The sequence below is a fragment of the Caulobacter vibrioides OR37 genome, assembly GCF_000372645.1.
In the GTDB taxonomy this organism is placed as follows: Bacteria; Pseudomonadota; Alphaproteobacteria; order Caulobacterales; family Caulobacteraceae; genus Caulobacter; species Caulobacter vibrioides_E.
Genome location: NZ_APMP01000002.1, coordinates 1 through 54,590, shown reverse-complemented (window position 1 = coordinate 54,590; position 54,590 = coordinate 1). Strand labels below are relative to the sequence as shown.

The window sequence follows — 54,590 nt, the reverse complement described above, 5'->3', positions numbered from 1 at the left end:
GGCCATGAAACCCTGACCGGCGGTCGCGGCCTGCTGCAGGACGAAGCCCTGATCTTCGAGCTGAACGGCTGGACCAAGACCGGGGTCGACCTGCCGGACGCCGCCGCGCCGTCGAGCGACCTGGCCGGCCTGCTGCGGTCCGAACCGATCGGCCTGCCGGGCCTCTCCGAGCCCGAAGCCGTTCGCCACTATGTGCGCCTGTCGCAGAAGAACCACGCGATCGACCTGGCGCTCTATCCGCTGGGCTCGTGCACGATGAAGCACAACCCGCGCCTGAACGAGAAGATGGCGCGCCTGCCGGGCTTCTCCGACATCCACCCGCTGCAACCGCAGTCGACGGTGCAGGGCGCCCTGCAGCTGATGGACCGCCTGGCCCACTGGCTGAAGACCCTGACCGGCATGCCCGCCGTCGCCCTGTCGCCCAAGGCCGGCGCGCACGGGGAACTCTGCGGCCTGCTGGCCATCCGGGCGGCCCACGAGGCGGCCGGCAACGGCCACCGCAAGACGGTGCTGGCCCCGACCAGCGCCCACGGCACCAACCCGGCCACGGCGGCCTTCGTCGGCTACACCGTCGTCGAGATCGCCCAGACCGAGGACGGCCGCGTCGACCTGAAGGACCTGGAGGCCAAGCTCGGCGACCACGTGGCCGCCATCATGGTCACCAACCCCAACACCTGCGGCCTGTTCGAGCGCGACGTCGTCGAGATCGCCCGCCTGACCCACGCGGCGGGGGCCTATTTCTACTGCGACGGCGCCAACTTCAACGCCATTGTCGGCCGGGTGCGGCCGGGCGACCTGGGCGTCGACGCCATGCACATCAACCTGCACAAGACCTTCTCGACGCCGCACGGCGGCGGCGGTCCGGGCGCGGGTCCGGTGGTGCTGTCGGAAGCCCTGGCCCCGTTCGCCCCCACCCCGTGGCTGGTCCATGACGCGGGCGGCTTCTCGCTGGTCGAGCACGCCGGCGAGGCGGGGGCGGAAACCGCCTTCGGCCGGATGAGCGCCTTCCACGGCCAGATGGGCATGTACGTCCGCGCCTATGCCTACATGCTGAGCCACGGCGCCGACGGCCTGCGCCAGGTCGCCGAGGACGCGGTCCTGAACGCCAACTACGTCAAGGCCCGCCTGAAGGACGTGATGAGCCCGGCCTTCCCGGACGGTCCGTGCATGCACGAGGCGCTGTTCGACGACAGCTGGCTGGAAGGCACGGGGGTGACCACGCTCGACTTCGCCAAGGCGATGATCGACGAGGGCTTCCACCCGATGACCATGTACTTCCCGCTGGTCGTCCACGGCGCGATGCTGATCGAGCCGACGGAAACCGAGAGCAAGCAGGAGCTGGACCGCTTCATCGAAGCGCTTCGGGCCCTGGCCGGCGCGGCCAAGGCAGGGGACGCGGAGCGCTTCAAAGGCGCGCCGTTCCACGCGCCGCTGCGGCGTCTCGACGAGACCTTGGCGGCCCGCAAGCCCCGGTTGAGGTGGAAACCTGTGGCCGAGGCGCCACTGGCGGCTGAATAGCATTCTCCATACCCCCGGTGCGACCGGAGGGCGCCTTTACGGCGCCCTCTCGGGTCCACATATCGGGGATGCGCGTCGGGTGATCTGGCTGTTCCAGGGAGCAAGCGAAGCGCCAGCCCGTTTTGTCCGTCCGATGACCGCCCTTTCGTTCGCCTCGCCGCGCGTCCGCCGCTCCGCCGATGACCTGGCGGCGCGTGTTCTGCGTCTATTGCTGGTGGCGCTGGGCGCGCTGATCGTCGTGGCGGGCTTCCTGATCGCGCCCCTGCCCGGGCCGATGGGCCTGCCGGTCGCGGTGATCGGCCTGATGCTCATCCTGCGCAACTCGTTCAAGGCGCGGAAGCATTTCGTCCGCTTCCAGCACGCCCATCCCAAGCTGGTCTTCCCGATCCGCCGGCTGCTGCGCCGCGAGCCCGAGGTGGTCGCCGTGGCCTGGCAGCAGACGCTGCGGGTCGAGCGCGTCGTGGCGCCGCGCCGGTGGCGGGTCGCCGCCCGCTGGCGTCGGTCTCTCAAGCGGCGCGCGGCCCAGCGAGGCCAGCGGTGAACGTCGCGGCCTCGACCATGGACGACATCAAGCACAGACTGCGGCGCCGGGCGCGCCTGGCCCTGCTGCTGCGGGAATCGGCCGCGCGCGCGTTCCGCTGGATCGCCATCGGCTTCGGCGCGCTGATCATCCTGGCCGGCGCGGTGCTGACGCCCTTGCCTGGACACCTGGGCCTGCCGCTGCTGGTCATCGGCCTGATGATCGTGCTGCGCTACTCGTTCCAGGCGCGTAAGACCTTCATCCGCTGGCAGAAGCGCCACCCCAAGCTGGTCTTCCCGATCCGCCGCCTGATGCGCCGCGAGCCGGAAGTGCTGCTGGTCGTCTGGCAGCAGATGCTCCGCACCGAGAAGATGGTCCTGCGCAAGGCCCGCTGGCGCCTGCTGGTCAAGACCCGCAAGCGCGTGAAGACCTACGTCGCGCGGAAGATGGCGAAGGCGGGGTAGGGGCTAGATCCAGTCCCCGCTGGTCGCCATCAGGCAAAGCAGGGCGCCGATCGCCGCGAACCAAGTGTTGGCCAAGCCCCAGCCTACGAAGAATAGACGCGTGTCCCTGTTGAGAACCGCACTAGCGATCGACGACAGCAGGGTCGAGATGAGGGCCGCGAGCGCGAATGGTCCAGCGAGCGGCAAAATGCGGCCATACGCTCCCGCCGGCGCCCAGTTCATCGACGTCCAGTAAGCGAGCAAGACCCACGGCAGCGGTAGGACCATAGCCCAGATGAGCCGACGGGAAAGGCCGAGTTCATGGCGCCAGCGGGTGAGAGGCGCCCACAATAGGGGGACGAGCGCGATGAGGCCCCAACCCTGAGGGGGGGCCTGCAAGACCGTGAAGAGCGGCGCGAGGAGATGGTTCACCCGCCCAGGCTAGCGGCGCCGCCTTCACTTGTCTCCGGCCCACGTCACGTGGGCGAAGACGAACCCGCCAAGACGGAGCTCGCCACGCGCGCCGAACAGAAGCTGGCCAGATATCCCCCGTCGAAGGTTCGCCTAAGGTGCCGCTCGGACCTGGCGCTAACGGCGCTTCCCACGCTGCTGCTCGGCGACGGTCGCTTCGAAACGCTGCTTGGCCGAATAGACCGCCCACAGCCTATATCCGACGACGGCCACGAGGGCGACAAGGCAAAGGGCGAGCGCAAGCTTAACGGTCTTCGTCACAACACCTCTCCGGTCCGTGGCGAGTATTCAAACGTTGGAGTTGCGGGCAAGGAAAAAGGCGCGGACCTTGCGATCCGCGCCCTTCCTTTTGTCTACCCGTGACGCCGGCCGCTATTGCAGCTTGGCGCCCAGCTGGCTGATGGCCGCGTCGGCGAGCGGGTCGCTCGCGGCGCCGGCCAGGCGGGCGGCCAGGACGGCCTCCGCGGCCTGGGCGGCGAGGTCCACCGCGGCGGCCTTGACGTCGGCGGCGGCCTGGGCCTCGGCCTGGGCGATCTTGCGTTCGGCCATCTCGGCGCGGCGCTTGATCTGCTCCTCGAGCTTTTCCTTGGCTTCCACGGCCAGACGCTGGGCGTCGGCCTTGGCGGCTTCCAACATGCCCGCGGCCTGGCGCTCGGTTTCCTCGCGCTGGGCCTTGACGTCCGCGAGCAGGGCCTGGGCCTCTTCCCGCAGCTGCTGGGCTTCGTCGAGCTCGGCCTTGATCTTGGCCGCGTAGCCGTCCAGGGCGCCGAACAGCGCGCCCGGCAGGACCTTCAGAACTACCAGTAGGCCGAAGAAGATCACCAGGGCGACCAGAACCCAGAATTCCGGGTTCGACAGGCTGAACAGGGATTCGTGTTCCATCTTCAGCCCCTTAAGCCAGCGCCGACTTCAGCTCGGCGGCCGTGGCCGCCTTGCCGGTCAGCTTCTCGACGATCGCGCCGGCGGTGTCCTGGGCCACCTCGCGGACGTGGCTCATGGCCTGGTCGCGGGCGGTCTGGATCGAAGCCTCGGCCGCGGCCAGCTTCTCGGCCAGCACGGCCTCTTCCTTGGCCTGACGCTCGGCGGCTTCGGCCGAGGCCTTGGCCTTGGCGTCCGCGGCGGTCTTCTGGGCCTTGGCGCGCGCCTCGGCGACCTCGGCGGCGGCCGCGCGAGCCTGGGCCTCGGCCTCGTCCTTCATGCGACGGGCGTCGGCGATGTCGCCGGCGATCTTGGCGCCGCGTTCCTCGATCGCGCCGCTGACGCGGGGCAGCAGCCCCTTCGACAGCACCGTGTAGAGCACGGCGAAGATGAGCAGCAGCCAAACGATCTGGCCGCCCCAGTGCTCGAACTGCAGCTGCGGAAGGCCGCCGCTTTCGTGCTTCTGGGGGGCTCCCGTCGTCTCGACCGTGCCTTGATGTTCCGTCGCCATGGGCGAAGGCGCCTCTCAGCTAGAGCGTTGTCCCGGCGGAGCGAAAGCGCCCGGCGCCTGGACGACGCGAGAATATGACGAGATCCGGGGCGCGCGCCTCCCGAGGGAAGGCGCCACGCCCCGGGGATGGGATTACGAGAACAGGATCAGGAAGGCGATGACGAGGGCGAAGATGCCCAGGGCTTCCGTCAGAGCCATGCCCAGGAACAGCATCGGGCGCTCTTGAGCGGCGGCCGTCGGGTTGCGCAGGGCGCCTTGGAAGTAGTTGCCGAACATCACGCCCAGGCCAACGCCCGCGCCGATCATGCCGAGCATGGCCAGACCAGCGCCGATGTACTTAGCAGCAGCAGCGTCCATGATTGAGACTCCTTGAGAAGGGTATGTAGGTTGAAAGACTAGAGGGTGATCAGTGGCTGTCGAGGTGCAGCACGTCGTTGAGATAGACGCAGGCAAGCACCGCGAACACGAAGGCCTGAAGGAAGGCCACCATGAACTCGAGGGCCGTCAGGGCGACGACGGAAGTGAGGGCCAGGGCCGAACCGGCCCAGCCCAGGACGCCGAGACCGCCCAGGGCGATCACGAAGCCGGCGAAGATCTTGAGCACCACGTGGCCGCCCAGCATGTTGCCGAACAGACGAAGGCCCAGGGTGATCGGACGGATCAGGAACGAGATGATCTCGATCGGCGTCAGCAGGATGTACAGCGGCCACGGCACGCCCGACGGGAAGAACAGCTTGAAGAACTTGAAGCCGTTCTTGGCGAAGCCGACGATCACCACGGTGGCGATGACCATCAGGCCCAGGGTCAGGGTCACGGCCAGCTGCGAGGTCGAGGTGAAGACCAGGAACATGCCCTGCATGTTCATGAACAGCACGAAGGCGAACAGGGTGAAGACGAACGGCAGGAACTTCTTGCCGTCGTGGCCCATGATCGACTCGGCCAGGCCGTCGACCAGCCCGTACAGCATCTCGCCCACCGCCTGCAGGCGGCCCGGCACCACGGCGCGGCGCGCGGCCAGGGCGTAGAAGCCCATGACCAGCAGCGAGGCCGAGATCATCGCGGCCACCGAGTTGGTGATCGACAGGTCGATAGCGCCCAGGCCGGGAACGGTCACGGTGGGCAGTTCCACGATCTTCTGGATCTGGAACTGGTGCATCGGATCGGCCATCGGCCCTAGTCTCTCTTCTGCTTGGGGACGGTTGACCCGTCTCCCGTGTGTCCGTCGTCGGTCCCTTGCGAGGTGGCCGCCGACGCCTGCGCGCTCATTTTCGTCGCCTTGCGGACGACGGAGAAAATCGCGAGTCCCAGACCGATCAGCAGGCCGCCGACCATGCCCCAGGGGCTCGTATGGACGTAGTGGTCGAGAAGCCAGCCGAAGCCAAGACCCACCAGCACGCCCCCGATCATGTCCGCCAGCAGACGGTAGCCGTCCTGCTGGGCCCTTTCGGTCGCCGCTTTCGCGGGCTTTTCCGCCGCCTTCCTCGCCTCGAACGCGTCGAGCCGAGCGTCGAGGCTGCTTAGAGCCTTGTCGTTCGGTTCGTCGGCCTTGGGCATGGGAAGCGGCAGGTCCGAAAACGCCGCGGACGCGCCTAAACGAGGCGCTTTTCCGGCCGGCTTGATCGGCGCGGAACCTATAGACCTCGCCGCGGTGCGTCAAGGTGAGCGCTTCAGAGGGCAAGTGACGGTATTACTTAAGGATTTCGGCCGCGGCTTCAAGGAGGGGCAAAACCGTCTCCTTTTCCGCCTTTTCGCCGCTACGGAAACCGCTCGCCTCTATTTCGGCGCGATCCCTCGATCCTGGGCGCCGGGCCCTACCGCGAGCGGGAACCCGACCCTATCTGATGTGTGTTCTTTATACGCCGCCTCCCCTAGGCAAGAGGCGGCGAAGCCCGATGACGCATTGATTTTTTCGCCAATCTGGGTTTAAGAGCCGCCGCCTCCAAACAACACGAAGATTCATGTCGCACCTGAAGAACACCGGATTCGCCGATCGTATTTCCGCCCAACAGGAAGCCAAGAAGGCGATGCTGGCCAAGTTCAAGCCAAAGCCCGCCGTCCAGGACCCTGATTTCGACAAGCGTGAGGAGCTGCGCGCCGCCGAACTGGAAGCCGTCCGCGCCGCCCGCGCCGAAGCCAAGGAAAAGGCCCGCCTCGAAGCCCTCGCCCGCGAGGAAGAGCTGATGGCCGCCAAGCGCGCCGAGCGCAAGGAGCGCAAGGCCCTCGAAGCCGCCGAGATGCGGGTTCGCAAGGAAGAAAAGGCCAAGGAGCGCGAAGAGCTCCGCGCCCTGGGCAAGCCGACCAACAGCAAGCAGTCCCGCGCCCACCAGTGGGCCAGCCTGCTGGGCTAGGAGACAAGGGGTCCTTCGGGGCCCCTTTTTCTTTGCCTGAAAAGGCGATCCGCGCGATGAGCCGTCCATGGTTCATCTCGACGTCATCGCTGGCCTGTTCGTGGTCGCGGCCTTGGCCGGCGCGCTGGACGCCATCGCCGGCGGCGGCGGTCTCGTGACCCTGCCGGCCCTGCTGCTGGCGGGGCTGTCGCCGGTGCAGGCCCTGGGCACCAACAAGCTGCAGGGGGCGGTCAGCGCCATCTCCTCGACCAGCGCCTTCGCCCGGCGCGGGCTGATCGACTGGAAGTCCGCCTTGCCGGTCGCGCTGGCCGCCGCCGCAGCGGGTCTGTGCGGCGCGCTGTGCGCCAGCCTGTTGTCCCCTCAGCTGCTGCGCGCCGTCGTGCCCATCCTGCTGATCGGCATCGCGCTCTATTTCGGCTTCTCCCGCGCGCTCAAGAGCGAGGACGTCGCGCCGCGCCTGGCGCTGATCCCGTTCGCCTGTTTCGTCGCGCCCCTGGTCGGCTTCTACGACGGGATCTTCGGACCCGGCGCCGGCGCCTTCTACATGGTGGCGATCGTCACCCTGCTGGGCTACGGCGTGCTGAAGGCCACCGCCCACACCAAGCTGGCCAACGCCGCCAGCAATCTGGGCAGTCTGTCCCTGTTCGTCCTGAAGGGCGTGGTCATCTGGCCGGTGGGCCTGGCCATGGCGCTGGGAGCGTTCATCGGGGCCCAGGTGGGCTCGCGCCTGGCCATGCGCTTTGGACCCCGGCTGATCCGGCCGCTGCTGGTGGTGATCTCGTGCGCCATGGCGGTGAAGCTGCTGGCCGATCCGGCCAATCCGATCAGACAGGCGATCGGCTTCTAAGCCGCTGAGCGCCCCCCTCCGTCACGCTGCGTATCCGCAGCGCGCCACCTCCCCTGTTTCACGGGTGAGGAGGAACCGCGCTCTTCTCCTCCCACGCAAAGCGGGGGAGGTGGATCGGCGCGGATACGCGACGAGACAGAGGGGGGCGGTCGGCTTCTAAGCCGCGACCAGCTTTTCGGCCGTGCTCAGGTCCACGCTGACCAGCTGGCTCACGCCGCGCTCGGCCATGGTGACGCCGAACAGGCGGTCCATGCGGCTCATGGTCACCGGATTGTGGGTGATGGCGATGAAGCGCGTCTGGGTGCGGCGGCGCATCTCGTCCAGCATGTTGCAGTAGCGATCGACATTGGCGTCGTCGAGCGGCGCGTCGACTTCGTCCAGCACGCAGATCGGGGCCGGATTGGCCAGGAACACGCCGAAGATCAGGGCGCTGGCGGTCAGGGCCTGCTCGCCGCCGCTCATCAGGCTCATGCTGGCCATGCGCTTGCCGGGCGGGCAGGCGAAGATCTCCAGGCCCGCCTCCAGAGGGTCTTCGCTCTCGATCAGCTTCAGCTCGGCCTGACCGCCGCCGAACAGGGCCTGGAAAAGGGTCTGGAAATTGGCGTTGATGACGTCGAAGGCGGCCAAGAGCCGTTCACGACCCTCGGCGTTCAGCTCCTCGATGCCGGCTCGCAGCTTGGTCACCGCGCCCGACAGGTCGGCGCGTTCGGTGCGCATGGTCTCCAGGCGTCCGGCGTATTCCTGGGCCTCCTCCTCGGCGCGCAGGTTGACCGGCCCGATGGCGTCGCGCTCGCGTTCCAGGGCGAACAGGTGGGCCTCGACGCCCGCGGCGTCCTTGGGCACGGCCACGGCCTCGCCCGCGACGTGGCGGCCCAGCTCCTCCGGCTCCATCCGGGCCTGCTCGCGGATCGCGGCGGCGACCTCGGCGAAGCGCTGGCGGGCGCCGTCCAGGTGGGCGACCAGGGCCGCGCGCGCCTCGCGGGCCTCGCCGGCCGCCTGTTCGGTCGCGCGGGCGGCGCGGTCGGCATTGATCCGGTTGGTCTCGGCGGTCTCCAGGGCGTCGCTGGCCTTGGCGCGGCGGGCCTCGGCGGCGGCGAACTGGTCCAGCAGGACCAAGAGTCGCTCTTGCAGGACGGCCGGCGCCTCGCGGGCGGCTTCCAGCGCGGCGGCCGCCTTGACGCGATCGTCTTCGAGGGCGTCGGCGCGCTTGGCGGCGGTCTCGGCGCGGCGGGCCCAATCGCCGCGATCGCGCTCCAGGCTTTCCAGCCGGCGCTGGCGGCCGGCGCGTTCGCGGGTCTCGACATCCAGGGCCGTGCGGGCGGCGCTGGCCGCCTCGCGCGCCTGGGCCGAGGCCTGGCGGGCCTCCGCGAGTTGCGGTCGCAGGTCGCCCGAGGTCTGGGCGGCGGCATGGGCCTGGCGGGCCTCCGCCAGGGCCGCGTCGGCCTCGGTCTTCTCGGCCTCGAAACGGGCGATGGTGTCGTCCAACGACTGGGCGCGGGCCGCCCGCAGCGCCTGTTCGCGTTCCAGCTTGGCGACCTGCTCGCGCGCGCCGTTCAGCAGCCGCTCGGCGTCCGGCGGGCCGCGCCGCCGGTCGCGCAGCAGGTCCTCGACGGCGCGCATCCGGTCGGCGGCGGCCTTCAAGGCGGCGGCGGTGGCGTCGGCGCGCGGCGCCAGGACATCGATCTCGGCCTCGACCTCGGCCAGGCGCGTGCGCTGCTCCAGGCGGATCGCGGCGGGCTTGGGCGCGTCGGCGCGGGCCACGAAGCCGTCCCAGCGCCAGAGGTCGCCCTCGCGGGAGACCAGGCGCATCCCCGGCTTGAGGTCTTTCTGGAGCCGGTCGCCATCGGCGCGCGCCACCACGGCGACGTGCGAGAGGCGGGCCGCCAGGGCGGCCGGCGCCTTGACCCGCGGGGCCAGCGGCTCGGCGCCTTCCGGCCAGATCGGCGCGGACGCCTCGGCTCCGCCCCAGTAGGACGGCGCCTTGGCGTCCAGGGCCGCGTCCAGGTCGTCGCCCAGCGCCGCCGCCAGCGCCGCGCCATAGCCCTTGTCGGGCGAGACGCTGTCCAGCGCCGGGGTGTGGCCGCTCTTGGCGCGCGGCGCGGTCAGCTGGGCCAGGCCTCGGGCTTCGGTGCGCAGGCGGCCTAGCTGATCCTCGACATTGCGGGCCAGCTGCCGGGCCAGGGCCTCCTGTTCGGCGGCCTTGACGCGTTCGGCCTCGGCTTCCTCCAGCGCCGCGCGGGCGGCGGCCAGGGCGGCCTCGGCGTTGGCGAAGCGCTGGCGGGCGTCGGCGGCGGCGGGATCGATCTCGGGACCGATCGCCGCCCGCTCGGCCTTGGCCTGGTCGAGGGCGCGGTTCGTGCGATTGGCGCGGGCCTCGGCTTCGGCGAGGCGCGTGGCGGCGGCGCGGCCTTGAGCCTCCTCGGCGGCGACCCGGGCGGCCAGGGTTTCGACGGCGGCCTCGGCGGCCGCGCGAGCTTCCTCGGCGGCTTGCGCGGCGGCGGCCAGTTCGGGACCCCGCTCGGGCGCGGCGGCGACCAGGGCGCGGACCTCCTCAAGCTCCGCGTCGATCCGCGACAGCGCTGTGGCGGCGTCGTCCTTGGCCTGGCTCTCGCGCGCCCGATCGGCGTCGATGCGGTCGAGATCGGCCTTCAGGCGCTCGAACTCGGCGGCGGCGGCCTCGGCCTCGCGTTCGGCGCGGTCCTTCTGGATAGCCAGTTGGCCCAGGACCGCCTGGGCGATCGTCGCCTCCTCGCGCAGCGGCGGCATCGCGGCCTCGGCCTCGGTGATCGCCACCTGGGCGGCGGCGCTGGCGCGGGCGGTGTCCTCGACCAGCCGCGCGGCCTCGGTGGCCTCGCGCTGGGTGCGCTCCAGCGTGTCGCGGGCCTCGGTCCAGCGGGTGTAGAGCACCGCCCCTTGCACGGCGCGGATCTCGGCCGACAGGCGTTTGTACTTCTCGGCCTGGCGGGCCTCGCGCTTGAGGCGGTTCAGGGCGGTCTCGAGCTCGCGGGCCACGTCCTCCAGCCGGGCGAGATTGGCCTCGGCGGCGCGCAGGCGCAGCTCGGCCTCGTGGCGGCGGGTGTGCAGGCCCGAGACGCCGGCGGCCTCTTCCAGGATGCGGCGGCGGTTCTGCGGCTTGGCGCCGATCAGCTCGCTGATCTGGCCCTGGCGGACCAGGGCCGGCGAGTTGGCCCCCGTCGAGGCGTCGGCGAACAACAGCTGCACGTCGCGGGCCCGCACCTCGCGGCCGTTGATCTTGTAGGTCGAGCCGGCCCCGCGATCGATGCGGCGGATCACCTCCAGCACCGGGTCGTCGTTGAACTGGGCCGGGGCGGTGCGGTCGGAATTGTCGATGGTCAGGGCGACGTCGGCGTGGTTCCGCGGCGGACGGCCGCCGCTGCCGGCGAAGATCACGTCGTCCATGCCGCCGGCGCGCATCGCCTTGGCCGAGTTGGCGCCCATCACCCAGCGCAGGGCTTCCAGCAGGTTCGACTTGCCGCAGCCGTTCGGGCCGACGATCCCCGTCAGCCCCGGCTCGATCCGGAACTCGGTCGGCTCGACGAAGGACTTGAAGCCCGAAAGGCGAAGGCGCTGGAACTGCATGAGGCCCTCCCCGGCGGGGCCTAGCCCTTCTTCGCGGCGGCGGCGGCGAAGGCCTTGGACAGGCCGGCGAACTCGAAGTCGCCGAGATATTCCGCGCCGTTCACGAAGAAGGTGGGCGTGTGCTCGATGTTCTGCTCATTCATCGCCCGGGCGAAGCGGTCGTTGACGCCCTTCAGCGCCACGGGATCGGCCAGGGCGTCGCTGAACTGCTTTTCGGTCAGGCCGTATTGCTTGCCGATCGCCTCCAGGCCCTCGAACAGATGCTCGCTGTCGTAGATCGCCTGCTGCTTCTCGAAAATGGTGGTCAGCACCTCGAAATACTTGCCCGGGACGCGGCGCGCCAGGATGAAGCCGGCGGCGGCGAACTCGTTGGGCGGGGTTAGGAATTCGCGGAACACCAGCCGCACCTTGCCCGTATCGATGAACGCCTTGCGCACCGACGGCAGCACCGTCGTCCACCAGTGGGCGCAGTGCGGACAGCTGGCCGAGGCGTAGACCACGAACTGCACGGGCGCCTTGGGCGCGCCCAGGACCATGTCGCCGGGCAGCGGCGGCAGGTGAGCGGCGCGCGCCAGCTCGGGGGCGGCCGCGACGGCGAGGCCGGACAAGAGAAGCGCGCGCCGGTCCATTATTTCGAGGCGTCCGCGATGGCCGCGTCCAGCTGGGCCAGGGTCTGTTCGCCGCCGTCCTCGCCGCCCAGGCGCTTGCCGTTGACCACGAAGGTCGGCGTGCCCTGGACGTTGTTGTCCTTCATCATCTTCTCGATGCGCTCGGCCGACTTGGCGGCGTTGTCGTCGCTGAGGCAGGCGGTGAACTGGGCCTCGTTCATGCCGGCGGCCTGGGCGATGGTCAGCAGCTCGCCGCGGATGTCGCCGCTGGTGAAGATGTTCCGCTGGGCGCGGTACAGGGCCTCGGTGACCTGGAAGTACTTATCCTTGCCGGCGCAGCGGGCCAGCATGGCGCCGGCGTTGGCCAGGCGCGGCTCGCCGGTCAGGGCCTCGCGATAGACATAGTTGATCTTGCCCGTGTCGATGTACTTGGCCTTGAAGGCCGGGAACACCTCGGCGTTCCAGCTGGCGCAGTGCGGGCAGGCGACCGAGGCGTACTCGATGACCGTGACCTTGGCGTTCGGATTGCCCAGGGTCATGTCCTCGGCGGTGACCTTGCCGCCCTTGGGTCCGCAGGCGGCGAGCGCGCCCAGCGAGGCGGTGAGGGCGACGGCGGTCAGGATCCGGCGGGTCAGGGGACGCATGGTCGGTGGTTTCCTCGAAACGAGAACGGCGAAGTTTAAGCGCGATTCTTAGGCCCCCAAAGAGGACCACGGAAAAGGGCGTCGATAAGGCTCCGCAACAGCGTGATCGTGGCGGCGTTGTCAATCGGATCGTCGGACCGGCGGCTCAGGTCTGATCGCGCAGCACGCCTCGGCCCAGCTTCATCAGGGCGTCCTTCAGCGCGCCATCGGGCTGGTCGGCCAGGCTGTCGGCGAGCTGCTTCTCCAGCGCCGCGTCCAGCGGCGGCTTGCGGCGGGGGCGCGGGGGCGCGGGGGCGACGGGCGCCTGGATCGGGCCCTGGACGATGCGGAGGCGCGTGACCACGCCCTTGCCCAGCAGCATGTCGAGGCGGGCGGTGATCTGCGGGGCCTGGTGCTGGATCAGCGAGGCCACCGGGCCGTCGACCCGCAACTCCAGCGCCCCGCCCTGGCCGCTTCGGCCCTTGATGATCCGGACGGGCTCGGTGCGGCGGGCCAGCGTGTCGCCGACGATCTCGCGCCAGCGGGCCCGCAGCGCGGCCGGACCCTGGCCGAAGCGGGTCTCGAGATCCTTCAGCAGCGGCGCCAGGCTCTTGCCGGCCGGCGGCGGGGGGCGGCGCTGCGGCTTGGTCCGCTTGGCGCGCAGGATCGCGATCGCTTCTTCGGGCGTGGGCAGGGGGCGGCGCATGGACGAAAGCTAGCATGAGGGCGGCCCTTCGCGGTAGGCGAGGGGGCATGAAGAACCGCGACGCCCTCCGTTCGGCCCTGCTGGCCTGGTACGACCGCCAGGCGCGGGCTCTGGCCTGGCGCGTCTCGCCGGCCGACCGCCGCGCCGGCGTCCGCGCCGATCCCTACCGCGTCTGGCTGTCGGAGGTGATGCTCCAGCAGACCACCGTGCCGCACGCCACGCCGTACTTCCTGAGCTTCACCCAGCGTTGGCCGACCGTATCGGACCTGGCGGCCGTCGATGACGGCGACCTGATGGCCGCCTGGGCGGGGCTGGGCTACTACGCCCGCGCCCGTAACTTGCTGGCCTGCGCCCGCGCCGTGGCCGGCCTGCACGACGGGGTCTTTCCGGACACCGAGGAGGGCCTGCGCGCCCTGCCCGGCGTCGGGGCCTATACCGCCGCCGCCGTGGCCGCGATCGCCTTCGACCGGCCGGCCAATGTCGTCGACGGCAATGTCGAGCGGGTGATGTCGCGGCTGTTCGCGGTCGAGACCCCTTTGCCGGACGCCAAGCCGGAGCTTAAGGCCCTGGCCGGCGGGCTGGTCACCGACGACCGCCCGGGCGACTGGGCCCAGGCGCTGATGGATCTCGGAGCGACCGTCTGCAAGCCGAAGGGACCGCTCTGTGACCGCTGCCCGGTTTCGGCCTGGTGCGCGGCGTTCAAGGGCGGCGCGCCCGAGACCTATCCGAGGAAGACCAGGAAGGCCGATCGTCCGCGCCGTCACGGCGTCGCCTATATCCTGACGCGCGGGGACGCGGTCGCCCTGGTCCGCCGTCCGCCCAAGGGCCTGCTGGGCGGGATGCTGGGCCTGCCGACCTCGGCGTGGCGGGCGAGCCCTTACGACGACGCCGAGGCGGTCGCCGCCGCGCCGGTCGCCGCGTCCTGGCGCGACCTGGGCGCGGTCGAGCACGTCTTCACGCACTTTTCGCTGACGCTGCGGGTGTTTGCCGCCGAGGGCGCGAACGCGGGCGACTTCGTCTGGACCCCGCGCGAGGGGCTAGGCGCCCTGCCCAGCGTATTCCTGAAAGCGGCGCGGGCGGCCGAGCGGCTGATCTAAATCGACTTGCGCCGAATGCTTGGGTTGTGTTTCAGATTTTTCGGCCTGAGGTGGGGGTTTGCATGTTCGGCCTTTTCCGCGCACGAAACGAGGTCGAGGCGTTCTGGACTTGGTTCGAGAAAAACGCCATCCGGATCACAAAAGCCGTCGATCGACAGGATCACTCCGTCATCATTCATGAATTGGGAGATCGGATCGCTAAGGCCGCGCCCGGCGTAGTGCATGAGATTGGCCGTTTGGACGGTCACACTGTCGAACTTATACTTTCCGCCGACGGCATTAAGGCCAATATTGCAGGTGTGCTCGCGCTGACCAAAGCCGCGCCGCGCGTGCAAGGTTTTGTTTTCACTGCTTTCAGGCGACGCTGGCCGGGATTGAGCCTCTGTGTTTTCGACACCAATGTCGCCGTGGACGACCTTCGCTACATCGCGGAGGATGGAGGAGATGGTAGGCTGGATTTGACCCTGTATCTGCGTGGGGATTGGGATCAGCGTCAGAGAACCATGATCGGCTTCCTGATGCTCGATCGGGCCCTCGGCGAATATGACGTCATGACCGGGTTGGGGCGCATCGAGATCGAGGCTGCGGGCGCCACAGAGCAGGGCAAGCCCTTTTCCGATATCGCCCTGGAATTCGATAGCTTCCGCGCCGCGACGGTTCACTAGAGCATTTTGCGGCCTGAATGCGTCGGGTGGAGCCCTAAGTCTTTGATTTAGAGTCTTTTTCCTCCAAGCTGACTGATCTAATCAGCTCGGAACGGGCTATAGAAAACCCTGGCGGGCAGGCGATCCGCCGAGCGGATCAGCCGAAGGGTCTTCCCGGGACCCTCCGACCGTCGATTACGCCGACGCCTTTCCCACAAGGTGTTCAGTTCATGCCTGCCCGCACCTGGGCGCGCAGCACGTCGATCGGCGCCAGGCCCGCGTCGGTCTTGAAGTGCCAGTAGGTCCAGCCGTTGCAGGCCGGGGCGCTCTGCACGAGCGCGCCGATCTTGTGGATCGAGCCCGACAGGTCGCCGACCGTGATCGAGCCGTCCGGGCGCACCTTGGCCACGTGCGTGCCCTTCGCGCAGTAGAGGGTGTCGCCCGGCGACAAGAGGCCGGCCTCGACGATCGTGCCGAACGGCACGCGCGGTTCGGCGCGCTTCGACCCCATGACCTCCAGGTCCTCCGGGGCGATCGGCGTGACCTTGGCGATGCGGGCCTTGGCGTGGTCGAGGTATTCGGCTTCGCGCTCAATGCCGATGAACTTGCGGCCCAGGCGCTTGGCGGCCGCGCCGGTAGTGCCGACGCCGAAGAACGGGTCCAGGATCACGTCGCCCGGCTTGGTGGTCGACAGGATCACCCGATAGAGCAGGGCCTCCGGCTTCTGGGTCGGGTGGGCCTTCTGGCCGTCGGCGCCCTTGACGCGCTCCTCGCCGGTGCACAGCGGGATGGTCCAGTCCGAGCGCATCTGCACCTCGTCATTGGCCATCTTCAGCGCGTCGTAGTTGAAGGTGTAGCGCTTGGCGTTCTGGCTCTTCGAAGCCCAGATCAGGGTCTCGTGGGCGTTGGCGAAGCGGGTGCCCTTGAAGTTCGGCATCGGGTTGGACTTGCGCCAGACGATGTCGTTCAGGATCCAGAAGCCCAGGTCCTGGATCGCCACGCCGACCCGGAAGATGTTGTGATAGCTGCCGATCACCCAGATCGCGCCGTCGTCCTTCAAGACGCGGCGGGCGGCCTTCAGCCATTCGCGTGTGAACTTGTCGTAGGCGGCGAAGCTCTCGAACTGGTCCCAGTGGTCGTCGACCGCGTCGACCTTGGAATTGTCGGGGCGCAGCAGGTCGCCGCCCAGCTGAAGATTATAGGGCGGATCGGCGAAGATCAGGTCGACCGACTTTTCCGGAAGGGCGTTCATCTGCTCGATGCAGTCGCCCAGGATGATGGTTTCCGGCCCGTACTTCATGGTCCCGATCCTCAAGAAACAGAACGGAATCATGAGTCTTGCTGGTAAATGCGTCGTCACCAGACGTGGTTAGCGGCGCGTTAACCCGCTGTTTTGAGTCCGATCAGACTCAAAATCTTCGAGCGATCAAAGATCTAGCTCGGCATTGACGGCCAGCTCGCCGGCCAGGGCGGCCTTGACCGGCGCCCAGCCCAGGCGGTGGATCGGCGAGGGGCCCAGTCGGCGCAGGCCCTCGACATGGATCGGCGCGTGATAGCCCTTGTGGCCGGCGAAGCCGTAGCCGGGATAGAGGGCGTCGGCCTCGATCATGATCCGGTCGCGGGCCTCCTTGGCCAGGATCGAGGCGGCGGCGATCGAGCACGACAGGCTGTCGCCCTTGACCACCGTCTTCACCGGACAGGGCAGCTTGAAGGCGTAGTTGCCGTCGACCAGGGCGAAGGCCGGCGTCACCGAGAGCCCCTCGACCGCCCGCCGCATGGCCAGGCCGGCGGCGTGCAGGATGTTGAGCTCGGCGATCTCCTGGGTCGAGGCCATGCCGACGCACCAGGCGATGGCGACGGCCTTGATCTCTTCCTCCAGGGCCGCGCGCGCCTTGGCCGAGAGCTTCTTGGAGTCGTTCAGCCCCTTGGGCACGCGATCGGGATCCAGGATCACCGCGCCGGCGCTGACCGGTCCCGCCCAGGGGCCGCGCCCGGCCTCGTCCACCCCGCAGACCGGTCCCTGTCCGCAGGCCAGTTCCAGCATCATGTCCGGTCCGGTCGCCATGCCCGCTGTTTAGGCGTGTTCGCGGGCGCGGGGAAGCGGCTCGAAGCGGAAGGTCGAAAGGGGCTGGGCCTGGGCTTCGACGTCTTGAGGCTTGGAAAACCGGGCGGAAGGCGGTTTAGAGAAGGGCATGTCCTTCGCCTCGCACGTCCTGCCGGTGGTCTGGCTGATCGCCGGCGTCCTGGCGCTCAGCTTCGTCATCCGGCCCAGCCCGCGGCTGCCGGTCTTCGCCACGCGCGGACGGTCGCTTATGGTGCTGGGCGCGCTGGGCGTCGTGGCGCTGGTGGTCGGCCTGCTGACGCCGAAGGCGCCGTCGCCGTCGCCGCGTCCGGCCGCCCCGCCGCCCGCGCCGACAAGCCCTCTGGTCGCCGATCGCGCCGCCGTCCAGGCGCGGCCCCAGGCCTATCTGACCCTCGAAAGCGTCACCGCCTTTCGCAAGGCCGACGGCGCGGTGCTGCTGACCGGGGCGGTGGTCAACACGACGGCCTTTTCGATCCGCGACACGCGTCTGAGCTGCCGGATGGCCAAGGGCGCGGCGGCGGCCGGGACCGTCGGCGCGACGGTGGCGGACGCGATCCCGCCTGGCGGCCGACTGATCTTCGCCGCCGTCAACCTGGGCAAGGCCGCCGCCCCCTGGGATCGCCAGACCTGCGAGATCGCCGAGGCGAAGGCCGACTAGGTTTAGGGGATCTAAGACACCTCGCCCGGATCGGCGGCCGAGGCGCCGTTCTTCAGCTCCAGCCAGTCCTGGAACGGCAGGTCGTAGACGCGGTCGAAGAACTCGGCCTGGAAGCGGAAGGGCAGGTTGGCGTCGCTGTTCCACAGCATGACGATCCCGGTCCGCGTCGCCGGGTCGAACATCATGGTCGAGCGGTAGCCGGAGACGCCGCCGCTGTGACCAATTAGGCGATGGCCCTTGTAGGTGAAGCTCCTCATACCCAGGCCATAGCCGGAGTTCTTCAGCTGACGGGCGATCGGCAGGCGGCCATAGGGCGCCATGGTGGCGACGCGGGGGCGCTGGACGTCGCTCAGCACCGAGGGCGACAGCACGTCGGGCCGCAGGCCCATCTGGGCCTGCATCCACAGGGCCAGGTCGACGATGGTCGAATTGACCCCGGCCGCGGCGGGCAGGCGGTAATAGGCGTCGGACAGCGGCAGGACGTGGCCCTGGCGATGGGGCTTGGCCCAGCTCTTCGCCCCGGTCAGGCCGCCCTGGCCGATCGAGGCGCCGATCATGCCCAGCGGCTTGAACAGGCGCGCTTCCACCGTCTGGGCGTAGGGCTGGTGGGTGCGGTCCTGGATCACCTCGGTGATCGTGTCGAAGGCGATGTTTTGATAGGTGTGGCAGGCCCCCGGCGGACACACCGTATGCAGGGTCGCCAGCGAGCGGCGGATGGTCGCCGGGTCCTCGCCGTCCTCCAGCCGGCCGTCGAAGGCGTTCTTGCCCAGGCCCGTCCGCTGCGACAGCAGCTGTTCGATGGTCAGGCTGTTCTGGGCGTCGCCCGGCAGGCGCAGGCTGGTGTCAAACCCGCCCAGGGTGTCGCTCAGCGAGAACAGACGCTCGGAGGCCAGGCGCGCGGCCAGGGTCGCCGACACCGTCTTCGACAGCGAGGCCCAGCGGAAGACCGTCTCGGAATCGACCGGCCGGCCGTCCTGGCTGGCGGTGACGCCATAGCCCTTCACGAACGACAATCGCCCGTCCTCGACGACCGCCACGGCTAGGCCGGTCATCGACGGATCGGTCATCATGACCTTGAACCGGGCGTCCAGGGCCTTGTAGCCGATCTTGCCGTGCCAGTCGGACGGGGCGGTCGGCAGCGGCTGGGCCGGTTCGCCGACCGCCAGCGGCGCCACGGGGCGCGAGGGCTTGGGGTGGATCGATAGCGCCACGCCGGCGATGGCGGCGACGACCAGGACGCTGACCACGCCCCATTTCAAATGCGGCTTCCAGGCCTGGAGCAGGCTTCCCGGTTCAGGCACGAAGGATGGGCTTTCTCGTCGACACGCAAATCACCAGAGCGCGTTGGGTCCAAGTGCGCGCGGTTAAACCGCTCGAACGCGCTCTAAACTGATTCAGAGCCTATTACTGGCGGCCTGTGTCGGCGAGGCAAACGGCGAAAGCCGCGCGCCGTCGTCCCGCGCGCGACTCCGGCCTCAATCGGGGCGGTTGGCTAGGGCGCCGCACGCCTCGTGCCGGAAACAGGTCACCAGGTGGTCGTTGACCAGCCCCGTCGCCTGCATGAAGGCGTAGACGATCACCGGGCCGCAGAACTTAAAGCCCTTGGCCTTCAGGGCCTTGGACATCTCCACGGCCAGCGGCGTCTGGGCGGGGACCTCGCCGGCCCGCCAGCGGTTCTGGATCGGCGCGCCGCCGACCATGTCCCACAGGAACCGGCCGAAGTCCTCGCCGCGCTCGCGCATGTCCAGATAGATCCGCGCGCCGGCGATGGTCGCGTCAATCTTGCCGTTCGAGCGGATGATGCCGGCGTCGGCCATCAGCCGGGCCCGGTCGGCGTCGCCGAAGCGGGCGACCTTTTCCGGATCGAAGTCGGCGAAGGCGGCGCGGAAGGCCTCGCGCTTGCGCAGGATGGTGATCCACGACAGGCCGGCCTGAAAGCCGTCCAGGACCAGCTTTTCCCACAAGGCGCGGCTGTCCCACTCGGGCACGCCCCACTCGTGGTCGTGATAGGCCTCGTAGAACGGGTCCCCGTTCATGCCCTTCCAGGTGCAGCGCGTATGCTCGATCATGCGGTGACGCTAGCAGAACTTTTCGGGAACAAAAGCCCCTAAACGAGCCAATCCGGCCGCTCGACGCGCACCAGGCGGCCGTCGGCGGTCAGGTCGGCGTCCGCGATGCGGTCCAGGCGCAGGAGCGCCATGGCGCGGCCGTCGCGGCCGGCCAGCACCTCGCCCGCGCGCAGCGCGCCGGCCAGCACCTCGGTCCCGAAGGCCGGGGCGGGGCCTTCGAAGACGATCGGCATCATGCGGTTCTTGATGGTCCCGCGCCGCTTCATCCGGCTGGTGGTCTCCTGGCCGACGAAGCAGCCCTTCTTGAAGTCGATGCCAGCCAGGAGATCGAAGTTCGCCTCGATCGGATAGGTCGTCTCGCTGCCCCAGTCGGCTGGACCGGGGACGCCAAGGGCCAGCCGATGGGCCTCGTAGGCGTCCTCGTCGGCGTTGGCCTCCCGCGCGCCATAGGCCCGCGCGCCGAGGGTCGGCAGGCGGGGATCGGCGTGGAGGCCCTCGCCCGCGACCTTGCCGCCGAACAGGGCGAAGACCGGCGTGTCCACGGCGTCCAGCGTCACCTTGGCCCGCAGGCGGTACATCGACAGGCGTCGCAGGATCGCGTCGCGATCGGCGGCGGCGACGTCCAGCAGGGCGCCGTCCTCGGTTCCGGCGATGAACAGGTCTTGGAGCAGCTTGCCCTGCGGCGTCAGCAGGGCGCCAAAGCGCAGCTCGCCCGGGGCCAGGGTCTCGACCTCCTGGGTCAGCAGTCCTTGCAAGAAACTCCGCCAGTCTGGACCGGAGACGGCGATGACGGCGCGAGAGGCGAGATGGGCGACGGCGATGCTCATGACGGCGATATAGTCCCGGCCTCGCGCGGCCGCCATGTCCGGAGTCGCCGCGACGTTCGGTCGCGGAAAGCCCAAAGCTCAACCGTTAACGTGGGATGCGCCGACTCAAGGAGCGGCCTATAGATGGACCGATGACACAGCGGGCCTTCCCGATTCTCTTCATCACGGCGACGCGCATCGGTGACGCGGTGCTCTCGTCCGGCCTGATCAAAATGCTGGCCGATCAGATCCCCAACGCGCGCTTCACGATCGTCGCCGGCCCCCTGGCCGCGCCGCTGTTCGCCCACGTGCCGGGCCTGGACCGCGTGATCGTGATGGAGAAGGGCAAGGGCAAGGGCCACTGGTTCAAGCTGTGGAACCAGGTGCGCCATCGGAAATGGGGCCTGATCGTCGACCTGCGGGGGTCGGGCACGGCGCTGTTCCTGCGCCGCGAGAAGCGGGCGATCTGGAAGAAGACGCCGGGCGAGCCGGTCCACAAGGTGATCGACGCGGCGCGCACCCTGAAGCTGGACGGCGATCCGCCGCCGCCGCACCTCTACATCACGCCCGAGGTCCAGGCCCTGGCCGACGACCTCTTGAAGGGCGGGGAGGGGCCGATCCTGGCCATGGGGCCGGCCTCGAACTGGATCGGCAAGATCTGGCCGATCGAGCGCTTCATCCAGACCGCCGCCCAGCTGCTGGACCGCGACGGCCCGATGGCGGGCGGGCGTCTCTTGATCCTGGGCGGCCCCGAGGATTCCCGGATGGTCGAGGAACTGCGCATGGCCACCGCGCGCGGCCGCTGCATCGACCTGACCGGCAAGGTCGACCTGCTGACCGCCTATGCCTGCCTCAAGCGCGCGCGCCTGTTCATCGGCAACGACTCGGGCCTGATGCATATCGCCGCCGCCGCGGGGACCCCGACCGTCGGCCTGTTCGGACCCTCCGACGAGCGCCGCTACGGGCCGTGGGGCGAGCACGCCCTGGCCGTGCGGGGGCCGCGAAGCTTCGATCAGTTCCTGGCCATCGACCCCGACCTCTCCCAGACCATCCGCCACATGAGCGACCTGCCCGTGGCGACGGTGGTCCGGGCGGCCAAGGACCTCCTCGCCCGCACCGCGCCTATCGAGGCGGTGATCGCCGAAGCGCCGTCCGAGGAAGCCCTCTTCGAGGAACCGATGATCGAGGCGCTTGAAGACACGGGCCCCGCCGCCGCTCATCCCGGCGAAAGCGGGGACCCGAGCTGAGCGTGACGGCTTCGCGCGGCTGATCCGGCTGGCCCCACTGACGTCCCCGCTTTCGCCGGGATCGGCGGATATTTGTTGCGATGGGTGAAGGCCGGTCCTACGACCGCCCAAACCTTCGCGAGGAACCGTCCCATGACCCAGACCTTCGACCTGATCGTGCGCGGCGGCGAGGTGGTGAACCACGCGGGCAGGGGCCATGCCGACATCGGCGTGCGAAACGGCAAGATCGTCGCGATCGGCGACCTGTCCCAGGCCTCGGCGGGCGAGGTCTTCGACGCCTCGGGCCTGACCGTGCTGCCCGGCGTGATCGACAGCCAGGTCCACTTCCGCGAGCCGGGGCTGGAGTGGAAGGAGGACCTGGAAAGCGGTTCGCGCGGCGCGGCCCTGGGCGGGGTCACCGCCGTCTTCGAGATGCCCAACACCGAGCCGACGACCACCGATCCGGACGCCCTGGCCGACAAGCTGGCGCGCGCCAAAGGCCGGATGCACACCGACCACGCCTTCTATGTCGGCGGCACCCACGAGAACGCCACGTTCCTGGGCGAACTTGAGCGGCTCCCGGGCTGCTGCGGCATCAAGGTGTTCATGGGCGCCTCGACCGGCTCGCTGCTGGTGCAGGACGACGAGGGCGTCGAGAACGTGCTGCGCCACGTCAATCGCCGCGCGGCCTTCCACTCCGAGGACGAGTACCGCCTGGCCGAGCGCCGGAGCCTGGCGCGTCCCGGCGACTGGACCAGCCACCCCGAGGTGCGCGACGCCCAGGCCGCCCTGCAATCGACTCACCGCCTGGTCCGTATCGCCAAGAGTCTGGGCAAGCGCATCCACGTGCTGCACGTGACGACCAAGGAAGAGATCGACTTCCTGGCCCAGAACAAGGACGTCGCCTCGGTCGAGGTCACGCCGCAGCACCTGACCCTGGTGGCGCCGGAAGCCTATGAGCGCCTCAAGGGCTTTGCTCAGATGAACCCGCCGATCCGGGAGGCCGAGCACGTGGCCGGCATTTGGCGCGGGATCGACACCGGCGTCGCCGACGTGCTCGGCTCCGACCATGCCCCGCACACCCGCGAGGAGAAGGCCCGTCCCTATCCGGCCTCGCCCTCGGGTATGCCCGGCGTCCAGACCCTGGTGCCGATCATGCTGACCCACGTGGTCGACGGGAAGCTGACCCTGGAGCGCTTCGTCGACCTGACCAGCCATGGCGTCAACCGCGTCTTCGGCCTGGCCGACAAGGGCCGCATCGCCGAGGGCTTCGACGCCGACTTCACCATCGTCGACATGAAGGCCCGCCGCGTCATCACCCATGACTGGATGGCCACCCGCTCGGGCTGGACCCCGTTTGACGGCTTCGAGGTCAAGGCCTGGCCCAAGGCGACCATCGTGCGCGGCATCGTCGTCATGCGCGACGACGAGGTCATCGCCGAAGGCCGCGGCGAGCCGGTGCGCTTCCTGGAGACCCTGGCGGGGTAGAGCGCTCCGGCCCCTAGTCCTCGCTCGGGTCCAGCAGCTTGTGGGCGTGGATGATGAAATAGCGGGCGTGGGCGTTGTCGACGGTGGCCTGCGCCTTGGCCTTCCAGGCCTTGTGGGCTTCTTCGTAGTTCGGGAACGCGCCGACGAACTCGACCTTCGACAGGTCGCGGAACTCGTTGCCGGCGACTTCCTTCAGTTCACCGCCGACGACGATATGGAGCAGCTGCTTATCGGGCATTTGGAGCAAGGTTCCTGCGAGGAATTGGTTTTATGGCAGCTCGATATGCCCGACACGTGACAGGATCAACGGGTGAAGCGCCTTATTGGCGCAAACGAGGCTGGGAACCAGGGGAACGGGACGATTATAGGCGAATTCCCGGCCCTTGTGGTCGGTGAGCAGCGCCCCGGCCTGGCGCCGGATCAGGTCGGCGGCGGCCAGGTCCCACTCGCTCTTGGGCGACAGGGCGATGGCCGCGTCGAAGTGGCCGGAGGCGACCAGGCACACGCGGTAGGCGATGGAGTTGCGGGTCTCGACCCGCATGTCCGGCCAGGGCTCGGGCCAGGCGGGATGGGTGAACATCTTGGCGTCGCCCAGCATGGCCGCGCCGAACAACCGGTCGGTCGCGCTGGGAGCGATCGGCGCGCCGTTCAGGGTGGCGGGCGTCTCGGCCGTGGCGGCGTAGGTCTCGTCCAGGGCGGGCGCGTGGACGACGGCGGCGACGGGCTTGCCGTTCTCGACCACGGCGATCGAGACCGCGAACCAGGGCTTGCCCTTCATGAAGGCCACCGTGCCGTCGATCGGGTCGACCACGAACTGGCGCGTCGTGGCCAGGCGAGCCGGATCGTCGGCGGTTTCCTCCGACAGCCAGCCGTAGCCCGGCCGCGCGGCGGTCAGCTCCGTCCTCAATAGGGTGTCGACGGCCAGGTCTGCGTCGGTGACGGGCGAGCCGCCTTCCTTGGACCAGATCTTCAAGCCGCCTTCGCGCGCGCCGAGCGCCAGCTCGCCGGCCTCCCGCGCGGCCGCGATGATCAGGTCCAGGTCGTTCATTTACCCGCGATCGCCAGGGCGTCGACCAGGATCGACGGGCTGTTGCTGGCGCCCCGGAACTCAAGGTCCGATCCCGGAATCAGGCGGGCATAGATGTCGATCAGGTTGCCGGCCACGGTGATCTCGGTGACCGGGCCGGTGCTTTCGCCATTCTCGAACCAGTAGCCCGAGCAGCCCACCGACCAGTCGCCGGTGTTGCCGTTCAGCGACGGCCCAAACATCGAGGTGACGACGAGGCCGGTTCCGGCGTCCTTCATCAGGCCGGCCAGATCCTTCTCGCCCGGCTGGAGCGTCAGGTTGTGGGTCGAGACGCCGGAAGGGCCCGCCAAGCCGCGCGAGGCATGGCCGGTGGTGACCAGGCCCAGCTGCTTGGCCGAGCTGGTGTTCAGCAGCCAGGTGGTCAGGACCCCGTCGTCGATCAGGGCGCGGGCCTGCGTCTCCACGCCTTCGTCGTCGAACGGCGCCGAACCCAAGCCGCGAACCCGGTGCGGGTCCTCCAGCAGGTCGACGCCCTTGGCGAAGATCCGCTGGCCCAGCTTGTCCTTGAGGAACGAGGTCCCGCGGGCGATCGACGGGCCGGAGATGGCGCCCAGCAGCGGGCCGATCAGGCTCATGGCCAGGCGGTTCTCGAAGATCACCGGCGCGGTGGTCGAGGCGATCTTGCGCGGGTTCAGGCGGGCCACGGCCTGGCGGCCAGCCTCCATGCCGATGTCGCCGGCGGCCGGCAGGTCGCCGAAATGGCGGGTCGAGCGGCCCTCGCCGCCGCGCTCCATGCCCGCGCCCTCTCCAGCGATGGCCGAGGCCGAGACGGAATGGCCGGTGGCGGCGTGAGTCCCGCTGAAGCCCTCGCTGGTCGCCAGGGTCCAGCGCGACGATGACCAGGTGGCCGAGCCGCCGTCGGAATTGGTCACGCCCTTGACCGCGCGCGCGTGCTCTTCGGCCGTGCGGGCCTGGCTCTCCAGGGTCTCGGCCGACGGCTCGTAGGGATCGATCAGGTCGAGGTTGGGAAACGGGCCGCGCGCCAGGCGCTCGGGCGGCGCCAGGCTGGCATAGGGGTCTTCCGGCGCCAGACGGGCCATGGCCACGGCGCGCTCGATCAGCTTGGCGCGGGCCTCTGCCGAGATGTCGGAGCCGGAGACGGTGGCGCTGCGAGCCCCGATGAAGACGCGAAGGCCCAGATCGCGGGCTTCCTCGCGCTCGACCTCCTCCAGATCGCCGAGGCGGACCGAGACGGAGAGGGATTGGCGCTCGGCGAAAACGGCCTCGGCCGCGTCGGCCCCGGCCTTGCGCGCGGCGGCGACCACGTCATGCAGCAGATTATCGTCCATGCGGTCTTATGGACGACCGCCCCCCGGAGGGGCAAGCGCTACCCGATCGCCGACAACAACAGGGCCACGCCCGCGAAGATGTAGGCCAGCCAGGTGGCGACCATGCCCACCGCGCGCGGGATCGAGGCGCCGCCGCTGTTGGAGAGGCCGATGGCGTGGAGCACGCGGCCGGCGAACAGCAGCAGGCCGACGACGTGGATGGCCAGCGGCGCGGCGCCGGTCACGGCCAGCACGGCCAGGGCGGCGATACCGGCCGGCACATATTCGGCGGCGTTTCCAAAGGCGCGGATGGCGCGGGCCAGTTCCGGAATGCCCTCGTCGCCCAGGGCGACCTTGTGCTTCTGGCGCAGGCGCACGACCAGCATCGACAGCGCCAGCAGCAGGAAAAGATGCAGGCCGGCCCACAGCGCCGCCGCGTGGCCGGAAGTGATCGTGTCCATGTCGTCGAAAGCCTTGGTCTGTCGCTTCCGCCGCCGCGCGGAAAGGCGGCATATGAGCCCTTCCGCCGGACGTCGGCAACCTGGTCCTACCTATCGCGCGATTTCGCGGGCGATGGGATAGAGCAGGTAGTGGTCGTCGTAGAAGGGCGTGCGCTCGTAGAACCAGGCCAGGCGCGCCTCGGGATCGGCGGCGAACGCGGGTTCCGCCGCCAGCTTGGCCTCGAACGCGGCCTTCAGCGTCGGGTCGGCCGCCATCATCGCCTCGGCCAGCGGGGCGATGGCGTAGGGCTCGATATATTCCACCCGGCTCAGCACCTCGGGGACCATGCCCCAGGCGAAGACGCTCTCGCTGGACTGGGGCTCGAGCAGCAGCACGACAAGATCGCCCAGCGGCTGGTCGGTCGACACGCGCGCCGAGCCCTTGGGAAAGGTCCAGGCGCGGGTCTCGGTCGCGACCTGGTCGACGCTGACCTGAACGTGACCCTCGTTGGCGCGATCCGCCAGCTTGGGGTCGATCAGCCGGATCATCTCGACCTCGAACGTCCTGTCCTCGGCCAGGATTTCCAGCGCCACGCCATGCAGCGCCAGGCGCTCGATGATGTCGGCCCGGTGGCTCGGCACGTAGTAGGCGGCCGGGCGCTTCAGGGTCAGCGACGGCTTGGAGCCGTGGAAAGGCAGGCTCCAGATCTCGGGATCGGCCTCGCCCAGCCAGCGCACTTCCTTCCGGCCCGAGGCGGGGCTGTCATAGTGTTCGTATTTGACCCCCTTGAAGGCGCGTATGTAGGCCGGCGCGTCGTCGGGGACGAAGTTGGTCGGGATCTCGGCCGGACGCAGGGCGCTGTCTTCGGCGATGGCGGCCCGCAGGTCGCCGCCCCGTTCGGCCAGCAGCCTCAGCGCCGTCTCGATGAACACATAGGTCCCCAGCACGCGCTGGGCGTGGGGCTTGAGGCTGTGGTTCTCGATCAGGATGGTTGGGACGTGGGCCGCCGCGCCCCACCCGTTCGAGAAGCGCTCGCCCAGGCCCCCGTCATTGAGCCCGGCCTTGGGATCGCGCTCGTCGACGCCGAACACCAGTTCGCCCGGGATGTGGCCCTCGGCCTCCAGGCTGGCGTTCATGATCGGCTTGAGCACGGCGTCCAGCCAGCGGGCGATGGCCGGCGAGCGGCACCAGACGCCGTTCTCGCCGTTGAAGCCGTAGGTGACGTCATACTGGTAGTCCATGCCGTCGGTGACGTGGACGTCGACATAGAGATCGGCCCTGTACTTGGCCTGCAGCCGCTTCAGCGCCCGCATCTCCGGCTGGTCCAGCTTCATGAAGTCGCGGTTCAGGTTCTGGTTGGTCGCCGTGTTGCGCCAGCCCTGGATGCGCGGCCCGCGCTGGTTGGGGCGCGAATAGGGGCCCGAGCGCTCGTGGCCGTCGACCGACAGGATCGGGATCAGGACAAGGTTGACCTTGTCCAGCAGGCCATCCTTGCCGTGAAAGGCCATGTCGCGCAGCAGCATCATGCCGGCGTCCTTGCCGTCGATCTCGCCGGGGTGGATGCCGCACTGGACCAGCAGCAGCGGCTTTGCCGGATCGAGAGTCGCGCCGTCCTTGCTGGCGATGACCGCGTAGATCTCACGCCCCTGGGGCGAGGTTCCGAAGGGCTCGATCCGGACCAGGTCGGAGGCCGCCTCCAGCCGGTCGAACCAGGCGCGGGTGTCGACATAGTTCGGCGAGAAATCATGCTCGCCGTCGGCCTCGAACGGCGTCACCCACGGATTGGAAGCGTCGCGGAGAAGCGCCTGGCTGGCGCCCTGCCAGGGCAGGGCGGGCGGCAGGAAGGCTTCGTCCCAGGGGGCTTTGATCGGGGCCATGCTCGTACTCGCTATCAGACTTAGGATCGTTTCCAGATCGGCTTACCATCCCCCGGCAGGCCGAGCCGCGCCCACTTCTCGCTGACCGCGTCGATCACGGCCTGGTCCATCCGGATCTCCTGGCCCCATTCGCGCTTGGTCTCGGGCGGCCACTTGTCGGTGGCGTCGAGGCCGATCTTGGAACCCAGGCCGCTCTCGGGCGAGGCGAAGTCCAGATAGTCGATCGGGGTGTGCTCGATCACCGTGATGTCCCGCGCCGGGTCCATCTTGGTGCTGATCGCCCACATCACGTCCTTCCAGTCGCGGGCGTTGATGTCGTGGTCCACGACGATCACCCACTTGGTGTACATGAACTGGCGCAGATAGCTCCAGACGCCCAGCATCACGCGCTTGGCGTGGCCGGGATAGGCCTTCTTCATCGACACCACGGCGATGCGGTAGCTGCAGCCTTCGGGCGGCAGCCAGAAGTCGACGATCTCGGGGAACTGCTGGCGAATGAGGGGAATGAACACCTCGTTCAGCGCCTCGCCCAGCACCGAGGGCTCGTCCGGCGGACGGCCGGTGAAGGTGGTCAGGTAGATCGGGTCCTTCCTCATGGTGATGGCCGTCACATGGAAGACCGGGAATTTCTCGACGCTGTTGTAGTAGCCGGTGTGGTCGCCGTAGGGGCCCTCGTCGGCGAATTCGTCCAGCAGGACGTGACCCTCGATGACGATCTCGGCGTGGGCCGGCACCATCAGCGGCACGGTCTTGGCGGGCACGAGATCGACCTTGGCGCCGCGCAGCAGGCCGGCGAACTGGTATTCCGACAGGGTGTCGGGCACCGGCGTCACGGCCGCCAGGATGGTGCCCGGATCGGCGCCCAGGACGGCGCAGGCGGGCAGGGGCTCGCGGGTTCCCGACTTTTTGTGGCGAGCGTAGTGCTGGGCGCCGCCGCGATGCGCCAGCCAGCGCATGATGCACTTGTCCTTACCCAGCACCTGCATCCGGTAGATGCCGAGGTTGAAGTCGTCCTCGCGGTCCTTGCCGGGGCCCTTGGTCACGACCAGCGGCCAAGTGATCAGCGGCGCGGGCTCGCCTGGCCAGCAGGTCTGCACCGGCAGTTTGGAGAGGTCGATCTGGTCGCCGGTCAGGACGACCTCCTGCACAGGGGCCTTCTTCACTGTCCCGGGCCGCATCGACATGACCGTCTTGGCCAGCGGCAGCATGTCGAGTGCGTCCTTGATCCCTTTCGGCGGCTGGGGCTGGCGCAGGAAGGCCAGCAGCTCGCCGACCTCGCGCAGCTCGCCGGCGGTCTCGCGCGGCTCGCCGCCCAGGGTGACGCCCATGGCCACGCGCTTGACCGTGCCGAACAGGTTGGCCAGCGCCGGCATCGACGAGCGCGAGCCGTCGGGCAGCAGGACGTGCTCGAACAGCACGGCCGGCCCGCCGGTCGCCAGGAGGCGCGTCTGGATTTCGGTCATCTCCAGCACGCTGGAGACGGGCTCGGTGACCCGGACCAGCTCGCCCTTGGCCTCCAGGACGTCGATGAACTCGCGAAGGGATCGGTAGGCCATGGGGACTCCTGGGAACGGGCGGAACCTAGACCGGGCGGTTCGAGAACTGAACCCCAACTCCCGATTTCCCCGGCGAATGCCGGGGGCCAGATTCACCCCTTGAGGTTGGGGTTTGGCGACCAATGTCGCGACGATCCGGCGGCGCTCGCGGGTTCGATCTGGGCCCCGGCGTTCGCCGTGGAAATCGGAAAGAGCTTATGCCGATACGGCCAGGTCGTCGGCGTGGATCATCGGACCTTCGGTGAAGCCCAGTTCCGCCTCGATGGCGTCCGAGCGCAGGCCGGCGATGCGTTGGGCGTCGGCGCTGTCATAGCGGACGATGCCGCGCGCGACCTCGCGGCCGGTCTCGTCGCGGACGCGGACGGCGTCGCCCTTGTCGAACGGACCCTCGATGGCGCGCACGCCGGCCGACAGCAGGCTCTTGCCGGCCTCCAGGGCCTTGACGGCGCCGGCGTCGACCGTGACCCAGCCCTGGGGCGCCAGCGAACCGGCGATCCACGCCTTGTAGGCGGCGGCGGGGCTGGCGGCGGCTTCGATCAAGGTCGCCTTGTCGCCGTCGGCGATGGCGGCCAGCGGACGCGGGCGCGAGCCCAGCGTGATTAGGGTGGCGCAGCCCGCGGCGCGGGCGATGCGGGCGGCGGCGATCTTGGTGGCCATGCCGCCGGTGCCGACGCCCGCGGCGGCGTTGGCGCCCTCGGCCATGCCGGCGATCTCGGCGGTGATCTCCGAGACCAGCGGGATATGCGCGGCCTTGGGGTTCTTGCGCGGGTCGGCGGTGTAGAGGCCGTCGATGTCCGACAGCAGCACCAGCAGGTCGGCGCCGGCCATCTGGGCCACGCGCGCGGCCAGGCGGTCGTTGTCGCCGTAGCGAATTTCCTCGGTGACGACCGTGTCGTTCTCATTGACTACCGGGACGACGCCGAGGCCCATCAAGGTCTCGGTCGTGGCGCGCGCGTTCAGCCAGCGGCGACGCATCTCGGTGTCATCGCGGGTCAGCAGGATCTGGGCGACGCTCGTCCCATGCGGTTCGAAGGCTTCTTCCCAGGCGCGCATCAAGAGGCTCTGACCGGCGGCGGCCGCCGCCTGCTTCTCGGGCAGGGTCGTCTTGCGGCCGGTCAGGCCCAGGCGACGGCGGCCCAGGGCCACCGCGCCGGACGAGACGACCAGCACCTGCTTGCCGTCCGCGCGCAAGGCGGCGGCGTCGGCGCAGAACGCTTCCAGCCAGGCGCGGTTGGCCGCGCCGGTCTCGGCGTCGACCAGCAAGGCCGACCCGACCTTGAAGACGATGCGTCGGGCGGCCTTGAACGCCCCGCTGGCCTGGCTCACGGCGTCCAGCCTCCGGGGGTCTCGTCGACGTGATCCTCGTCGTCGTCGATCTCTTCCTCGAGATCGCCGCGACGGATGCGCACCTGCTTGTAGGCGGCGCGCAGCAGCTCGGTGACGCCCTTGCCCGATACGCCCGAGACCAGGCGCGGCTTGACGCCCGCGACGGCTTCCAGCTCGGCGACCTTTTCGGCGAGCGTTTCCTCGTCGAGGGCGTCGATCTTGTTCAGCGCCAGGATCTCGGACTTGTCGGCCAACTCGTCGCCATAGGCTTCCAGCTCGCCGCGGATCGTGGTCCAGGCGCCGGCGACGTCCTCCTGGGTGGCGTCCACCAGGTGGATCAGCACCGCCGACCGTTCGACGTGGCCCAGGAAGCGGGTGCCCAGGCCCGCGCCCTCGCTGGCGCCTTCGATCAGGCCGGGGATGTCGGCCAGCACGAAGCGCTCGCTGCTCGACAGGTCCACGACGCCCAGGTTCGGGGTCAGGGTGGTGAACGGGTAGTCGGCGATCTTGGGCTTGGCGGCGCTGGCGGCGGCCAGGAAGGTCGACTTGCCGGCGTTGGGCAGGCCCACCAGCCCGACATCGGCGATCAGTTTCAGCCGCAGCCAGATCCAGCGCTCCTCGCCCTCCTGGCCGGGATTGGCGTATTTCGGCGCCTGGTTGACCGGACCCTTGAAGTGCAGGTTGCCCCAGCCGCCGTTTCCGCCCTTGGCCAGCAGCAGGCGCGCGCCCGCGTGGTCGAGGTCGGCGATCAGGGTTTCCTTGTCCTCCTCGAGCACCTCGGTGCCCACGGGCACCTTCAGCACCACGTCCTCGCCGGCGGCGCCGTGGCGCGCGCGGCCCATGCCGTGCACGCCGGTGCCGGCCTTGAAGTGCTGCTGGTAGCGATAGTCGATCAGGGTGTTGAGGCCTTCCACGGCCTCGATCCACACGTCGCCGCCCCGGCCGCCATCGCCCCCGTCCGGGCCGCCGTACTCGATATACTTCTCGCGGCGGAACGACACCGACCCGCCGCCGCCGTTACCCGAGCGGATATAGATCTTGCATTGGTCCAAGAATTTCATGCGGCCCTTTTGTCCCAAGGCGTCCCGCGCGTCGAGCCAAAACGCCCGGCCCCAGGCGCGCCGCCGTGACGTTACGCCGCTGGGGGGCTTCGCGAAAAGCCGGGCGGACGCTCCGAAATCGTGACGAAATGTTAAAGTCCGTGATGCGACAAAGTGTCTTGGCAGCAAACCGCCACTTTCATCTATGGCGGAGCAGGAGGCTGACCTTGGCGACCGCGGAAGAGGGCGTGGCGATGCTGGAGGCGGATCTGCGGGATCTGTCGACGCAGGAGCTTTGCCGTAAGTATAGCGCGGAGGCTTCGACGCACCGCAATATCTTGATCAGTCGGGGGACCGGCGTCGCCCCGCAGTGGCGCGACTTCAAGACCTTTCTGGGCGAGGTCGGGCTCAGGCCTTCGGGCGACCACAGCCTGGTCCTGCTCAATCGCTACGAACGCACCTACGGTCCCGGCCGCGCCAAGTGGATGACCGCCGAGGAACAGGCCGCCCACGAAGTCGAATTCGACCGCCTGCGCGCCGAAAAGCAGCGCGAGGAGCAGCTGGAGGCGCATAACGCCGCCGCGATCAAGCGGGCCAGCGCGCCCGGCGCCCCGTCGTTCGGGCAGTTCACGCCGCTCGCGGGCCGTCCCGCGCCGTTCACGGAGGTGGCCAAGCGTCTGGCGATTCCGGTCAGCGCCCTCTCCAAGGCCATGCCGGCGGGCGGCAGCGCCGACGAGCTGGTCAAGCGCGCCGCCGTCTCCAGCGAGCTGATCAACGAGCAAGCCACCTGGCTGCCGCCGGATCCCGCCAAGAAGGCCGGCTTCTTCGAGGCCTACCGCATCTGGCATCTGCAGGTGCAGCCCCAATTCGGCCGCGCCGCGACCCCGACCTTCCTGTTTTTGTACATCGCCCTGCCGGTCATGAAGCAGTGCCGCGACGAGCTGATGGATCTGGACCTCTGGAACCCGCTGGGTCAGCGAGCCCTGAACGCCCGCGACAACCACATCGCCTGGAAGAAATACACAGAGTTCATGCCGCGCGCTCAGGTGGCGATGATGGAGATCCCGATCTACGCCACCTATTCGCTGCTGAGCGACCTCGACGCCCTGTGCGAGCGGATCCTCACGGCCGAGAAGCGCTTCCGCGAGGGGCCGCAGAAGGTGATTCACACGCACCGGGCGGCTTGATCACGCCAGCCACACCATCATCCGCGTCGCCGCGGGCTCGCCACGCGCGATCGACGGCTTGTGCTCGACGACGCCGGTGTAGAGGAACCCGGCCTTGATCAGCACGCGGCCCGAGGCGGCGTTGTCGGCGAAGTGGCCGGCGGTGACGTAGCGCTTCTTCCAGGTCGCGCGGGCCCAGTCGAGCGCGCCCTTGGCCGCCTCGGTGGCGTAGCCTCGGCCCCAGTAGGGCCGGCCGATCCAGTATCCCATCTCCACCTGGCCATCGAGGTGGGTGAACATTCCGACCACCCCGATCAGGCCCTCGTCCGCCAGTTCGATCGCGAAGGTGTTGTCGCGCGACCGGTCCTGGGTTCCGCAGCGGGCCACGAAGTCCTCGGCGTGAGCCCGGGTATAGGGCGAGGGCATCCGCGTCGTCATCCGCGCGACGTCGTGGTCGACGCAGAAGGCGGCCACGCGCTCGACGTCATGGCGACGCGGCGCGCGCAGCGTCAGCCGCTCGGTCTCGATGACGGGTCTTTGTTCGATGACGCACATCGGCGCCTCCCAGAGTTCCGGTCCCTTCTCGTCGGAGACCGTGACGCCGCCATGGCGAAGCTTTCGATTTTCGTGGCGGCGACGAGACAAAACAAAAGCGGGGAGCCCGGCGTTCCGGACTCCCCGCTAGAGATCGTCTGTCCGGATCGTCTTCTGTGTGAGAAGCACGATCCCGAAGAACTCTGGTTCGTGCTTACTCGGCCGGCTGAGCGGCCGGGGTCACGGTCACGTAGGTGCGGTTGTGCTTCTTGGTCACGAAGCCTACCGCGCCCTGCACGAGCGCGAAGAGGGTGTGATCCTTGCCCATGCCCACGCCCGAACCCGGGTAGAACTTGGTGCCGCGTTGGCGCACGAGGATGTTGCCGGCGAGAACCTTCTCGCCGCCGAACTTCTTCACGCCAAGGCGCTTCGACTCTGAGTCGCGGCCGTTGCTGGACGAACCGCCAGATTTTTTGTGAGCCATCTTGCTCTCCTATCCTCTGGGGGCGTCGCCTTAGGCTTCGCCGTCTTCCGTCTTGGCGGCCTTCTTAGGGGCGGCCTTCTTCTTCGGCGCTTCGGCCACGGCGTCGGCGTGTTCGACGACTTCAGCCGTCACCACCGGGTTCGCCTTGGTCGCCTTCTTCACGACCGGGGTCGCTTCGACGGCGGCCGGAACCGTGAACGGCACGGCGGCGTCGCCCAGACCGCGAGCGCGGGCGTCCAGGATGACCTTCGGGGTCAGGTCGATCGACCCTTCCCACTTGGCTTCCTTGCCGGCGCCGGCGACCGACGTGACGCGCACGACCGATTCCAGCTGGCGGTGGCCGCGGGTGCGGCGATAGCCCTGGCGACGGATCTTCTTGAAGATCTTCACCTTCTCACCCTTGCGGGTTTCGATGAGTGTGCCGGAGACGACAGCGCCGTCCACGGTGGGGGCGCCGACCGTCACGGCCTCGCCTTCGCCAAGCATCAGGACTTCACCGAAGGCCACGGCCGCGCCGGGTTCACCTTCGAGCTTTTCGACAACCAGCAGGTCGCCGGCTTGAACCCGGTACTGCTTGCCGCCGGTTTTGATCACCGCGTACATAGGTTTAGCGCCTTAAAAACGTGCGTTCGCAAAATAGGGAACGCCCGCTCGGAAACCCGGCGGGCGAAGAGGGCGCGACTTATACAGTCACGGGCCTTGGAGTCAACGCCGAAGCCGCCGATTCCCAGCCGCCCCCCGAATTGGTGCTCCGGAGCCCTGGCGTGTTACTTTATAACACGCTATAGAGCGTCCGTGAACCCAACGCTCTTCGCCCCCATCGCCGCCACGGGCTTCGCGGTGGCCTTCCTGCACGCGGCCCTGCCGACGCACTGGCTGCCGTTCGTCCTGGTCGGGCGCGGCCAACAATGGTCGACGGGCAAGACGCTGAGCGTCACGGTCCTGGCGGGCCTGGGCCATGTCGCCTTCACGATCGTGCTGGGCGTCGTGCTGGTCGGCGCCGGTCTGGCCGTGCAACCGCGCCTGGGCGACATGTTCGGCTGGCTGGTTGGCGGGCTGATGACGCTGCTGGGCGTCTTCTATCTATGGCGCGGACGTCACGCGCACGCGCACAGCCATGGCGAGGACAAGGTGATCCACCGGCGCTACGCCTCGGATCGCGCCGCGATCATCGCCCTGGTCGCGCTGCTGACCCTGTCGCCCTGCGAGGCCTTCCTGCCCGTCTATCTGGCCGGCATGAAGCACGGCTGGACCGGCTTCATGGCGCTCAGCACCGTTCTGATGGCGGCCACCGCCACGGGGATGCTGCTGTTCACGACCCTGAGCCTGCTGGGCGTGCGGCGCCTGGGCCTGGACAGGATCGCCCGCTACGAGTCGACGATCCTGGGCGTGGCCTTGATCGCCATGGGCATGGGCGTCGCCTTCCTGGAGCTCTAGCTGGAATTCCAGAAGGTGTTCCGCTTGGCGTTTCGAGCGCTTACATAGCGGGTATGACCCAAGAAACGTCCTCGGCCGCCTCCGGCAAGATCCCCGTCACCGTGCTGACCGGCTATCTCGGCGCCGGCAAGACCACGCTCCTGAACCGCATCCTCACCGAGGCGCACGGCAAGCGCTACGCCGTGATCGTCAACGAGTTCGGCGAGGTCGGCATCGACAACGACCTGGTGGTCGGCGCCGACGAGGAAGTGTTCGAGATGAACAACGGCTGCGTCTGCTGCACGGTGCGCGGCGACCTGATCCGCGTCCTCCAGGGCCTGATGAAGAGGAAGGGCGGCTTCGACGCCATCATCGTCGAGACCACGGGGCTGGCCGATCCTGGCCCGGTGGCTCAGACCTTCTTCGTCGACGAGGACGTCAAGGCCCGCACCGCGCTCGATTCGGTCACCGCCGTGGTCGACGCCAAGCACATCATGCTGCGGCTGGGCGACAGCAAGGAGGCCGTCGAGCAGATCGCCTTCGCCGACCAGATCGTGCTGAACAAGACCGACCTGGTCTCGGAAGACGACCTGCGCCACGTAGAAGCCCGCATCCGCCGGATCAATCCGCTGGCGCCGATCCATCGCGCCCAGCGTTCGAACGTTCCGCTGGACGCCATCCTGGGCAAGCACAGCTTCGACCTGGAGCGGATCGCCGAGCTGGAGCCGGACTTCCTCAATCCGGCCCATGGCGAGCCGGGCCATGTGCATGACGAGCACTGCGGCCACGACCATCATCACCATGACCACGATCATGGCCACGCCAGCGCGATCCACGACGACGGCGTCAAGGGGATCTCCTTGACGCTGGACAAGCCCGTCGACGGTCAGAAGATCACCGCCTGGCTCAACGATCTGCTGGCGACCCGCGGCCCCGACATCCTTCGCGCCAAGGGCATCATCGACGTCAAGGGCGAGAACAAGCGCCTGGTTTTCCAGGCCGTGCACATGATCCTGGAGGGCGACTTCCAGCGGGAATGGACCGACAAGGACAAGCGCTACAGCCGCATGGTCTTCATCGGCCGCGACCTCGACGAGGCCGAACTGCGCCGGGGCTTCGAAGCCACGGCGGCTTGATCACTAGCGCGCCCCTCCTCGTGGGAGGGGCGGCCTTCGGGTCGAAGATCAGACCAACAAAAAGCCCCGGAACCTGGGTTCCGGGGCTTTCGTGTTCTTGGCTGTCGCCGAGGATCCTTAGTGGATGTCCTCGTTGATCAGGCCGACCTTGAACCAACCCGAGGTCTGCAGCTGGTTCAGCACGCCCATGAAGTCGGCGTACTGCACGTCGGCGTCGGCGCGGATCATGATGCGCTGATCGTCCTTCGGGCCGGCTTGGCCGTTGGCGGCGAACTTCGCGGTCAGATCGCCTTCCAGATTGTCCAGGCTGGTCTGCTTTTCGGCGATGAAGATCGCGCCCGACTTCTGGATCGAGATGAACACCGGCTCCTTCGGCTTCGGCGCGCCGGGGGGCGGCGGAACCGCCGGGGGCAGATCGATCTTGATCGAGGTCACGGCCATCGGCACGGCGACCATGAAGATGATCAGCAGAACCAGCAGGATGTCCACGAAGGGCGTGACGTTGATTTCGGAATTCTGGCCGAGCGAGTAACGGCCACCGCCGCCGCCAGCAAGTTTAGCCGCCATAGCCTGACTGTCTCCCAAAGGCCGCGCCATCGCGCGCGCCTGAAATGTCGTTACCGAGCCACGTCTGGCGCAGACGGGCGCGGAAGTAAAGCCCGACGACGCGCCGCGATGGCAACCCCTTTTCGACTCTTTTTGGATGAACGCCGTTCTGATGGGCGCCGCGCGCGCGTTCGGCTCGCGCGCGGCGCGAAATGGGCGGGATGGGCGGGGTTTTGGAAAGAGTCTGGCCGTCGCGGCCTCGGCGCCTTATCTCGCGCGCATGATCTTTTCTTTCGACGCCTTCGTCACCGACGCCCTGTTCGACCGCGCTGGCCGGGCCGCCTTCGCCCTGGGCGACGGCACCGTGCGCCTGCGAACCGACGAGGGATTCGTCACGGTCGAGGCCCATGGCGGTCCCCAGATGGGCGGCTTAGGGGGCGGGGCCGTTCTGGCCGCCGCCGTCCATCCCAGCGGGCTGGGCGTCGTCACGGGCGGCGACGACGGCCGCGTGGTGTGGAGCCGCATCGACCAGGGCGAGGTCATCGCCACGGTGATCGCCGAGCTGAAGGGCAAGTGGATCGAGCACGTGGCGACCAGCGCCGCCTCGGGCCTGATCGCCTTCACGGCCGGCAAGGAGGTCCATGTCCGCGACGCCGCCGACCCGGCCTTCGCGCGCGTGTTCGCGCACGAGAAGACGGTGTCGGGCCTGGCCTTCGAGCCCAAGGGCCGCCGCCTGGCCAGCGCCACCTATGGCGGGGCCCAGCTGTGGTACGCGCGGATCGCCGACCAGAAGCCCACCCTGCTGAAGTGGGCCGGCAGCCACATCGCCGCGGCCTTCAGCCCCGACGGCAAGTTCCTGATCTCGTCGATGCAGGAGAATCAGCTGCACGGCTGGCGGCTGTCGGACGGCAAGGACATGCGGATGGGCGGCTATCCGGCCAAGATCAAGAGCCTGGCCTTCTTCGACAAGGGCAATCTGCTGGCCACGGCCGGGGCCTCGGGCGCGGTCATCTGGCCGTTCGCCGGCGCCAACGGCCCGATGGGCAAGGAAGCCGCCGAGATCGGTTTCTCGCGCGATTCGATGGTGGTGCGGGTGGCGGGGATCGACGCCCAGCCGGTGTGCCTGGCCGGCCAGGACAACGGTAAGATTTGGGCCGCCCACATGCGCAACGGCCGCATCGAGACCCTGAAGGCCGAGAAGGGCGCCCCGATCAGCGCCCTCTCCACCAGCGCCGACGGCAAGTTCTTCGCCTGGGGCGACGAGAACGGCGAGGCGGGCGTGCTGGAGATCCCGGACCTGAGCGGTCCGCGCCAGTTCGCGGGGTGAAGTTATACGCCGAACTTCCCGGCGAATGCCGGGACCCAGATGGAAAGGCGCCGAGGTGGGGGCATTAGAGCGTGAGGCTGAAAGTGGGAACCGGTTTCAGCTTATCTCACGCTCTAAGCATTTGATTTAGAGCCCTTCCAATCAGACCCCGCGCTTTGGCATCCGGGCCCCCGGCATTCGCCGGGGAAGTGAGACTTTAAAACCCCTTCATCTCCGCCCACTCCTCGAACGGCGCCCGTCGCGAACGGAAGTTGTTCACCGGCGCGTCCGCGTCGCGGTAGCCCAGGGCCATGCCGGAGAACAGCATGTGGCCCTCGGGCAGGCCGACATGCTCGTCGACCAGCTTGTTGTAGTGCGACCAGAACTCCTGCGGGCAGGTGTCGAGGCCGCGCTCGACGGCCAGCAGCATGAAGGTCTGCATCAGCATCCCGACGTCGCTCCACTGCGGCGGACCGCAACGGCGGTCGATCGAGAAGAACAGCTGCACCGGCGCGCCGAAGCCCTGACCGTTGTTGGCGAACCATTGCAGGCGCGCCAGCTTGTCCTCGCGCGGGATGCCCAGCGCCCCGTACATGTCCTCGCCGACCTGGAAGCGGCGCGAGCGCAGAGGCTCCCAAAGATTGGCCGGATAGACGTCGTATTCGGTGGGGTCGGGAGAGGCGGCGCGGGTCAGCATGGCGGCCTTCAGGGCCTCCAGCGGCGCGCCGGCGACCACCTGCACGCGCCAGGGCTGGAGGTTGCCGCCGGACGGCGCGCGGGCGGCGGCTTCCAGGAGCTCGCGGATCAGGCCCGGATCGACCGGATCGGGCTTGAAGGCCCGCACCGACATGCGGCGGTTGACGGCGTCGATCACGTCCATCGAAGGCTCCCTTAACCCTGTGCTCTTATGCCCGCGACAGCGGCGGCCGCTCTGGTTAGCATCCGTCCGCAGCGTAAAGACAAGCAGGACTTCGAGGGGCGTTTCGTGCGGCGGCTTCTGCGTAACATCGCGCTGGCTTTGTTCATCGTCCTGGTGGCGGGACCGATCGCGACCGTGCTGCTCTATCGCTTCATCCCGCCGCCGGTGACGCCGCTGATGGTGATCCGGGCGATCGAAGGGCGGGGGCTGGACCACCGCTGGCGCGGCATCCACAAGGTCGCTCCGGCCTTGCCGCGCGCGCTGATCGCCGCGGAGGACGCCCGCTTCTGCGAGCATCACGGCTTCGACTTCGACGCCCTGCAGAAGGCCTATGAGAACAACGAGGCCGGCAAGAAGATTCGCGGCGGTTCGACGATCAGTCAGCAGACCGCCAAGAACGTCTTCCTGTGGCCGGGCCGCTCCTATGTCCGCAAGGGGCTGGAGGCCTGGTTCACGGTGCTGATCGAGACGCTGTGGGGCAAGCAGCGGATCATGGAGGTCTATATGAACTCGATCGAGTTCGGCTCGGGCATTTATGGCGCCCAGGCGGCCTCGCAGCGCTATTTCGGCGTCGACGCCGACAAGCTGACGCCGGCCCAGGCCTCGCGCCTGGCGGCGATCCTGCCCAGCCCGTTGAAGTGGAACGCCGTCAAGCCGGGGCGCTATGTCGCCAAGCGCAGCCAGAAGATCGGCAAGGCCTCGGGCGCGGTGCGCCGCGACGGCCTGGCCGACTGCGTGACGGATTAGAGGGGGAGACGTCTCATGCGGATAGCGCCTGGGCCGACGCTGGAGACATCGCGCCTGATCCTGCGGCCGACCGCCGCCGCCGACCTGGACGGCTGGGCCGAGATGATGGCCGACGAGACGGCGGCGCGTCACATCGGCGGGACCCAGTCGCGCGCGGCGGCCTGGCGGGGCATGGCGTCGGTGGCCGGCGCCTGGGCCTTGAGCGGCTTTAGCATGTTCTCGGTGATCGAAAAGGCGAGCGGCGCCTGGGTGGGCCGCATCGGACCCTGGGTCCCGGAGGGCTGGCCGGGGACCGAGATCGGTTGGGGCCTGCACCCCTCGGCCTGGGGCAAGGGCTATGCCGTGGAGGCCGCCGAGGCGAGCATGGACTGGGCTGTCGACCACCTGGGATGGACCGACATCATCCACTGCATCGATCCGCTGAACACGCCGTCCCAGAAGGTGGCCCAGCGGCTGGGGGCGACCAACCGAGGCCCGGGCTGGCTGCCGCCGCCCTATGAAGCCAGCAAGGTGGAGTTCTGGGGGCAGACGGCCGAGCAGTGGCGCGCGCGGCGGAGCGGACGGAGACTCCAGGTCACGGAACCCGAGACGGATCGAGGCTGATTCAAGTCTATTGGGACGGGAGGTTTGAAGCGCGAGAACGTCCCCGCCTTCAGCGGCCTCCTCTATCGCTAGCGAACCTCGTCGACTGCTTCTTCAACACGTTCGAGGGCTTTCGAGCCGTCGCAACACGATACACAGGCGCGCCGAGGACTATCTCGCCAAGCTTCGCGAAGCCTCCGCCGCCAAGTGTGTGTTATTCCCGCTCGCCGGTTGACCTTTCTAGTCAATCGATTAGTTGAGGCGCGACGGGGCGGGGTGATCGATGGCGCGGACCAAGGGCGGAGACATGGGGGAGCGGCGCGACTCACGCTTGGCGCTGCTCGACGCGACGGCCAGCCTTCTGTCGGAGCGGTCGACGATCGAGGTCTCGCTGAGCGAGATCGCCAAGACCTCGGGCCTGAACTCGGCGCTGATCAAATACTATTTCGGCGGCAAGGAAGGGCTGTTGCTGGCCCTGCTGGAACGCGTGGCCGAGCGCTCGATGGCCGATCTGGCCAATCTGGTCGCCATGGAGATCCCGGCCGAGCAGAAGCTGCGCATCCATATTGGCGGCATTATCAACACCTATTACCGCTCGCCGTATCTGAACCGCCTGATCAACTACATGATCGCGCGCGGCGACCCGGCCTCGAGCCAGAAGGTGGCGAAGATCTTCGTCGAGCCGATGGTCGCGGCGTATCGCGCCATGGTCGCCCAGGGCGTGGCCGAGGGCGCGTTCCGGCCCATGGACCCGGGGATGCTGTACTACAGCGTCGTCGGAGCCTGCGAGCACGTCTTCTACGCGGGCTACTCGCTGCCCACGACGCTGGGGCTGTCGGAGCTGACCGAGCAGGTGCGCCAACAGTACGTCCAGCACGTGCTGGATCTCGTGTTCCACGGCGTTCTGGCGCGGCCGCGCGCGGTCTGAACCGTGCGCGCCACGATAGGGCTTGCGTTCCGCAACGATAACGGGGCTCCAATCTTCAAACACTTGTTGGCGCACTCAAGAGAGGCCGAGGTTTCGGTCCTCGCCTCGATCCGGGAGCGCCTCTTGACCGAAATTAATCGAGCGATTAATCGCTTGTCCGAGAACAGAACACGCACCAGGAGGAGACGGCCATGGCCGAGGCGCTAATCATCGACGCGGTGCGCACGCCCCGCGGCGTCGGCAAGGTGGGCAAGGGCGCCTTGGCGCACCTGCATCCGCAGCATCTGGCGGCCACGGTCCTGAAGGCCATCGCCGAGCGCAACAATCTCAACACCGCCGAGGTCGACGACGTGATCTGGTCGACCTCGACCCAGAAGGGCAAGCAGGGCGGCGATCTGGGCCGCATGGCGGCGCTGGACGCCGGCTACGACATCAAGGCCTCGGGCATGACGCTGGACCGCTTCTGCGGCGGCGGCATCACCACGGTGAACCTGGCGGCCGCCCAGATCATGAGCGGCATGGAAGACCTGATCGTCGCCGGCGGCGTCGAGATGATGAGCCTGACCGCCGCCATGGCCGCCCAGGAGCAGGCGGCCGGCTTCCCGCCGGCGCTGATGGGCTCGGGCAACCCCCACCTCGACGACCTGCATCCGCAGTCGCACCAGGGGATCTGCGGCGACGCCATCGCCAGCCTGGAGGGCATCACCCGCGAGGAGCTCGACGCCCTGGGCCTGGAGAGCCAGAAGCGCGCCGCCCGCGCCATCGCCGAAGGACGGTTCTCCAAGTCGATCGTGCCGGTCCTGAACGAGGACGGCGCGGTGGCGCTGGACCATGACGAATATCCGCGCCCCGAAACGACCGCCGAGGGTTTGGCCCAGCTGAAGCCGGCCTTTACGGCGATCGCTGACTTCCCCTATGACGACAAGGGCTCGACCTTCCGTAAGCAGATCAACCGTCGCTATCCGGACCTGAAGATCGAGCATGTGCACCACGCCGGCAATTCCTCGGGCGTGGTGGACGGCGCGGCGGCGGTGCTGCTGGCCTCGCCGGCCTATGCCGAAAAGCACGGGCTGAAGGCCCGCGCGCGCGTCGTGGCCATGGCCAATATGGGCGATGATCCGACCCTGATGCTGAACGCCCCGGTCCCGGCCGCGCGCAAGGTGCTGGCCAAGGCGGGCCTGACGGTCGAGGACATCGATCTTTGGGAAATCAACGAGGCCTTCGCCGTCGTCGCCGAGAAGTTCATCCGTGACCTGAAACTCGATCGCTCGAAGGTCAACGTCAATGGCGGCGCCATCGCCCTGGGCCACCCCATCGGCGCCACGGGCGCGATCCTGATCGGCACGGTGCTGGACGAGCTGGAACGGACCGGCGGCCGCTACGGCCTGGTCACCATGTGCGCGGCCGGCGGCATGGCCCCGGCCATCATCATCGAACGCCTGCAAGCCTAGGAAACGCTCATGAAACTGGACAACACCGTCGCCGCCGTCGTCACGGGGGGCGCTTCGGGGCTGGGCGAGGCGACCGCCCGCGCCCTGGCGGCCCAAGGGGTGAAGGTCGCGATCTTCGACATGAACGAAGCGCGGGGCGAGGAAGTCGCCAAGGAGATCGGCGGGGTGTTCTGCAAGGTCAACGTGACCAGCGACGCCGACGTCGACGCCGGTTTCGAGAAGGCCCGCGCCGCCCATGGGCAGGAGCGGATCCTGGTCAATTGCGCCGGCACCGGCAACGCGGCCAAGACCGCCAGCCGCGACAAGGCCACCGGCGAGACCAAGCACTTCCCGCTCGACGCCTTCGACCGCATCATCCAGATCAACCTGGTGGGCACGTTCCGCTGCATCGCCAAGTCGGCCAAGGGGATGCTGGACCTGGCGCCGCTGGAGGACGGCGAGCGCGGCGCGATCGTCAACACCGCCTCGGTGGCGGCCGAGGACGGCCAGATGGGCCAGGCGGCCTATTCGGCGTCGAAGGGCGGCGTGGTCGGCATGACCCTGCCGATCGCTCGCGACCTGATGGGCGAGGGCATCCGCGTCAACACCATCCTGCCGGGGATCTTCAACACCCCGCTGATGAACGGCGCGCCCGAGGCGGTGAAGGCGGGCCTGGCGGCCTCGGTGCCGTTCCCCAAGCGCCTGGGCAACCCCGAGGAATACGCCCAGCTGGCGGTGACCATGATCACCTGCGGCTACTTCAACGGCGAGGACGTCCGCCTCGACGGCGGCATCCGCATGGCGCCGCGATAGTCGGCGTCACGCTGAAGGCATGAGCGGCAAGCCGTTCGAACGCGCTCGATCCGACGGGGGACCGACATGAGCAAGACCCAGCGACTGGCTGGCCGCACGGTGCTGATCACCGGCGCCTCCTCGGGAATCGGCGCGCGGTTCGCCCGCGTCGCGGCCGCCGAGGGCGCGGCGGTGGTGATCGGCGCGCGGCGCGTGGACCGGCTGGAGGCGCTGCGCGACGACATCGTGGCCGAGGGCGGGCGTTGCCTGGCCGTGGCCCTGGACGTCGCCAGCGAAGCCTCGACCATCGCCGCTTACGACGCCGCCGAGGCCGCCTTCGGGCCGGTCGACGGCGTCGTGGCCAATGCCGGGATCACCGCCGACGGCCTGGCCGAGGAGATCGCCGTCGAGGACTTCGACCAGGTGTTCGCGGTCAATGTGCGCGGCGTGTTCCTGACCGCGCGCGAGGGCGCGCGGCGGATGCGGAAGGCCGGGATCGCCGAGCGCGGCCGAGTCGTGCTGGTCTCGTCGATCACCGCCAGGATGGTGACGCCGGGTGTGACGGCCTACAGCGCCTCCAAGGCCGCCGTCAGCCATATGGGCCGGCATCTGGCGCGCGAATGGGCGCGGCATGGGCCCAACGTCAACAACCTCTGTCCCGGCTACATCAAGTCCGAGCTGGCCGGCGACTGGTTCGAGACCGAGGGCGGTCGCAAGCAGATCGGCAAATGGCCGCGCCGTCGGATGCTGGACGAGGACGCCCTGGACCCGATGCTGGTCTATCTGCTGTCCGACGAGAGCAAGGGCGTCACCGGCGCGGACTTCACCATCGACGACGGACAATCGCTATGAGCGGGGCGCGAGACGACGCCAGGGGCGCGGCGATCGCCGCCAAGGTCGAGGCCTTCGTGCGCGAGGTCGTGGCCCCCTATGAGCAGGATCCTCGGCGCGGGGCGCATGGTCCGTCGGACGCATTGATCGCCGAGCTGCGCGCCAAGGCCCGGGCGGCCGGGGTGCTGACCCCGCACATCCTGGCGGACGGTTCGCACCTCTCGCACCACGAGACGGCCCAGGTGCTGCGGGCCGCCGGCCTGTCGCCGCTGGGACCGCAGGCGGTCAATGTCGCCGCGCCCGACGAAGGCAACATGTTCCTGCTGGGCAAGGCCGCCTCCAGCGAGCAGCGCGCGCGCTTCCTGGCGCCGTTGATCGCCGGCGAGGCGCGCTCGGCCTTCTTCATGACCGAGCCGGCCGCCGATGGCGGGGCGGGATCGGATCCGTCGATGCTGATGACCACGGCGACCCAGGACGGCAATCACTGGGTGATCAACGGCCGCAAGGCCTTCATCACCGGCGCCGACGGCGCCAAGGTCGGCATCGTCATGGCCAAGGCGGAGGTCGGCGCCACGCTGTTCCTGGTCGACCTGCCCGATCCGGCCATCCGTATCGAGCGGGTGCTGGACACCATCGACAGCTCCATGCCCGGCGGCCACGCCGTCGTGTCGATCGAGAGTCTTCGCGTTTCGGCCGACCAGATCCTGGGCCAGCCGGGCGACGGCTTCAAGCTGGCCCAGGTGCGCCTGGCCCCGGCGCGCCTGACCCACTGCATGCGCTGGCTGGGCGCCTGCGCGCGGGCCCACGAGATCGCCACGGCCTACGCGGTCAAGCGCCACGCCTTCGGCAAGCCGCTGATCGATCACGAGGGCGTCGGCTTCATGCTGGCCGAGAACCTGATCGAGCTCAAACAGGCCGAGTTGATGATCGACTGGTGCGCCGACGTCCTCGATTCCGGCGCGCCGGGGACCACCGAAAGCTCGATGACCAAGGTCGCCGTCAGCGAGGCCCTGATGCGCATCGCCGATCGCTGCGTCCAGGTGATGGGCGGTACGGGCGTCACCGGCGACACCATCGTCGAGCAGGTGTTCCGCGAGGTCCGCGCCTTCCGCATCTACGACGGCCCGACCGAGGTCCACAAATGGAGCCTGGCCAAGAAGATCAAGCGCGACGCGGCGGGGAGCGCGAACCGGCCCCTTTAGGTCCGCCGCCAACGCCCCTCCATGAGCGGCGCGTTCCCCTAAGGGCGGACCGACACGAGACTGTCGCAACCTCGCCCTAGCGATGCTCTTGAAGCAAGCGGGAGCGGGACATGGCGCGTTTCAAATCGGGCATCGGACGTCGAGCGGCGCCGATCTTGTCGGCGTTCGTGTTCTGGTCGCTTTTGTCGCCCGCCCAGGCCGCGTCGAACGCGGCGGGGCCAACGCCCTTGCCCACCGGGCAGATGCTGACGCCACTCGCCGCGCCGGGCGCGGTCTTCGAACCGCTTCCGGCGCGTATCGGTCCGCTCCCCGACACCTTGGCGGACGGCGCCTCGGCCATCGCGCTGAGCCCCGACGGCCGCGAGGTGCTGGTGCTCACCAGCGGCTTCAACCGCGTGAACGGCCCCGATGGCAAGGTCGTCGCAGGACAGTCCACGGACTATGTCTTCCGCTACGCCGTCGAACCGACCGGCGCGCGTTTCCTCGAGACGGTTCAGACGCCCAACAGCTTTTCCGGCGTGGCCTGGACGCCCGACGGTAACGGATTTCTCGTCGGCGGCGGCGTGGACGACAACGTCCATCGCTTTGTTCGGACCCCCGAGGGGTTCCGCCCCGCGGCCGGCGGCCCGGTCAAGCTGGGTCACGCCCAGGGCAACGGCGTCAATGTGAAGCCCGAAGCCGCCGGCGTCGGAGTCAGCCCCGATGGCGCCCGCGCTCTGGTCGCGAACTACTACAACGACTCGGTCAGCCTGATCGATCTGACCAAGGGCCAGGTGATTTCCGAACGCGATCTGCGCCCGGGCAAGAATGATCCGGCGCGGGTCGGCGCGCCGGGCGGCGAATTCCCGTTCGCCGTCGTTTGGACGGACGCTTCCCACGCGGTGGTCTCGGCCCCGCGCGATCGACAACTGGTCCTGCTGCGGGTCACGGCGGACGGCGTCGAGGTGACTGGCCGGATCGCGACGATCGGCGAACCGACCGCGCTGCTCTGGGATGGGAAGGCCCGGCGGCTCTACGCCGCGGAGGACAACGCCGACCGCGTCGCGGTCGCGGACGTCGAGGCGGGGCGGCTGATCGCGGAATGGAAACTCGCGCTGCCCGGCCTCGATCCTTCCGCTGGAAAGGGCCTGAACCCCAATGGCCTGGCGCTCACGCCGGACGGGCGCCTGCTGGTCACGCTGGGCGGCGTCAACGCGCTGCTCGTCCTGTCGGCGGATGGCAAGACCGCGGGCGCCGTCCCCACCGGCTGGTATCCGAGCGGGGTCGCCTTCGACCCGGCGGCCGGGCGCGCCTTCGTGATCAACCGCAAGAGCCCGCCGGGCCCCAATCCGCGAGGCTGCGGACCCAAGGTGGCGTCGATCAAGTCGCAGGCCAGCGCTTGCGGCGCCGCCAATCAGTATGTGTTCCAGCTCGAGAAGGCGGGCCTGCTGACCTTTCCGCTGCCGTCCGGCGCGGCGCTTGCGCGGACCACGGCGCAAGTGGCGAAGAACCTGGGCGCGGATAGGGCGCGGGAGCGCGCGGCGGCCGCCAGAACCATGGCTGAGCTGCGCAAGCGCATCAAACACGTGGTGTTCATCATCAAGGAAAACCGCACCTATGATCAGGTGCTCGGCGATCTGCCCGTCGGCAATGGCGACCCCAGTCTCGCGATCCTCGGCCGCCGCCTGACCCCCAATCACCACCGTCTGGCCGAACAGTTCGTCACCCTGGACAATTTCTACGACAGCGGCGAGCAGTCGAGCACGGGATGGACCTGGACCACCGCCGCCCGCGCGCCGGACCTTCTCGAGAAGACGGCGCCGGTCAACTATTCGGGGCGCGGGCTCTCCTACGAGGCCGAGCAGGCGGACCGCAATGTGCCGACGGCGCTAGGTTTCGCCGAACGCCGGGCGACTAATCCGGCGACGCCGAACGATCCGGATCTGATGCCCGGAAAGGCCCTGCTCACGGCCCCCGACGCCGATGGGGACGACGACGACGCCAAGGGCGCTGGCTTCCTGTGGAGCGCCGCGATCAAGGCGGGTGTTTCGGTGCGCAACTACGGCATGGCCGACGCATCGGTCTACGACCAGGGCGAACCGGGCGATGTCGCGCCGCTGCGCGAGCCTTGGAAAACCCACACGCGCATCCACACCGCCACCGACAAGCTTTTGGCGACCCGCAGCGATCCCTATTTCCGCGGCTTCGATCAGCGTCTGGCGGACTATTGGCGCGTGATGGAGTGGCGGCGCGAGTTCGCGGCGCAGGTCAAGCGCGGGGCCATGCCCAGCCTTACCCTCCTGCGCCTGAGCCACGATCACTTCGGCGACTTCAAGGACGCGCTTGACCGGGTCAACACGGTCGAGACCCAGATGGCCGACAACGACTTCTCGGTCGGTCTCGTGCTGGAAACCCTGGCCAACAGCCCCTTCGCCAAGTCGACCGTGGTGTTCATCATCGAGGACGACGCCCAGAACGGCGCCGACCACGTCGACGCGCGCCGTTCGATCGCCTTCGTGCTGGGCGCCTATGTGCGCCAAAAGGCGGTGGTCTCGACGCGTTACACGACGGTCAGCATGGTGCGCTCGATCGGCGATCTGCTGGGCCTCAAGCCTTTGAGCCTCAATGCGCGGATGACGCCGCCCATGGCCGATGTCTTCGACCTCGATCAGTCCCCGACCTGGTCCTACCGCGCGGTCGCGTCCGACGTGCTGAAGGCGACGGATTTGCCCATCCCCGCCGACCGCTTCGAGTCTGTCCAGACGGGCGAAGCCTGCCCGGTGAGGACCGCCGCGTTCTGGGCGGACGCCATGGCCGGCCAGAACTTCGCCAAGGAGGATCAGCTGGACACCGCGCGGTTCAACACGGCCTTGTGGCGGGGTTTGGGAAAGGGCCCCGAGCCGATCGCCCGCACCGGCGAAAACCTCGCGCGCAACCGCGAAGCCTTGCTCGCGACGCGGTCCTTCTGTCGCTGACGGGGGGGCTTATCGCGACACCTGGCGTGTCGGGACCACTTAACGCGGTCCGCGTAAGACATTGATTTTTATGAAGAGGCGCAAATCGACAACTTAGGGCCACCACTTAACGCTGGCCCCGAAAGGGATGTCGACAACTTAAGACTGGCCCAAAGCCGACTACTGCCTTCGGAGCGTCGCTCAGTGGACGCGCAGCTCGTCGATGGCGTGGACCAAGGCGTCGAGCTGGTCTCGTAGTCCGAGGATGCCGGCGACGGGCAGCAGCGCCTGGCGGCCAGACAGTTCCAGAACCGTCCCGAACACCGCGTCCGAGTGGCGGACGAGGGCGACGAGGTTCTCGCCGCTCGGGCCGTTGCGCCCCTCGAACCAGTTGCGGACCGTCCGCTCATTCGCCGCGGTAATGCGCCCGACTTCCTTGCGCGCCGAGGAGGACTCGCCCCACTCGGCCAGCATGGCCATGGCGATCGACACGGCGAATGGCCGGTCATCATGCCCGTTGTCGGCGTGAAAAGATTTTCCTTTTTTGGACTGAAAATTTCGGTCCATTTTCTGAAAAGACATTCACTCACTCCCGCGCTTACGCTGACTTTCCGCAAGACCTTTCGGCCCAAAGCCAAGCGTGGTGTGCGTGATGCTGCAGGTAGGCGCGAGCAACGAAGCGGTGATCGAGCGCAAGATCGTGCGCGCCGCTCAATACGTGCGCATGAGCACTGAACACCAGCGCTACAGCACCAGTAATCAGGAAGACGCGATCGCGCAGTATGCCGCGCGACGCGGCTTTGAAATCGTGCGGACCTACGCCGACGAGGGAAAGAGCGGCCTGCGTCTGGATGGCCGCCAGGCGCTCCAACGCCTGATCGCTGATGTCCGCGCCGGCGCCGCGGATTTCGAGGCGATCCTCGTCTACGACGTCAGCCGTTGGGGCCGCTTCCAGGACGCCGATGAGAGCGGCTTCTATGAGTATGTGTGCCGCGAAGCCGGCATTTCGGTCCACTACTGTGCCGAGCAGTTCGAAAACGACGGCAGCCTCAGCTCCACGATCATAAAGAGCATGAAGCGCGCCATGGCTGGTGAGTACAGCCGCGAGCTTTCGGTCAAGGTATTCAGCGGCCAGTGCCGCCTGATCACGCTCGGCTTTCGCCAAGGCGGCCCCGCTGGCTACGGCCTGCGGCGCCTGTTGGTCGATGAGCACGGCGCCCCGAAAGCCGAGCTTTCTCGCGGCGAGCACAAAAGCCTTCAAACCGACCGCGTGGTGCTCCGTCCGGGCCCGCCCGAGGAGGTGGAGATCGTCCGGCGCCTTTATCGGATGTTTGTTCTGCAGCGCCGGTCGGAGAGCGAGATCGCCACTCTCCTGAATGCCGAGGGCCTGGTCACGGACCTTGGCAGGCCGTGGACGCGGGGCGTCGTCCACCAGATCCTGACCAACGAGAAGTACATCGGCAACAACGTCTACAATCGCGTCTCTTTCAAGCTGAAGGCCAAACGCGTCACCAACGATCCCGACATGTGGGTGCGCGCCGACGGCGCCTTCGAAGGGATCGTCGAGCCGGATTTCTTCGAGGCCGCGCAGCGGATCATCTTCGATCGAAGCCGACGGTTCACCGATCAGCAGCTCCTGGAGCAGCTATCGTCGCTGCTCAGCCAGCGCGGCTGGCTATCGGGCCTGGTGATCGACGAGATCGAGGACATGCCGTCCAGCTCGACGTTCCGACACCGCTTCGGCAGCCTGCTGCGCGCCTACCAGCTAGTCGGTTTCTCGCCGGCGCGGGACTATCGCTACATCGAGACCAATCGCGCCCTGAGAGCTCTCCATCCGGAAGTCGTCGCCGGGGTGATCGACAACATTCGTAGCGCCGGCGCCAGTGTCGAACGGGACCAGCACACCGACTTGCTGCACATTAACGACGAGTTCAGCGCTTCACTGGTGATCGTTCGATGCCAGCTGACGGCCGCCGGCAGCCTACGCTGGAAGGTCCGCCTCGATCAGGGGCTTAGGCCCGACATCACCATCGCGGCCAGGATGGGCGCCGACAACACCACAGTGCGGGACTACTACCTGCTCCCGTGGATCGACCTTGGCGCCGCGCCGAACCTTCGGCTGGCGCCCTACAATCATGCGGGGCTCGATGCCTATCGCTTCGACGACCTTGATGGCTTTGTCGATCTGACCCGGCGCACGGCGCTGCGTGCCGCATGACCCAGGTCGCGCCGGAGGTCCGCATGGTGCCGGTGGACGCCATCACGGTGATCAACCCTCGGGTCCGTAACCGGCGCATCTTCCAGGAGCTCGTCACCAGCATCGCCCATCTCGGGCTCAAGAAGCCGATCACCGTCAGCCAGCGCCCGGGTAAGCCGCGCTATGATCTCGTCTGTGGGCAAGGCCGGCTCGAAGCGTTCATGGCGCTGGGCCAGACCGAGATTCCGGCGATCATCATCGACGCGAGCGAAGACGACTGCTTCGTGATGAGCCTGGTCGAGAACCTGGCTCGTCGCCAGCACACGCCGTTGGAGCTGGTCCGCTCGATCGGCGCTCTTCGTGAGCGTGGCTACAGCTACCAGGAGATCGCCGCGAAGGTCGATTTCAGCGCCGAGTACGTCTACGCGATCTGCTACCTGCTTGAGAACGGCGAGGAGAAATTGATCAACGCCGTCGAGCGCGGCGTCATCCCTCACACAATCGCCATGGAGATCGCCAAGGCCAAGGAGGGTGAGGTGCAGCAGGCCCTCGCCAAGGCTTACGAAGAGAAGGCGATCCCCGGCAACCAGGTGCTCGCCATCCGCCAGATCATCGAGCAGCGCAACGCCAGCGGCAAAGGCCTACACCGCAGGAACAGCCCGCACCGAGGTGGGAAACAGGTGACGTCGGAGGCGCTGATCCGCGCCTATCAGCGCGAGACGGAACGACAGCGCCAACTGGCCAAACGCGCCTCGCTGACTCAGGGCCGGCTGATGTTTGTGACGAACGCTCTCAAGCACTTGCTCGCCGACGATCATTTCGTGGCTCTGATGCGGGCCGAAGGCGTCGGTTCGGTTCCGACGGCGCTGGCCGAACGCATTGGCTACGATCGGAGCTGACCATGCAGGACGAGGTCAAGATCGCCTTCGAAAAGCGGGTCGTGATCTTGTCGCTCAACGACATCCTGCCGTCGAAGATGTTGCCGGTGGCGGTCAAGGAGTCGGCGAAGTACCGCCGGATCGCGGCGTCAGTCGCGCAGTTGGGCCTCGTGGAGCCGCTCGTCGTCTCACGCGCCAAGGGGAGCGGCCCTTATCTTCTCTTGGACGGCCACGTGCGTTTCAGCGCCCTGCGCGATCAGGGCTCCACGGATGCTCGCTGCTTAATCGCCTCCGACGACGAGGGCTTTACCTACAACAAGCGGGTCAATCGCCTCGCGACGATCCAAGAGCACTACATGATCGTTCGTGCACTGAAGAGGGGCGTCTCGGAAGAGAAACTCGCCAGGGCGCTTAACGTGGATGTCGGCGTGATCCGGCAGCGGAGGGACCTGCTCAACGGTATCAGCGCCGACGTCGCCGAGCTCCTGAAGGACAAGCCGGTCGGTACGCATACCTTCAGCAAGCTGCGGAAGATGAAGCCGATCCGGCAGCTTGAGGTGGCCGAACTGATGGTGTCGGCCAACAACTACAGCATCAACTACGCCAAGGCCCTGCTAGCGACCACCAAGTCGGCCGACCTGCATCGTCCCGAGGACCTGAAGAAGGCCACTGGGCTCACCACTGAGCAGATGGCGCGGCTGGAGCGGGAGATGGCGTCCGTTACCCACGACTACAAAGAGCTCGAAGCCACCTACGGCGACGACATGCTCCTGCTCGTTATCGCGGCGGGCTTTCTAGAGCGGCTGCTTTCCAAGCGTGAGGTCGAACGGTTCCTGGCCGTTCGGCACCCCGAGATACTCGAGAACTTCAGATCGATCGTCGCTGCGGCCTCCTTGGATCAGGTCCAGGCCGCGGCGTGATCTAGAGGATGGGGACCGGGACCCGAAAGCGCCGGGACCGTCGGAGAAGCCGCCGGAGGGACGGATCAATGGCGGTGGCGGGAGTGGCGGCGAACCCGCTGAAGCCCGCTAGGCCTGCCGTCATATGGCAGGCCGGGCCTAAGGTCAGAAGCTTGGGGAGTCGAACCAGGGACCCTCAAGTTAATCGAGGGGGCATAGTCTTCGGTTTCTGCGCTCAAGCAGCGGACATTGGGCGAAGGCCCGAAAGCTGAACTCAGAAAGGTGGGGATCCCGGGTCCCCTCTAAGCCCGAAGCGGCTGGATCCTACCGCCTCGCCCCAGCTCTGTTGTGAAGCGTCGGTCAAATCGATCGTCGCCGTCCGCAACCAGCTGGACGTAGTGCGGATCGAGTGGATAGACATCACTCCGGCGTCTTCACCAAGCCCTCGATGATGAGGGTAGAGCAGCAAAAGCTCTGGGCACTGATAAAGCTGGCTGTAGGCCATCATCTGATACACGTCTGCCTGGCTAACGCCCCGCTTGGGGTCGTCAACCGCGCGGCTAATGCGCTTCCATTTGGTGTCAATGATCAGCTCGACCTTACCCTTCCGCTTCACCAATATGTCCGGCTTGGTCATGAAGCGGCCTGTTCCGGTCTCCGCATCTTCGAGACAGTAGAGGCGGCCGCCTTGGGCGTGGACGGTTAGCTCAGTGCCGCTGAACGCTCGCTTGAGGCTTCGCGCCACATAGGCTTCGAATAAGCGGCTCATGTCGAATGTGAGCGAGAACCCGTTCTGGGAGCCGCTTGAGGTGGTTTGAAAGCGGTGGCCGAGGAGGAGCCGGGCCAGCTCTACCAGATCCCGCCAACGGTTGTTGGTGCGGTCTAGGATTAGGCCGTCCCAAGCCAACGCGCTGGGCCGTAAGCTGCGAATGTCGGCATAGAAGAAGGCGAGTTCGCGCAGCCGGCGCTGATTCTCAGCCGACGCCGAGGCGCGGATCAGCCGGTCCACGGTCGCCTTCATGATCTGGTTCAGCAGGATGTCCGGCGACAGGTCATCGTAGCGGCAGGCCAGGCGGTCGGGGCGAGCAATCAAGGTCGTGAACTGCCGCGTGACGTCCAGCTGGCCGCGCAAGGTCGTCAGATCGTCTTCGTGCGCCAAATAGCGACGCGGCATGCCTTTGCGCACTTCGTCCGCTAGCTTGCGGGCGAATAAGCCGATCAGGATTTCGAGCAGGGTCTCCTTCTGCCAGCTCAGTTCCGTCATGGCGCCGGAGGCAATATCGAGATCCAGAGCAACCGCCAGCATGTGCACCAGACGGCGTCGAATCTGGCCATGAGCTGCGGCCCCGTCGGCTCCCGATACGTCGATCTTGGGCAGAATCTCCAGTGTAACGCCATCAGCGGCGAGCACGCCGACCACCTGCCGCGCGCCAAGAGCTCGACGCCCATGGATGAGGATGCTGCCGCCGTCTTTCCCGCCCATTGGAGAAGCTCTCGCGACCGCCACAAGACGGTCAGCGGCGCTCTCACAGATAGCGTCGCTCCCCTTGCCGTAGGGCAGCGAACCCCATTCCAGGACGGTGCGGCGGATCACTGGAAGTCGGCGTAGGCGTCGGTAGCGAACTCGCTCCGCACCGTCCATCGCCAGCGTGTCTCGCCGCCTTCGAAGTCAGGACCGATGGGCGGCTTCAGCTCCGTGCGCTCCAAGAACCGGCCAGGCTTGTCTGTGGCCGCATCGCCCAGCACCAATGCGACCTTGCTCCAGTCCTCGTAGAAATACTCTGCCAGCAGCGGAATGACCCTGTGGCGCATCACGGCGTCCAGGTCGTTCCGCGAAGCGCACTTGATGAAGTAAGCGTGGCCGATCTGATGTTCGCGATCGAAC

General features: G+C 68.1%; 57 protein-coding genes (1 of these 57 running past the window's edge). 26 read left to right on the top strand and 31 right to left on the bottom strand.

Going from position 1 to position 54,590, the window contains the following annotated elements; translation table 11 throughout:
• From gcvPB to OR37_RS03000, 3 genes are all read left to right on the top strand, one after another.
• A protein-coding gene (gene gcvPB, locus OR37_RS03010; protein WP_004615720.1) for an aminomethyl-transferring glycine dehydrogenase subunit GcvPB crosses the window boundary here: on the top strand, positions 1–1,518 show its 3' portion. Its footprint begins 57 nt before the window's first position; only the last 1,518 of its 1,575 coding nucleotides appear in the window; its start codon lies beyond the left edge, outside the window; it ends in the stop codon at positions 1,516–1,518.
• 133 nt (positions 1,519–1,651) lie between these two features.
• Positions 1,652–2,059 (top strand): hypothetical protein, encoded by a 408-nt coding sequence (locus OR37_RS03005; RefSeq protein WP_004615719.1) that lies wholly within the window; start codon positions 1,652–1,654, stop codon positions 2,057–2,059.
• Between the two features lie 17 nt (positions 2,060–2,076).
• Positions 2,077–2,502 (top strand): hypothetical protein, encoded by a 426-nt coding sequence (locus OR37_RS03000; protein ID WP_035016912.1) that lies wholly within the window; start codon positions 2,077–2,079, stop codon positions 2,500–2,502.
• A gap of 3 nt (positions 2,503–2,505) precedes the next feature.
• On the opposite strand, the gene OR37_RS21610 is transcribed toward OR37_RS03000, so the two are convergent.
• Positions 2,506–2,724: a hypothetical protein gene (locus OR37_RS21610; RefSeq protein WP_004615717.1), complete on the bottom strand. Its 219-nt coding sequence runs from the start codon at positions 2,722–2,724 to the stop codon at positions 2,506–2,508.
• A 237-nt stretch (positions 2,725–2,961) separates the two neighbouring features.
• On the opposite strand from OR37_RS21610, the gene OR37_RS21605 reads away from it, so the two are divergent.
• Positions 2,962–3,315, top strand: coding sequence for a hypothetical protein (locus OR37_RS21605; RefSeq protein WP_131368802.1), 354 nt, complete (start codon positions 2,962–2,964; stop codon positions 3,313–3,315).
• Between the two features lie 9 nt (positions 3,316–3,324).
• On the opposite strand, the gene OR37_RS02990 is transcribed toward OR37_RS21605, so the two are convergent.
• The 5 genes from OR37_RS02990 to OR37_RS02970 all read right to left on the bottom strand — a co-directional run bounded on the left by OR37_RS02990 (position 3,325) and on the right by OR37_RS02970 (position 5,935).
• On the bottom strand, positions 3,325–3,834 hold the full coding sequence (locus OR37_RS02990) for a F0F1 ATP synthase subunit B (RefSeq protein WP_004615716.1): 510 nt from the start codon (positions 3,832–3,834) through the stop codon (positions 3,325–3,327).
• Between the two features lie 10 nt (positions 3,835–3,844).
• Positions 3,845–4,381, bottom strand: coding sequence for a F0F1 ATP synthase subunit B family protein (locus OR37_RS02985; protein ID WP_004615715.1), 537 nt, complete (start codon positions 4,379–4,381; stop codon positions 3,845–3,847).
• 132 nt (positions 4,382–4,513) lie between these two features.
• Complete coding sequence (locus OR37_RS02980; protein WP_004615714.1) at positions 4,514–4,738, bottom strand: F0F1 ATP synthase subunit C; 225 nt, start codon at positions 4,736–4,738, stop codon at positions 4,514–4,516.
• A gap of 49 nt (positions 4,739–4,787) precedes the next feature.
• On the bottom strand, positions 4,788–5,549 hold the full coding sequence (locus OR37_RS02975) for a F0F1 ATP synthase subunit A (protein ID WP_004615711.1): 762 nt from the start codon (positions 5,547–5,549) through the stop codon (positions 4,788–4,790).
• 5 nt (positions 5,550–5,554) lie between these two features.
• Positions 5,555–5,935 (bottom strand): AtpZ/AtpI family protein, encoded by a 381-nt coding sequence (locus OR37_RS02970; RefSeq protein WP_004615710.1) that lies wholly within the window; start codon positions 5,933–5,935, stop codon positions 5,555–5,557.
• A 404-nt stretch (positions 5,936–6,339) separates the two neighbouring features.
• Between OR37_RS02970 and OR37_RS02965 the strand changes: the two genes are divergently transcribed.
• Both OR37_RS02965 and OR37_RS02960 read left to right on the top strand, forming a co-directional pair.
• Positions 6,340–6,729, top strand: coding sequence for a DUF6481 family protein (locus OR37_RS02965; protein ID WP_004615709.1), 390 nt, complete (start codon positions 6,340–6,342; stop codon positions 6,727–6,729).
• Positions 6,730–6,796: 67 nt separating this feature from the next.
• Positions 6,797–7,576 carry a TSUP family transporter gene (locus OR37_RS02960; protein WP_004615708.1) on the top strand — a complete coding sequence of 260 codons (780 nt, stop codon included), beginning with the start codon at positions 6,797–6,799 and terminating at the stop codon, positions 7,574–7,576.
• Between the two features lie 156 nt (positions 7,577–7,732).
• On the opposite strand, the gene OR37_RS02955 is transcribed toward OR37_RS02960, so the two are convergent.
• The 4 genes from OR37_RS02955 to OR37_RS02940 all read right to left on the bottom strand — a co-directional run bounded on the left by OR37_RS02955 (position 7,733) and on the right by OR37_RS02940 (position 13,113).
• Positions 7,733–11,176, bottom strand: coding sequence for an AAA family ATPase (locus OR37_RS02955; RefSeq protein WP_004615707.1), 3,444 nt, complete (start codon positions 11,174–11,176; stop codon positions 7,733–7,735).
• Between the two features lie 20 nt (positions 11,177–11,196).
• Entirely contained in the window at positions 11,197–11,805 is a 609-nt protein-coding gene (locus OR37_RS02950; RefSeq protein ID WP_004615706.1) for a thioredoxin domain-containing protein, read from the bottom strand.
• Positions 11,805–12,428 carry a DsbA family protein gene (locus OR37_RS02945; RefSeq protein WP_004615705.1) on the bottom strand — a complete coding sequence of 208 codons (624 nt, stop codon included), beginning with the start codon at positions 12,426–12,428 and terminating at the stop codon, positions 11,805–11,807. The genes OR37_RS02950 and OR37_RS02945 overlap by 1 nt, the downstream gene beginning before the upstream one ends.
• 145 nt (positions 12,429–12,573) lie before the next feature.
• Entirely contained in the window at positions 12,574–13,113 is a 540-nt protein-coding gene (locus OR37_RS02940; protein WP_004615704.1) for a DUF721 domain-containing protein, read from the bottom strand.
• Positions 13,114–13,160: 47 nt separating this feature from the next.
• Here OR37_RS02940 and mutY point away from each other — a divergent pair, with 47 nt between their 5' ends.
• Both mutY and OR37_RS02930 read left to right on the top strand, forming a co-directional pair.
• A complete protein-coding gene (gene mutY / locus OR37_RS02935; protein ID WP_004615703.1) occupies positions 13,161–14,210 on the top strand; it encodes an A/G-specific adenine glycosylase in 1,050 nt (349 codons plus the stop codon).
• Positions 14,211–14,272: 62 nt separating this feature from the next.
• Positions 14,273–14,875 (top strand): hypothetical protein, encoded by a 603-nt coding sequence (locus OR37_RS02930; RefSeq protein WP_004615702.1) that lies wholly within the window; start codon positions 14,273–14,275, stop codon positions 14,873–14,875.
• Between the two features lie 202 nt (positions 14,876–15,077).
• Here the strand turns inward: OR37_RS02930 and OR37_RS02925 are convergent, their stop codons facing one another.
• Positions 15,078–16,154 (bottom strand): site-specific DNA-methyltransferase, encoded by a 1,077-nt coding sequence (locus OR37_RS02925; protein WP_004615701.1) that lies wholly within the window; start codon positions 16,152–16,154, stop codon positions 15,078–15,080.
• Between the two features lie 126 nt (positions 16,155–16,280).
• Complete coding sequence (locus OR37_RS02920) at positions 16,281–16,919, bottom strand: ribonuclease HII (protein ID WP_035016884.1); 639 nt, start codon at positions 16,917–16,919, stop codon at positions 16,281–16,283.
• 127 nt (positions 16,920–17,046) lie between these two features.
• Between OR37_RS02920 and OR37_RS02915 the strand changes: the two genes are divergently transcribed.
• The gene (locus OR37_RS02915; protein ID WP_004615699.1) at positions 17,047–17,595 is read left to right on the top strand and encodes a hypothetical protein; all 549 of its coding nucleotides are present in this window, start codon (positions 17,047–17,049) and stop codon (positions 17,593–17,595) included.
• A gap of 11 nt (positions 17,596–17,606) precedes the next feature.
• Here OR37_RS02915 and OR37_RS02910 read toward each other — a convergent pair whose 3' ends face one another.
• From OR37_RS02910 to ygfZ, 3 genes are all read right to left on the bottom strand, one after another.
• A complete protein-coding gene (locus OR37_RS02910) occupies positions 17,607–18,896 on the bottom strand; it encodes a serine hydrolase domain-containing protein (RefSeq protein ID WP_054508497.1) in 1,290 nt (429 codons plus the stop codon).
• 174 nt (positions 18,897–19,070) lie between these two features.
• A complete protein-coding gene (locus tag OR37_RS02905) occupies positions 19,071–19,664 on the bottom strand; it encodes a DNA-3-methyladenine glycosylase I (RefSeq protein ID WP_004615697.1) in 594 nt (197 codons plus the stop codon).
• A gap of 38 nt (positions 19,665–19,702) precedes the next feature.
• Positions 19,703–20,491, bottom strand: a complete 789-nt coding sequence (gene ygfZ, locus OR37_RS02900; protein ID WP_035016910.1) for a CAF17-like 4Fe-4S cluster assembly/insertion protein YgfZ — start codon at positions 20,489–20,491, stop codon at positions 19,703–19,705.
• A 131-nt stretch (positions 20,492–20,622) separates the two neighbouring features.
• Here ygfZ and OR37_RS02895 point away from each other — a divergent pair, with 131 nt between their 5' ends.
• The gene (locus tag OR37_RS02895; protein ID WP_004615694.1) at positions 20,623–21,717 is read left to right on the top strand and encodes a glycosyltransferase family 9 protein; all 1,095 of its coding nucleotides are present in this window, start codon (positions 20,623–20,625) and stop codon (positions 21,715–21,717) included.
• Between the two features lie 132 nt (positions 21,718–21,849).
• Positions 21,850–23,184, top strand: coding sequence for a dihydroorotase (locus tag OR37_RS02890; protein WP_004615692.1), 1,335 nt, complete (start codon positions 21,850–21,852; stop codon positions 23,182–23,184).
• Positions 23,185–23,197: 13 nt separating this feature from the next.
• On the opposite strand, the gene OR37_RS02885 is transcribed toward OR37_RS02890, so the two are convergent.
• The 8 genes from OR37_RS02885 to obgE all read right to left on the bottom strand — a co-directional run bounded on the left by OR37_RS02885 (position 23,198) and on the right by obgE (position 31,800).
• Entirely contained in the window at positions 23,198–23,431 is a 234-nt protein-coding gene (locus OR37_RS02885) for a DUF4170 domain-containing protein (protein WP_165570563.1), read from the bottom strand.
• 21 nt (positions 23,432–23,452) lie between these two features.
• Positions 23,453–24,232 carry a 3'(2'),5'-bisphosphate nucleotidase CysQ gene (locus tag OR37_RS02880; protein WP_004615690.1) on the bottom strand — a complete coding sequence of 260 codons (780 nt, stop codon included), beginning with the start codon at positions 24,230–24,232 and terminating at the stop codon, positions 23,453–23,455.
• Complete coding sequence (locus OR37_RS02875) at positions 24,229–25,560, bottom strand: TldD/PmbA family protein (RefSeq protein ID WP_004615689.1); 1,332 nt, start codon at positions 25,558–25,560, stop codon at positions 24,229–24,231. Before OR37_RS02875 ends, OR37_RS02880 begins: the two co-directional genes overlap by 4 nt.
• Before the next feature lie 38 nt (positions 25,561–25,598).
• The gene (locus tag OR37_RS02870) at positions 25,599–26,000 is read right to left on the bottom strand and encodes an MAPEG family protein (RefSeq protein ID WP_004615688.1); all 402 of its coding nucleotides are present in this window, start codon (positions 25,998–26,000) and stop codon (positions 25,599–25,601) included.
• 90 nt (positions 26,001–26,090) lie between these two features.
• Positions 26,091–27,857, bottom strand: a complete 1,767-nt coding sequence (locus OR37_RS02865; RefSeq protein ID WP_004615687.1) for a M14 family metallopeptidase — start codon at positions 27,855–27,857, stop codon at positions 26,091–26,093.
• Between the two features lie 20 nt (positions 27,858–27,877).
• On the bottom strand, positions 27,878–29,413 hold the full coding sequence (locus tag OR37_RS02860; RefSeq protein WP_004615686.1) for a UbiD family decarboxylase: 1,536 nt from the start codon (positions 29,411–29,413) through the stop codon (positions 27,878–27,880).
• A 195-nt stretch (positions 29,414–29,608) separates the two neighbouring features.
• Positions 29,609–30,739 carry a glutamate 5-kinase gene (gene proB / locus OR37_RS02855; protein ID WP_004615685.1) on the bottom strand — a complete coding sequence of 377 codons (1,131 nt, stop codon included), beginning with the start codon at positions 30,737–30,739 and terminating at the stop codon, positions 29,609–29,611.
• Entirely contained in the window at positions 30,736–31,800 is a 1,065-nt protein-coding gene (obgE, locus tag OR37_RS02850; RefSeq protein ID WP_004615684.1) for a GTPase ObgE, read from the bottom strand. The genes proB and obgE overlap by 4 nt, the downstream gene beginning before the upstream one ends.
• Positions 31,801–32,006: 206 nt before the next feature.
• On the opposite strand from obgE, the gene OR37_RS02845 reads away from it, so the two are divergent.
• On the top strand, positions 32,007–32,966 hold the full coding sequence (locus OR37_RS02845; RefSeq protein WP_004615683.1) for a hypothetical protein: 960 nt from the start codon (positions 32,007–32,009) through the stop codon (positions 32,964–32,966).
• Here OR37_RS02845 and OR37_RS02840 read toward each other — a convergent pair whose 3' ends face one another.
• The 3 genes from OR37_RS02840 to rplU form a co-directional block, all read right to left on the bottom strand.
• Complete coding sequence (locus OR37_RS02840) at positions 32,967–33,500, bottom strand: GNAT family N-acetyltransferase (RefSeq protein ID WP_004615681.1); 534 nt, start codon at positions 33,498–33,500, stop codon at positions 32,967–32,969.
• Positions 33,501–33,693: 193 nt separating this feature from the next.
• Positions 33,694–33,963, bottom strand: a complete 270-nt coding sequence (rpmA, locus tag OR37_RS02835; protein ID WP_004615680.1) for a 50S ribosomal protein L27 — start codon at positions 33,961–33,963, stop codon at positions 33,694–33,696.
• A 30-nt stretch (positions 33,964–33,993) separates the two neighbouring features.
• Positions 33,994–34,566 (bottom strand): 50S ribosomal protein L21, encoded by a 573-nt coding sequence (rplU, locus tag OR37_RS02830; RefSeq protein ID WP_004615679.1) that lies wholly within the window; start codon positions 34,564–34,566, stop codon positions 33,994–33,996.
• Positions 34,567–34,758: 192 nt separating this feature from the next.
• Between rplU and OR37_RS02825 the strand changes: the two genes are divergently transcribed.
• Together OR37_RS02825 and OR37_RS02820 are read left to right on the top strand one after the other, a co-directional pair.
• On the top strand, positions 34,759–35,400 hold the full coding sequence (locus OR37_RS02825) for a hypothetical protein (protein WP_004615678.1): 642 nt from the start codon (positions 34,759–34,761) through the stop codon (positions 35,398–35,400).
• A gap of 53 nt (positions 35,401–35,453) precedes the next feature.
• On the top strand, positions 35,454–36,515 hold the full coding sequence (locus tag OR37_RS02820; protein ID WP_004615677.1) for a CobW family GTP-binding protein: 1,062 nt from the start codon (positions 35,454–35,456) through the stop codon (positions 36,513–36,515).
• 117 nt (positions 36,516–36,632) lie between these two features.
• On the opposite strand, the gene OR37_RS02815 is transcribed toward OR37_RS02820, so the two are convergent.
• Positions 36,633–37,112 (bottom strand): biopolymer transporter ExbD, encoded by a 480-nt coding sequence (locus OR37_RS02815; protein WP_175582096.1) that lies wholly within the window; start codon positions 37,110–37,112, stop codon positions 36,633–36,635.
• Positions 37,113–37,341: 229 nt separating this feature from the next.
• Between OR37_RS02815 and OR37_RS02810 the strand changes: the two genes are divergently transcribed.
• The gene (locus OR37_RS02810) at positions 37,342–38,388 is read left to right on the top strand and encodes a WD40 repeat domain-containing protein (protein ID WP_035016909.1); all 1,047 of its coding nucleotides are present in this window, start codon (positions 37,342–37,344) and stop codon (positions 38,386–38,388) included.
• A 196-nt stretch (positions 38,389–38,584) separates the two neighbouring features.
• Here OR37_RS02810 and OR37_RS02805 read toward each other — a convergent pair whose 3' ends face one another.
• A complete protein-coding gene (locus OR37_RS02805) occupies positions 38,585–39,247 on the bottom strand; it encodes a nitroreductase (protein WP_004615674.1) in 663 nt (220 codons plus the stop codon).
• 105 nt (positions 39,248–39,352) lie between these two features.
• On the opposite strand from OR37_RS02805, the gene mtgA reads away from it, so the two are divergent.
• The 8 genes from mtgA to OR37_RS02765 all read left to right on the top strand — a co-directional run bounded on the left by mtgA (position 39,353) and on the right by OR37_RS02765 (position 48,752).
• Positions 39,353–40,033 carry a monofunctional biosynthetic peptidoglycan transglycosylase gene (mtgA, locus tag OR37_RS02800; RefSeq protein ID WP_035016907.1) on the top strand — a complete coding sequence of 227 codons (681 nt, stop codon included), beginning with the start codon at positions 39,353–39,355 and terminating at the stop codon, positions 40,031–40,033.
• A gap of 15 nt (positions 40,034–40,048) precedes the next feature.
• A complete protein-coding gene (locus OR37_RS02795; RefSeq protein ID WP_004615672.1) occupies positions 40,049–40,636 on the top strand; it encodes a GNAT family N-acetyltransferase in 588 nt (195 codons plus the stop codon).
• A gap of 262 nt (positions 40,637–40,898) precedes the next feature.
• Entirely contained in the window at positions 40,899–41,543 is a 645-nt protein-coding gene (locus OR37_RS02790; RefSeq protein WP_004615671.1) for a TetR family transcriptional regulator, read from the top strand.
• A 191-nt stretch (positions 41,544–41,734) separates the two neighbouring features.
• Positions 41,735–42,994, top strand: a complete 1,260-nt coding sequence (locus tag OR37_RS02785) for an acetyl-CoA C-acetyltransferase (protein ID WP_004615670.1) — start codon at positions 41,735–41,737, stop codon at positions 42,992–42,994.
• Positions 42,995–43,003: 9 nt separating this feature from the next.
• Positions 43,004–43,786 carry an SDR family NAD(P)-dependent oxidoreductase gene (locus tag OR37_RS02780; RefSeq protein ID WP_004615669.1) on the top strand — a complete coding sequence of 261 codons (783 nt, stop codon included), beginning with the start codon at positions 43,004–43,006 and terminating at the stop codon, positions 43,784–43,786.
• Between the two features lie 66 nt (positions 43,787–43,852).
• Positions 43,853–44,617: an SDR family NAD(P)-dependent oxidoreductase gene (locus OR37_RS02775; RefSeq protein ID WP_004615668.1), complete on the top strand. Its 765-nt coding sequence runs from the start codon at positions 43,853–43,855 to the stop codon at positions 44,615–44,617.
• Complete coding sequence (locus OR37_RS02770) at positions 44,614–45,798, top strand: acyl-CoA dehydrogenase family protein (RefSeq protein ID WP_004615667.1); 1,185 nt, start codon at positions 44,614–44,616, stop codon at positions 45,796–45,798. Before OR37_RS02775 ends, OR37_RS02770 begins: the two co-directional genes overlap by 4 nt.
• A gap of 110 nt (positions 45,799–45,908) precedes the next feature.
• On the top strand, positions 45,909–48,752 hold the full coding sequence (locus tag OR37_RS02765) for an LpqB family beta-propeller domain-containing protein (RefSeq protein ID WP_004615666.1): 2,844 nt from the start codon (positions 45,909–45,911) through the stop codon (positions 48,750–48,752).
• 180 nt (positions 48,753–48,932) lie between these two features.
• Here the strand turns inward: OR37_RS02765 and OR37_RS02760 are convergent, their stop codons facing one another.
• Positions 48,933–49,223, bottom strand: coding sequence for a hypothetical protein (locus tag OR37_RS02760; RefSeq protein WP_235046537.1), 291 nt, complete (start codon positions 49,221–49,223; stop codon positions 48,933–48,935).
• Between the two features lie 160 nt (positions 49,224–49,383).
• Between OR37_RS02760 and OR37_RS02755 the strand changes: the two genes are divergently transcribed.
• Genes OR37_RS02755 through OR37_RS02745 form a run of 3 tightly spaced genes read left to right on the top strand, consistent with a single transcriptional unit; the run spans position 49,384 to position 52,726 of the window.
• Positions 49,384–50,949 carry a recombinase family protein gene (locus tag OR37_RS02755; protein WP_004615663.1) on the top strand — a complete coding sequence of 522 codons (1,566 nt, stop codon included), beginning with the start codon at positions 49,384–49,386 and terminating at the stop codon, positions 50,947–50,949.
• The gene (locus tag OR37_RS02750; protein WP_004615662.1) at positions 50,946–51,827 is read left to right on the top strand and encodes a plasmid partitioning protein RepB C-terminal domain-containing protein; all 882 of its coding nucleotides are present in this window, start codon (positions 50,946–50,948) and stop codon (positions 51,825–51,827) included. Before OR37_RS02755 ends, OR37_RS02750 begins: the two co-directional genes overlap by 4 nt.
• Before the next feature lie 2 nt (positions 51,828–51,829).
• On the top strand, positions 51,830–52,726 hold the full coding sequence (locus tag OR37_RS02745) for a plasmid partitioning protein RepB C-terminal domain-containing protein (RefSeq protein WP_004615660.1): 897 nt from the start codon (positions 51,830–51,832) through the stop codon (positions 52,724–52,726).
• Between the two features lie 253 nt (positions 52,727–52,979).
• Here the strand turns inward: OR37_RS02745 and OR37_RS02740 are convergent, their stop codons facing one another.
• Together OR37_RS02740 and OR37_RS02735 are read right to left on the bottom strand one after the other, a co-directional pair.
• Positions 52,980–54,299 (bottom strand): McrC family protein, encoded by a 1,320-nt coding sequence (locus OR37_RS02740; protein ID WP_054508495.1) that lies wholly within the window; start codon positions 54,297–54,299, stop codon positions 52,980–52,982.
• Positions 54,296–54,590 (bottom strand): hypothetical protein (locus tag OR37_RS02735; RefSeq protein ID WP_004615658.1); only part of this gene is annotated, 295 nt, incomplete at its 5' end. The genes OR37_RS02735 and OR37_RS02740, both read right to left, overlap by 4 nt.

What these genes read in the sequence shown, in the direction of transcription:
- rplU (WP_004615679.1), bottom strand. Translation starts at nt 34,566, where the DNA reads ATGTACGCGGTGATCAAAACCGGCGGCAAGCAGTACCGGGTTCAAGCC.
- OR37_RS02840 (WP_004615681.1), bottom strand. Translation starts at nt 33,500, where the DNA reads ATGTGCGTCATCGAACAAAGACCCGTCATCGAGACCGAGCGGCTGACG.
- OR37_RS02895 (WP_004615694.1), top strand. Translation starts at nt 20,623, where the DNA reads ATGACACAGCGGGCCTTCCCGATTCTCTTCATCACGGCGACGCGCATC.
- OR37_RS02985 (WP_004615715.1), bottom strand. Translation starts at nt 4,381, where the DNA reads ATGGCGACGGAACATCAAGGCACGGTCGAGACGACGGGAGCCCCCCAG.
- OR37_RS21610 (WP_004615717.1), bottom strand. Translation starts at nt 2,724, where the DNA reads ATGAACTGGGCGCCGGCGGGAGCGTATGGCCGCATTTTGCCGCTCGCT.
- OR37_RS02785 (WP_004615670.1), top strand. Translation starts at nt 41,735, where the DNA reads ATGGCCGAGGCGCTAATCATCGACGCGGTGCGCACGCCCCGCGGCGTC.
- OR37_RS02945 (WP_004615705.1), bottom strand. Translation starts at nt 12,428, where the DNA reads ATGCGTCCCCTGACCCGCCGGATCCTGACCGCCGTCGCCCTCACCGCC.
- rpmA (WP_004615680.1), bottom strand. Translation starts at nt 33,963, where the DNA reads ATGGCTCACAAAAAATCTGGCGGTTCGTCCAGCAACGGCCGCGACTCA.
- OR37_RS02915 (WP_004615699.1), top strand. Translation starts at nt 17,047, where the DNA reads ATGTCCTTCGCCTCGCACGTCCTGCCGGTGGTCTGGCTGATCGCCGGC.
- OR37_RS02815 (WP_175582096.1), bottom strand. Translation starts at nt 37,112, where the DNA reads ATGGCGCGGCCTTTGGGAGACAGTCAGGCTATGGCGGCTAAACTTGCT.
- OR37_RS02980 (WP_004615714.1), bottom strand. Translation starts at nt 4,738, where the DNA reads ATGGACGCTGCTGCTGCTAAGTACATCGGCGCTGGTCTGGCCATGCTC.
- OR37_RS02755 (WP_004615663.1), top strand. Translation starts at nt 49,384, where the DNA reads ATGCTGCAGGTAGGCGCGAGCAACGAAGCGGTGATCGAGCGCAAGATC.
- mutY (WP_004615703.1), top strand. Translation starts at nt 13,161, where the DNA reads ATGAAGAACCGCGACGCCCTCCGTTCGGCCCTGCTGGCCTGGTACGAC.
- OR37_RS02975 (WP_004615711.1), bottom strand. Translation starts at nt 5,549, where the DNA reads ATGGCCGATCCGATGCACCAGTTCCAGATCCAGAAGATCGTGGAACTG.
- OR37_RS02810 (WP_035016909.1), top strand. Translation starts at nt 37,342, where the DNA reads ATGATCTTTTCTTTCGACGCCTTCGTCACCGACGCCCTGTTCGACCGC.
- OR37_RS02950 (WP_004615706.1), bottom strand. Translation starts at nt 11,805, where the DNA reads ATGGACCGGCGCGCGCTTCTCTTGTCCGGCCTCGCCGTCGCGGCCGCC.
- OR37_RS02965 (WP_004615709.1), top strand. Translation starts at nt 6,340, where the DNA reads ATGTCGCACCTGAAGAACACCGGATTCGCCGATCGTATTTCCGCCCAA.
- OR37_RS02790 (WP_004615671.1), top strand. Translation starts at nt 40,899, where the DNA reads ATGGCGCGGACCAAGGGCGGAGACATGGGGGAGCGGCGCGACTCACGC.
- OR37_RS02795 (WP_004615672.1), top strand. Translation starts at nt 40,049, where the DNA reads ATGCGGATAGCGCCTGGGCCGACGCTGGAGACATCGCGCCTGATCCTG.
- OR37_RS02880 (WP_004615690.1), bottom strand. Translation starts at nt 24,232, where the DNA reads ATGAACGACCTGGACCTGATCATCGCGGCCGCGCGGGAGGCCGGCGAG.
- OR37_RS02750 (WP_004615662.1), top strand. Translation starts at nt 50,946, where the DNA reads ATGACCCAGGTCGCGCCGGAGGTCCGCATGGTGCCGGTGGACGCCATC.
- OR37_RS02920 (WP_035016884.1), bottom strand. Translation starts at nt 16,919, where the DNA reads ATGGCGACCGGACCGGACATGATGCTGGAACTGGCCTGCGGACAGGGA.
- OR37_RS03005 (WP_004615719.1), top strand. Translation starts at nt 1,652, where the DNA reads ATGACCGCCCTTTCGTTCGCCTCGCCGCGCGTCCGCCGCTCCGCCGAT.
- OR37_RS02775 (WP_004615668.1), top strand. Translation starts at nt 43,853, where the DNA reads ATGAGCAAGACCCAGCGACTGGCTGGCCGCACGGTGCTGATCACCGGC.
- OR37_RS03000 (WP_035016912.1), top strand. Translation starts at nt 2,077, where the DNA reads ATGGACGACATCAAGCACAGACTGCGGCGCCGGGCGCGCCTGGCCCTG.
- OR37_RS02890 (WP_004615692.1), top strand. Translation starts at nt 21,850, where the DNA reads ATGACCCAGACCTTCGACCTGATCGTGCGCGGCGGCGAGGTGGTGAAC.
- OR37_RS02930 (WP_004615702.1), top strand. Translation starts at nt 14,273, where the DNA reads ATGTTCGGCCTTTTCCGCGCACGAAACGAGGTCGAGGCGTTCTGGACT.
- OR37_RS02770 (WP_004615667.1), top strand. Translation starts at nt 44,614, where the DNA reads ATGAGCGGGGCGCGAGACGACGCCAGGGGCGCGGCGATCGCCGCCAAG.
- OR37_RS02780 (WP_004615669.1), top strand. Translation starts at nt 43,004, where the DNA reads ATGAAACTGGACAACACCGTCGCCGCCGTCGTCACGGGGGGCGCTTCG.
- OR37_RS02860 (WP_004615686.1), bottom strand. Translation starts at nt 29,413, where the DNA reads ATGGCCTACCGATCCCTTCGCGAGTTCATCGACGTCCTGGAGGCCAAG.
- OR37_RS02940 (WP_004615704.1), bottom strand. Translation starts at nt 13,113, where the DNA reads ATGCGCCGCCCCCTGCCCACGCCCGAAGAAGCGATCGCGATCCTGCGC.
- ygfZ (WP_035016910.1), bottom strand. Translation starts at nt 20,491, where the DNA reads ATGAGCATCGCCGTCGCCCATCTCGCCTCTCGCGCCGTCATCGCCGTC.
- OR37_RS02960 (WP_004615708.1), top strand. Translation starts at nt 6,797, where the DNA reads ATGGTTCATCTCGACGTCATCGCTGGCCTGTTCGTGGTCGCGGCCTTG.
- OR37_RS02925 (WP_004615701.1), bottom strand. Translation starts at nt 16,154, where the DNA reads ATGAAGTACGGGCCGGAAACCATCATCCTGGGCGACTGCATCGAGCAG.
- OR37_RS02905 (WP_004615697.1), bottom strand. Translation starts at nt 19,664, where the DNA reads ATGATCGAGCATACGCGCTGCACCTGGAAGGGCATGAACGGGGACCCG.
- OR37_RS02745 (WP_004615660.1), top strand. Translation starts at nt 51,830, where the DNA reads ATGCAGGACGAGGTCAAGATCGCCTTCGAAAAGCGGGTCGTGATCTTG.
- obgE (WP_004615684.1), bottom strand. Translation starts at nt 31,800, where the DNA reads ATGAAATTCTTGGACCAATGCAAGATCTATATCCGCTCGGGTAACGGC.
- OR37_RS02865 (WP_004615687.1), bottom strand. Translation starts at nt 27,857, where the DNA reads ATGGCCCCGATCAAAGCCCCCTGGGACGAAGCCTTCCTGCCGCCCGCC.
- OR37_RS02875 (WP_004615689.1), bottom strand. Translation starts at nt 25,560, where the DNA reads ATGGACGATAATCTGCTGCATGACGTGGTCGCCGCCGCGCGCAAGGCC.
- OR37_RS02820 (WP_004615677.1), top strand. Translation starts at nt 35,454, where the DNA reads ATGACCCAAGAAACGTCCTCGGCCGCCTCCGGCAAGATCCCCGTCACC.
- OR37_RS02955 (WP_004615707.1), bottom strand. Translation starts at nt 11,176, where the DNA reads ATGCAGTTCCAGCGCCTTCGCCTTTCGGGCTTCAAGTCCTTCGTCGAG.
- OR37_RS02970 (WP_004615710.1), bottom strand. Translation starts at nt 5,935, where the DNA reads ATGCCCAAGGCCGACGAACCGAACGACAAGGCTCTAAGCAGCCTCGAC.
- OR37_RS02870 (WP_004615688.1), bottom strand. Translation starts at nt 26,000, where the DNA reads ATGGACACGATCACTTCCGGCCACGCGGCGGCGCTGTGGGCCGGCCTG.
- OR37_RS02765 (WP_004615666.1), top strand. Translation starts at nt 45,909, where the DNA reads ATGGCGCGTTTCAAATCGGGCATCGGACGTCGAGCGGCGCCGATCTTG.
- OR37_RS02990 (WP_004615716.1), bottom strand. Translation starts at nt 3,834, where the DNA reads ATGGAACACGAATCCCTGTTCAGCCTGTCGAACCCGGAATTCTGGGTT.
- OR37_RS02805 (WP_004615674.1), bottom strand. Translation starts at nt 39,247, where the DNA reads ATGGACGTGATCGACGCCGTCAACCGCCGCATGTCGGTGCGGGCCTTC.